Origin of the sequence: Plantactinospora sp. WMMB334, assembly GCF_049179095.1 — a bacterium.
Classification (GTDB): Bacteria; Actinomycetota; Actinomycetes; order Mycobacteriales; family Micromonosporaceae; genus Plantactinospora.
On sequence record NZ_JBMHME010000002.1, the window covers coordinates 1,953,661 to 2,011,331 of the forward strand.

45 protein-coding genes and 2 pseudogenes (2 of these 47 only partly in view) are annotated in these 57,671 nt (G+C 73.1%); 15 read left to right on the forward strand and 32 right to left on the reverse strand.

What is annotated here, in order from left to right; genetic code table 11:
- Positions 1-1,499, reverse strand: the 5' portion of a protein-coding gene (locus ACN27G_RS08380; RefSeq protein ID WP_421492200.1) for an ATP-binding protein. 1,123 nt of this gene lie to the left of the window's left edge; 1,499 of the gene's 2,622 nt are visible here — the first part of the coding sequence; it begins with the start codon at positions 1,497-1,499; its stop codon lies off the left edge, out of view.
- Between the two features lie 238 nt (positions 1,500-1,737).
- Here ACN27G_RS08380 and ACN27G_RS08385 point away from each other — a divergent pair, with 238 nt between their 5' ends.
- Positions 1,738-3,024: a trypsin-like serine protease gene (locus tag ACN27G_RS08385; protein ID WP_421492201.1), complete on the forward strand. Its 1,287-nt coding sequence runs from the start codon at positions 1,738-1,740 to the stop codon at positions 3,022-3,024.
- A 116-nt stretch (positions 3,025-3,140) separates the two neighbouring features.
- Entirely contained in the window at positions 3,141-3,503 is a 363-nt protein-coding gene (locus tag ACN27G_RS08390; protein ID WP_421492202.1) for a hypothetical protein, read from the forward strand.
- Between the two features lie 57 nt (positions 3,504-3,560).
- On the opposite strand, the gene ACN27G_RS08395 is transcribed toward ACN27G_RS08390, so the two are convergent.
- The 5 genes from ACN27G_RS08395 to ACN27G_RS08415 all read right to left on the reverse strand — a co-directional run bounded on the left by ACN27G_RS08395 (position 3,561) and on the right by ACN27G_RS08415 (position 8,501).
- Positions 3,561-4,088 (reverse strand): DUF5980 family protein, encoded by a 528-nt coding sequence (locus tag ACN27G_RS08395; RefSeq protein WP_421492203.1) that lies wholly within the window; start codon positions 4,086-4,088, stop codon positions 3,561-3,563.
- 154 nt (positions 4,089-4,242) lie between these two features.
- Entirely contained in the window at positions 4,243-5,079 is an 837-nt protein-coding gene (locus ACN27G_RS08400; protein WP_421497274.1) for an IS5 family transposase, read from the reverse strand.
- Between the two features lie 254 nt (positions 5,080-5,333).
- Positions 5,334-7,043, reverse strand: a complete 1,710-nt coding sequence (locus tag ACN27G_RS08405) for a thiamine pyrophosphate-binding protein (protein ID WP_421492204.1) — start codon at positions 7,041-7,043, stop codon at positions 5,334-5,336.
- A complete protein-coding gene (locus tag ACN27G_RS08410) occupies positions 7,043-7,804 on the reverse strand; it encodes a cyclase family protein (RefSeq protein WP_421492205.1) in 762 nt (253 codons plus the stop codon). Before ACN27G_RS08410 ends, ACN27G_RS08405 begins: the two co-directional genes overlap by 1 nt.
- 151 nt (positions 7,805-7,955) lie before the next feature.
- Positions 7,956-8,501 (reverse strand): hypothetical protein, encoded by a 546-nt coding sequence (locus ACN27G_RS08415; RefSeq protein ID WP_421492206.1) that lies wholly within the window; start codon positions 8,499-8,501, stop codon positions 7,956-7,958.
- A 272-nt stretch (positions 8,502-8,773) separates the two neighbouring features.
- Here ACN27G_RS08415 and ACN27G_RS08420 point away from each other — a divergent pair, with 272 nt between their 5' ends.
- Positions 8,774-12,550 (forward strand): S8 family serine peptidase, encoded by a 3,777-nt coding sequence (locus tag ACN27G_RS08420; RefSeq protein ID WP_421492207.1) that lies wholly within the window; start codon positions 8,774-8,776, stop codon positions 12,548-12,550.
- Positions 12,551-12,629: 79 nt separating this feature from the next.
- Here the strand turns inward: ACN27G_RS08420 and ACN27G_RS08425 are convergent, their stop codons facing one another.
- On the reverse strand, positions 12,630-13,625 hold the full coding sequence (locus tag ACN27G_RS08425) for a helix-turn-helix domain-containing protein (protein ID WP_421492208.1): 996 nt from the start codon (positions 13,623-13,625) through the stop codon (positions 12,630-12,632).
- A 181-nt stretch (positions 13,626-13,806) separates the two neighbouring features.
- On the opposite strand from ACN27G_RS08425, the gene ACN27G_RS08430 reads away from it, so the two are divergent.
- On the forward strand, positions 13,807-15,036 hold the full coding sequence (locus tag ACN27G_RS08430) for an MFS transporter (protein WP_421492209.1): 1,230 nt from the start codon (positions 13,807-13,809) through the stop codon (positions 15,034-15,036).
- Positions 15,037-15,091: 55 nt separating this feature from the next.
- On the opposite strand, the gene ACN27G_RS08435 is transcribed toward ACN27G_RS08430, so the two are convergent.
- From ACN27G_RS08435 to ACN27G_RS08455, 5 genes are all read right to left on the reverse strand, one after another.
- Positions 15,092-15,526: a hypothetical protein gene (locus ACN27G_RS08435; RefSeq protein ID WP_421492210.1), complete on the reverse strand. Its 435-nt coding sequence runs from the start codon at positions 15,524-15,526 to the stop codon at positions 15,092-15,094.
- Positions 15,527-15,677: 151 nt separating this feature from the next.
- On the reverse strand, positions 15,678-17,786 hold the full coding sequence (gene glgB / locus ACN27G_RS08440) for a 1,4-alpha-glucan branching protein GlgB (protein ID WP_421492211.1): 2,109 nt from the start codon (positions 17,784-17,786) through the stop codon (positions 15,678-15,680).
- Positions 17,774-19,807, reverse strand: a complete 2,034-nt coding sequence (locus ACN27G_RS08445) for an alpha-1,4-glucan--maltose-1-phosphate maltosyltransferase (protein ID WP_421492212.1) — start codon at positions 19,805-19,807, stop codon at positions 17,774-17,776. The genes glgB and ACN27G_RS08445 overlap by 13 nt, the downstream gene beginning before the upstream one ends.
- A 90-nt stretch (positions 19,808-19,897) precedes the next feature.
- Positions 19,898-21,139 carry a glycogen synthase gene (gene glgA, locus ACN27G_RS08450; RefSeq protein ID WP_421492213.1) on the reverse strand — a complete coding sequence of 414 codons (1,242 nt, stop codon included), beginning with the start codon at positions 21,137-21,139 and terminating at the stop codon, positions 19,898-19,900.
- A gap of 84 nt (positions 21,140-21,223) precedes the next feature.
- On the reverse strand, positions 21,224-21,829 hold the full coding sequence (locus ACN27G_RS08455) for a LysE/ArgO family amino acid transporter (RefSeq protein WP_421497275.1): 606 nt from the start codon (positions 21,827-21,829) through the stop codon (positions 21,224-21,226).
- Positions 21,830-21,931: 102 nt separating this feature from the next.
- Between ACN27G_RS08455 and ACN27G_RS08460 the strand changes: the two genes are divergently transcribed.
- The 3 genes and pseudogenes from ACN27G_RS08460 (at position 21,932) to pgm (ending at position 25,927) form a co-directional block, all read left to right on the forward strand.
- Positions 21,932-22,879: a LysR family transcriptional regulator ArgP gene (locus tag ACN27G_RS08460; RefSeq protein WP_421492214.1), complete on the forward strand. Its 948-nt coding sequence runs from the start codon at positions 21,932-21,934 to the stop codon at positions 22,877-22,879.
- Positions 22,880-22,942: 63 nt separating this feature from the next.
- Positions 22,943-24,178: pseudogene (glgC, locus tag ACN27G_RS08465) on the forward strand (glucose-1-phosphate adenylyltransferase); the annotation flags it as partial.
- A 102-nt stretch (positions 24,179-24,280) separates the two neighbouring features.
- Positions 24,281-25,927: a phosphoglucomutase (alpha-D-glucose-1,6-bisphosphate-dependent) gene (gene pgm / locus ACN27G_RS08470; protein WP_421492215.1), complete on the forward strand. Its 1,647-nt coding sequence runs from the start codon at positions 24,281-24,283 to the stop codon at positions 25,925-25,927.
- Positions 25,928-25,984: 57 nt separating this feature from the next.
- On the opposite strand, the gene ACN27G_RS08475 is transcribed toward pgm, so the two are convergent.
- The 4 genes from ACN27G_RS08475 to ACN27G_RS08490 form a co-directional block, all read right to left on the reverse strand.
- Positions 25,985-26,446, reverse strand: coding sequence for a hypothetical protein (locus tag ACN27G_RS08475; protein WP_421497276.1), 462 nt, complete (start codon positions 26,444-26,446; stop codon positions 25,985-25,987).
- A gap of 71 nt (positions 26,447-26,517) precedes the next feature.
- Positions 26,518-27,651 (reverse strand): S8 family serine peptidase, encoded by a 1,134-nt coding sequence (locus ACN27G_RS08480; protein ID WP_421497277.1) that lies wholly within the window; start codon positions 27,649-27,651, stop codon positions 26,518-26,520.
- Positions 27,652-27,743: 92 nt separating this feature from the next.
- Positions 27,744-29,210, reverse strand: a complete 1,467-nt coding sequence (locus ACN27G_RS08485) for a hypothetical protein (protein ID WP_421492216.1) — start codon at positions 29,208-29,210, stop codon at positions 27,744-27,746.
- Positions 29,203-29,679 carry a hypothetical protein gene (locus ACN27G_RS08490; RefSeq protein WP_421492217.1) on the reverse strand — a complete coding sequence of 159 codons (477 nt, stop codon included), beginning with the start codon at positions 29,677-29,679 and terminating at the stop codon, positions 29,203-29,205. Before ACN27G_RS08490 ends, ACN27G_RS08485 begins: the two co-directional genes overlap by 8 nt.
- A gap of 307 nt (positions 29,680-29,986) precedes the next feature.
- Here ACN27G_RS08490 and ACN27G_RS08495 point away from each other — a divergent pair, with 307 nt between their 5' ends.
- A complete protein-coding gene (locus tag ACN27G_RS08495) occupies positions 29,987-32,041 on the forward strand; it encodes a glycerophosphodiester phosphodiesterase family protein (RefSeq protein WP_421492218.1) in 2,055 nt (684 codons plus the stop codon).
- A 6-nt stretch (positions 32,042-32,047) separates the two neighbouring features.
- Here ACN27G_RS08495 and ACN27G_RS08500 read toward each other — a convergent pair whose 3' ends face one another.
- The 3 genes from ACN27G_RS08500 to ACN27G_RS08510 are packed head-to-tail and all read right to left on the reverse strand — an operon-like array spanning position 32,048 to position 33,957.
- Positions 32,048-32,488, reverse strand: coding sequence for an NUDIX domain-containing protein (locus ACN27G_RS08500; RefSeq protein ID WP_421492219.1), 441 nt, complete (start codon positions 32,486-32,488; stop codon positions 32,048-32,050).
- Between the two features lie 45 nt (positions 32,489-32,533).
- Positions 32,534-32,755 carry a hypothetical protein gene (locus ACN27G_RS08505; protein ID WP_421492220.1) on the reverse strand — a complete coding sequence of 74 codons (222 nt, stop codon included), beginning with the start codon at positions 32,753-32,755 and terminating at the stop codon, positions 32,534-32,536.
- Positions 32,752-33,957 carry a helix-turn-helix domain-containing protein gene (locus tag ACN27G_RS08510; protein WP_421492221.1) on the reverse strand — a complete coding sequence of 402 codons (1,206 nt, stop codon included), beginning with the start codon at positions 33,955-33,957 and terminating at the stop codon, positions 32,752-32,754. The genes ACN27G_RS08505 and ACN27G_RS08510 overlap by 4 nt, the downstream gene beginning before the upstream one ends.
- Positions 33,958-34,295: 338 nt before the next feature.
- Here ACN27G_RS08510 and ACN27G_RS08515 point away from each other — a divergent pair, with 338 nt between their 5' ends.
- Together ACN27G_RS08515 and ACN27G_RS08520 are read left to right on the forward strand one after the other, a co-directional pair.
- Positions 34,296-34,628: a hypothetical protein gene (locus ACN27G_RS08515; protein ID WP_421492222.1), complete on the forward strand. Its 333-nt coding sequence runs from the start codon at positions 34,296-34,298 to the stop codon at positions 34,626-34,628.
- A complete protein-coding gene (locus ACN27G_RS08520; protein ID WP_421492223.1) occupies positions 34,625-35,044 on the forward strand; it encodes a hypothetical protein in 420 nt (139 codons plus the stop codon). Before ACN27G_RS08515 ends, ACN27G_RS08520 begins: the two co-directional genes overlap by 4 nt.
- Before the next feature lie 35 nt (positions 35,045-35,079).
- On the opposite strand, the gene ACN27G_RS08525 is transcribed toward ACN27G_RS08520, so the two are convergent.
- From ACN27G_RS08525 to ACN27G_RS08540, 4 genes are all read right to left on the reverse strand, one after another.
- A complete protein-coding gene (locus ACN27G_RS08525) occupies positions 35,080-35,859 on the reverse strand; it encodes a class I SAM-dependent methyltransferase (protein ID WP_421492224.1) in 780 nt (259 codons plus the stop codon).
- Between the two features lie 107 nt (positions 35,860-35,966).
- On the reverse strand, positions 35,967-37,103 hold the full coding sequence (locus tag ACN27G_RS08530; RefSeq protein ID WP_421492225.1) for a DegT/DnrJ/EryC1/StrS family aminotransferase: 1,137 nt from the start codon (positions 37,101-37,103) through the stop codon (positions 35,967-35,969).
- 19 nt (positions 37,104-37,122) lie between these two features.
- Positions 37,123-38,175 carry a Gfo/Idh/MocA family protein gene (locus ACN27G_RS08535; RefSeq protein WP_421492226.1) on the reverse strand — a complete coding sequence of 351 codons (1,053 nt, stop codon included), beginning with the start codon at positions 38,173-38,175 and terminating at the stop codon, positions 37,123-37,125.
- Between the two features lie 189 nt (positions 38,176-38,364).
- Complete coding sequence (locus ACN27G_RS08540; protein WP_421492227.1) at positions 38,365-40,263, reverse strand: polysaccharide biosynthesis protein; 1,899 nt, start codon at positions 40,261-40,263, stop codon at positions 38,365-38,367.
- A 321-nt stretch (positions 40,264-40,584) separates the two neighbouring features.
- On the opposite strand from ACN27G_RS08540, the gene ACN27G_RS08545 reads away from it, so the two are divergent.
- Positions 40,585-41,565: an NAD-dependent epimerase/dehydratase family protein gene (locus tag ACN27G_RS08545; protein WP_421492228.1), complete on the forward strand. Its 981-nt coding sequence runs from the start codon at positions 40,585-40,587 to the stop codon at positions 41,563-41,565.
- Between the two features lie 106 nt (positions 41,566-41,671).
- Here the strand turns inward: ACN27G_RS08545 and ACN27G_RS08550 are convergent, their stop codons facing one another.
- Positions 41,672-43,165, reverse strand: coding sequence for a glycosyltransferase (locus ACN27G_RS08550; RefSeq protein WP_421492229.1), 1,494 nt, complete (start codon positions 43,163-43,165; stop codon positions 41,672-41,674).
- A gap of 249 nt (positions 43,166-43,414) precedes the next feature.
- Here ACN27G_RS08550 and ACN27G_RS08555 point away from each other — a divergent pair, with 249 nt between their 5' ends.
- From ACN27G_RS08555 to ACN27G_RS08570, 4 genes are read left to right on the forward strand one after another with little or no spacing between them, the layout of a single operon-like run.
- On the forward strand, positions 43,415-44,626 hold the full coding sequence (locus tag ACN27G_RS08555) for a glycosyltransferase family 4 protein (protein ID WP_421492230.1): 1,212 nt from the start codon (positions 43,415-43,417) through the stop codon (positions 44,624-44,626).
- Positions 44,627-44,644: 18 nt separating this feature from the next.
- Positions 44,645-45,922, forward strand: a complete 1,278-nt coding sequence (locus ACN27G_RS08560; RefSeq protein ID WP_421492231.1) for a glycosyltransferase family 4 protein — start codon at positions 44,645-44,647, stop codon at positions 45,920-45,922.
- The gene (gene asnB, locus ACN27G_RS08565; RefSeq protein WP_421492232.1) at positions 45,910-47,829 is read left to right on the forward strand and encodes an asparagine synthase (glutamine-hydrolyzing); all 1,920 of its coding nucleotides are present in this window, start codon (positions 45,910-45,912) and stop codon (positions 47,827-47,829) included. Before ACN27G_RS08560 ends, asnB begins: the two co-directional genes overlap by 13 nt.
- A complete protein-coding gene (locus ACN27G_RS08570; protein WP_421492233.1) occupies positions 47,826-49,484 on the forward strand; it encodes a lipopolysaccharide biosynthesis protein in 1,659 nt (552 codons plus the stop codon). The genes asnB and ACN27G_RS08570 overlap by 4 nt, the downstream gene beginning before the upstream one ends.
- Before the next feature lie 99 nt (positions 49,485-49,583).
- Here ACN27G_RS08570 and ACN27G_RS08575 read toward each other — a convergent pair.
- The 8 genes and pseudogenes from ACN27G_RS08575 to ACN27G_RS08610 form a co-directional block, all read right to left on the reverse strand.
- Positions 49,584-50,057, reverse strand: a pseudogene (locus ACN27G_RS08575) (class I SAM-dependent methyltransferase); the annotation flags it as partial.
- Positions 50,047-51,474 carry an O-antigen ligase family protein gene (locus ACN27G_RS08580; protein WP_421492234.1) on the reverse strand — a complete coding sequence of 476 codons (1,428 nt, stop codon included), beginning with the start codon at positions 51,472-51,474 and terminating at the stop codon, positions 50,047-50,049. The pseudogene ACN27G_RS08575 and the gene ACN27G_RS08580, both read right to left, overlap by 11 nt.
- Before the next feature lie 177 nt (positions 51,475-51,651).
- A complete protein-coding gene (locus tag ACN27G_RS08585; protein WP_421492235.1) occupies positions 51,652-53,034 on the reverse strand; it encodes a glycosyltransferase family 4 protein in 1,383 nt (460 codons plus the stop codon).
- A complete protein-coding gene (locus ACN27G_RS08590) occupies positions 53,031-53,678 on the reverse strand; it encodes an acetyltransferase (RefSeq protein ID WP_421492236.1) in 648 nt (215 codons plus the stop codon). The genes ACN27G_RS08585 and ACN27G_RS08590 overlap by 4 nt, the downstream gene beginning before the upstream one ends.
- Positions 53,675-54,346: a sugar transferase gene (locus ACN27G_RS08595; protein ID WP_421492237.1), complete on the reverse strand. Its 672-nt coding sequence runs from the start codon at positions 54,344-54,346 to the stop codon at positions 53,675-53,677. The genes ACN27G_RS08590 and ACN27G_RS08595 overlap by 4 nt, the downstream gene beginning before the upstream one ends.
- Positions 54,343-55,476, reverse strand: a complete 1,134-nt coding sequence (locus tag ACN27G_RS08600) for an aminotransferase class I/II-fold pyridoxal phosphate-dependent enzyme (protein WP_421492238.1) — start codon at positions 55,474-55,476, stop codon at positions 54,343-54,345. Before ACN27G_RS08600 ends, ACN27G_RS08595 begins: the two co-directional genes overlap by 4 nt.
- A gap of 211 nt (positions 55,477-55,687) precedes the next feature.
- A complete protein-coding gene (locus ACN27G_RS08605; RefSeq protein WP_421492239.1) occupies positions 55,688-57,331 on the reverse strand; it encodes a sensor histidine kinase in 1,644 nt (547 codons plus the stop codon).
- Positions 57,328-57,671, reverse strand: the 3' end of a protein-coding gene (locus tag ACN27G_RS08610; RefSeq protein WP_421492240.1) for a response regulator transcription factor. The gene runs 397 nt beyond the window's last position; only the last 344 of its 741 coding nucleotides appear in the window; the start codon falls outside the window, past its right edge; it ends in the stop codon at positions 57,328-57,330. The genes ACN27G_RS08605 and ACN27G_RS08610 overlap by 4 nt, the downstream gene beginning before the upstream one ends.

Below are 57,671 nucleotides of genomic sequence, written 5' to 3' on the forward strand. Positions count from 1 at the left end.
GCCGACGCGGTCGTGTTGTCGTCGGAGCCGGATGCCGGGGCCGACGAGGGCGGCACCGGAAGACGCAACCGGTGCGGGTAGAGCCGCCTCGCCGCCGCGTCGGCCCCGCGCAGGTACCGGTCGAGCAGCCGGCGTAGCGCAGCCTGCCGCGTCTGCGCGCTGTCCTCCGTCCGCGACCTGTCGGCAGCGTACTGGCGCAGCAGGTCGTGGCCGGCGTAGCGGCCCGCCGAATGCTCCGTGAGCAGGTGCGCCGCCGCCAACCGCTCCAGCAGTCGGCCGGCGGCCGATTCCGTCGTACCGACCAGCGCGGCGGCGCATTCCGGGGTGAGGTCGGGCCCGGGTACGAGCCCGGAGAACCGGAACAGCCGCCGCACGTCAGGCGCCAGTGCGCGGTACGACAGCTCGAACGTCGCCCGCGCCCCGGACGGCTCGTCGTCGATCTCCAGGCCGGCCAGGGCGTCGCGGTGCAGGTCGGCGACGTAATCGGCGATGGGGCGTCCCGGCCGGTCGATCACCGCCGCCGCGGCGAGGCGGAGCGCCAGCGGCAGGAACGAGCATGCCCGTGCCAGCTCGCCGGCGGCGTCCGGCTCGACGGCCACCCTGTCCGCGCCCAGGATCCGGGCCAGCAACAGGTAGGCCTCGTCGGCGCCGAGCACGTCAAGGCTCAACCGGCGGGCGCCCTCGCGTGCCACCAGGCCGGAGAGCCGGTCCCGGCTGGTGACCAGCACGAGGGATCCCGCGCCGGCCGGCAGCAGTGGCCGCACCTGCGCGGCGTTCGCCGCGTTGTCGAGCACCACCAGCACCCGGCGGTCGGCCAGCAACGAGCGGTACCGCGCGACCGCCGAATCCTCCTCCGTCGGCAACTCGTCGGCCGGCACGCCGAGGCCGCGGAGAAACTGGAGGAGCGCCTCGATCGGCCGTACCGGATCGCCCGGCGCATGGCCGCGCAGGTTCGCGTAGAGCTGGCCGTCCGGGAACCGTTCTGCGGCCTGGTGGGCCCAGTGCACGGCGAGTGCCGTCTTGCCCACCCCCGCCGTACCGGCGATCACCGTGAGCACCGGTGTCCCACCGCCGGTCGCCAGTTCGTCCAGCCATTTGAGCTGGTCGCTACGGCCCGTGAAGCCGAACACCTCCGGCGGCAGTTCCCTCGGCACGGGGGTGGAGCCGGACACCCCGGAGGCGGCGACCGGCACCCCGGCGGGAGCGACGGCGGCCAGGTCCGCCTCGCGCGCCTGCGCCTCCCGGGCATGCCGCCACAGGCGTCCGAACTCGTCGACGTCGCCACCGAGCCGGGTAACGATCTCCTCGACCACCTCCCAGCGCGCGAGGCGGGGCAGGCTGAACGCGTCGTGGATGGTGGTCGGGTTGATCCCGCGGGGCCGGCGCGCGCTGCGGCTGGCCCGCTGCAACTCGCGCATGCTCGGCCAGCCCGCCGACGCGTGCAGGTCGTGCAGCCGCTCGTAGAAGAGCCGGACCGGCCCGTCCGGCACCAGGGGCATCCTGAGCCGTCCTATCGGTGCCACCCACCCCCATGCACAACCCGCAGAGACGTCCGTCGATAACGTATCGCAGCCCTCCGTCCGGGTGTCAGTCGCATTCCCGGCAGGCGTGGGTGCCCGGCTGACTGTCAGCGACGGTCCTGACGGTGCCGACCGCTGCCGCACGCGCCCCGACGCCTCCATCCTGAAGCCCAGCCCATCGGGCCTTGCCGATGGACGCTTGAGGAGGAGACACCGTATGGAACCGAGGAGCACCGTTCCGCGCGGTCGCCTGCGCGGGTTGACGATCGCCGTCGGCGTGACCACGCTCATCGCCGCACTGCTGGTGGGACCCGCGAACGCGGCCCCGTCGGACGCCGCCCCGTCGGACGCGGCGCTGACCGGACCCGCGGTCGACCGGGGAATACCCGGCGCGGCGCTGGAGACCATCGCCTCGGCCTATCGTGAGGCGCACCCCGAGATGTCGCCCGCGGCGGCGCGGGCCGCCGCCGCAGAGCAGACCAGGCGCAGACAACTGCTCAGCAAGATCACCCAGGACCCGGCGACCTTCGGCGGCGCGTGGTTCGACCCGCCGTCGGGCGTACTGCACGTCGCGGTGACGACCACGGCCGCCGGGTCCGCCACTGCCGCACTCGGCCGGGACCTCGGCATCCGCGTGCAGACCCGCCTCGTCGGTCGCAGCCTCGCCGAGCTCGAGCGCTCGGCGGACGCGTTGCGCGTCGGTACGGACGCCCTCGGCGCCGCCGCCGACGGCAACGTGGGCATCGACGTCAAGGAGAACCGCGTCGTGGTCGCCGTGCCGGCGCGACGGATGGCCGCGCTGCGGTCCGTGCCGTCGGCGGACGGCGTGACGGTGGTGGCGCGGAGCACCGTGCGGGACGTGCCGGACGTCTGCACCTCGCGCAGCAACTGCGACGACAGCCTCCGGGCCGGACTCATTCTCGCGCCGTCAGGCTGCTCGCTCGGCTGGATGGCGCACGACACCCGTACGCCCTCCGTGCGGTGGCTCATGACCGCCGGCCACTGCTCCACCGGCGTCGGGGTCACCTGGTCGACCGCCGGCACGAACATCGGAACGCTGCGCGGCGCCACGAACAGCGGGCGGGTCGACGTGTCCTTCATCGAGGTCACCAACCCCACCTACGCCAACGACAGCATCGGCCGACTCTACTCGCACACCTCGGCCAACCGGTTCGTCCGGCTCAACGGTGCCGCGACGTCGATGGCGCAGTTCGTGGTGGGCGAGACGGCGTGCCTGGCCGCGAACGCCACCGACCTGACCGGGACGAACCGCTGCGGCGTGATCGGGTCGGTCAGCGACGCGCAGCGGCGCGGCATGGTGCGCGTCGACAACGAGGACGCCTGCGGCGGCGACAGCGGCGGCGGGTGGTACGAGCTCAACGCCGACGGCACCCGGATCGCGCTCGGCATGCACAGCAGCAGCTCCCAGAGCTGCCACGACGAGAGCGGGCATTCCAACTTCACTCCGCTGCCCGCGATCGGCAGCATCTCGGTCGACGTCTGAATCCCGGTCGACGCTGCGTGAGGGGGCGGCGCGGGTCCGTCGGGGTGACCCGGCGGATCCGCGCCGTACGGCGATGCCATCGGGCGGCGGAGGGTCCGCCGGGTTACCGTTGCGGCATGTCCGGGGAGACGTGGACCGTGATCCTGGTCCTGGGTGGCATCGTGGCCGTCGCCACGCTGGTCGGGGCCGTCGTGCTCGCGGTGCGGGTGCTGCGCACGCGCAAGCTGCTCGGCGAGCTGGGTGCCGGCGGCAAGGTGGCGTTCTACGGCGCGTTGATCTACACGGTGCTGCCGGTTGACGTGCTGCCCGATCCGATCTACCTCGACGACATGGGCGTCCTGGCCGGCGCGCTGCTCTACCTGACCCGGCTGGTCCACCAGCGTCGGGCGGCCCGCGCCGGGTCGGTGCACCGCGGGCCCGGTGGCGACGCGCGGCCGCTGCCGCCGAGCCGACAGGGTCGGGCGCCTACCGGACGATGACGGGGGAGCGGGACCATCTGCCGGCTGGACGGGGCACGCCCCGGGCAGCGGGGCGGCTCAGCACCTTTCCTCCTGCGCTCTGATCTCGAACGGGATGCTCTGCGTCTGTACCCCGTCCGACGCCCAGAGCACCGCGGGGTACGTCCCGACCGGCAGCGGCGGGGCGTACACGTTGACGGCGGTGTTGATCCGGATGGACCCTCCGGGCGTGCGCGGGTTCGATCCGGGCGCGAGGGGTGGGAAGGTCTGGATGTCCGAGCCCGGGGGCAGGCTGTGCACGCCGGCCTCGATCTCGGTTGACCAGGTCCCGACGATCACGACATAGACCAGGCTCCACCGGCCGAGGGTGGTCTGCGTGCAGAGTGTCTGGCCGCCTTCCAGCAGCGGCGTCAGCTTCCAGGTCGCCTGCTCGGCAGCCCGGTCCGCCGCTGCGCCGGCGGTCACGGTGGTGGTTCCGGCGGCCGCCGGGCCGGCCGGCGTGGCCGGACCGCCCGCCGCGGCGGCCGGAAGGGCGCCCAGTAACGTAGCCGCCAGTGCGGTTGCCAGGCAGAGGGCCGACGGTGCGCCAAGCCGGATCGATCTCACCACTGACCTCCTCGAACGATCGTGTGGCACGAGGGCCCGTCGTCCGCGCCACCGCACCTGCGCCCGCCACGGTAGGCGGCAGTTCTCAGACGATCACGGTAGGCGGCAGTTCTCAGAGGACGTCTGATTCACGTACTTCGTCGGTTATGTGGGTTTAGCCGTATCGCCAGGTTGGGGTGGTTTCGGCGGTGAGGCGTTTGGCGAGGTTGTCGATCATGGCGAGGGTGATCATGCTGGCGGAGTTGTCGGGTCGTGCTTCGTAGTCGCGTGCGAGCCGGCGGTGGTGCATGAGCCATCCCAGGGTGCGTTCGACGACCCAACGCCGTTTGACGACGCTGAATCCTTTGGCCTGTGGGTCCTTGGTGACGGTCTCGACGTCGATGCCGAGTTGGGCGCCGTGTTCGACGACGCGGTTCTTGAAGCCGGCGTCGACCCAGGTCTTGGTCAGGGTGGGGTAGGCGGTGGTGGCCTGGTCGAGTAGGTCGATGCCGATGGTGTTGTCGCTGGCGCTGGCGGCGGTGACGACCACCGCCAGTAGGAGACCGAGGGTGTCGGTGATGATGCCGCGTTTGCGGCCTACGATCTTCTTTCCGGCGTCGGTGCCCTGTGTGGACAGTGGGACGTTGGTGGAGGTCTTTACGCTCTGGCTGTCCATGATGGATGCGGTGGGGTGGATGGTGCGGCCGTGGTGGTCGCGTACGAGGCCGGTGAGGTTGTAGTTCAGTTCGGTGAGGATGCCTTCCTTGCTCCAGGCGGCGAAGTAGCCGTAGACGGTGGCGTGGGGCGGGAAGTCGTGGGGCAGGTAGCGCCAGGCGATGCCGGTGCGGTTGACGTACAGGATGGCGTTGAAGATCTCGCGTAGGTCGTGGGTGGGCGTGCGGCCGCCGATGCCGGCGTCGGTGCGGGCCTGGCGCCAGGCGGTGAGGCGGGGTGCGATCAGGGCCCAGCGGGCGTCGGACAGGTCGGATGGGTAGGCTCGCCGTGCGGTCATGGTGCGGTCGTACGCTGTCTGGAGGCCGGCTCGGCGGACGTTATGTCCGCTGATTGCGGGCGTAAGCGAATCAGACAGGATCGCAGGGTGAAACGCGTCGATTCCGGCCAGAGCAGAGCTGGATCGGATGCGTTCATTCCAGGTCAGGTCCGGCATTTGTGTCACCGAGGCCGAGATGCGAATCGGGCACTACTGACGCGAACGCGAAACAAACGTCCAGTCAGACGATGTTGAGAAGGTGCGCCATCGGGCGCTCAGTGCCCGCGGAACGCCTCCGCCAGCCACCACGAGCCGCCGTCATCGGTGATCTTGGCGTCGAGCACCAGCGGCCGATCCTTCGGCCCGGTGAGCCAGTCCCGCAGCGGCGCCAGATCGTCGACGCCGCGTACGGTCAGCGCGGCGCAGCCGTAGCCCCGGGCGATCGCGCCGAGGTCGGTGTCGGGGAACCGGACCAGGTCCAGCGGATGGCCGTCCGGTCCGAAGTGGTGCACCTCGGCGCCGTACGCCGCGTCGTCGTAGACCACCACGAGCAGCGGCAGGCCGAGCCGGGCGGCGGTGACGAGTTCGGCCGCCGACATCAGGAAACCGCCGTCGCCGAGCGCCGCCACGGTGAGCCGGTCCGGCCGGGCAACGGCGGCGCCGAGCGCGCTGGCCAGCCCCAGTCCGACCGACTGGAACGCCTGGGTGAAGCAGAATCCGGCCACGTCGGGCACGGAGAGGAACATCGACGGGTAGCCCATGAAGTTGCCGGAGTCGACCACCACGGTCCGCTCGGCCGGCAGCAGGTCGTCCAGGGCGATGCTCAGCGTACGCGGATCGATCCGGCCGCCGCCGCCCGCGTCCGGATAGGCGACGTCCCGCCAGCGTCCCTGCTCGACGATCCGTCGCCGCAGCTCCGGGGTGCGCTGCGTGCCGACCGGCCGGGCCGCGCCCGGCTCCCGCTCCAGCCGGCGCAGGGCCTGCCGGGCGACGGTGGCGACGTCCCCGCTGACGTGCCGGTCCACCCGGGGGTTCAGTTCGGCCCCGGCCGGCAGGTCGTCGACGGCCACCACCGTCGCCGACGGGGAGATCAGCCTGCCGTGCCGGGTCGTCCACATGTTCAGCGAGCTGCCCCAGGCGACGACCAGGTCGGCTTCGCCGACGAGTTCGGCGGCGAGCGGGGTGGCGAACCCGCCGCAGACGTCGAGATACCACGGGTGGCCGGCGAAGAGGCCCCTGGCGGCGGCCGAGACCGCCAGCAGCGCGGCGCACCCGTCGGCGAGCCGGGTCAGCGGCTCCCGGGCCGCCCGGGCGCCGCGGCCGGCGACGAAGACCGGGCGGTGGGCCGTGCGCAGCGCCTCGACCAGCGGCCTGACGTCGGGGGTCGGCCCGGCGGGAGCCGGCTCGTCGGCGCGGACCGGCTCGGTGAGGGGCGGCCGGGGCGCGTGCGGGCCGGTCCAGGCCGGCACCTCGCGGGCCTGGACGTCCAGTGGCAGCCCCAGCACCACGGTCCGGCCCAGGGCCGCCGTCCGGTAGGCGTGCGCGACGTCCGCCGCGACGTGCTCCGGGCGTACGGGTCGGTAGTCGACGCCGAGCGCGGTCGCGGCGTGCGGCAGGTCGATGAAGAAGTTGGACCGGGGCGCGGTGGCCTCCGGCGCCAGCACCAGCATCGGGGTACGGCTCTTCGCCGCCTCGACGATCCCGGTCAGCGCGTTGGTCACCCCCGGTCCCTGGTGCACCGAGAGCACCCCGACCGAGCCGGAGGTGCGGGCGTACCCGTCCGCCATGCTCGCCGCGCCGCCCTCGTGCGCGGCGGCCACGAACCGGGCCCCCGAGGCAACGAGCGCGTTGGTGGCGTGGAAGTTGCCGCTGCCGACCACCCCGAAGACGTGTCGCACCCCGCACGCCGCGAGCACCCGGCCGACGACCTCGGCGGCCCTCATCCCCGGGACGCCCGCGTGCACGCCCACCGCGACGTCCGCCATCACCGCTCGACGAGGGCGAGGACCCGGCACGGGCTGCCGGAGCCTCGCACGATCGGCAGCGGGCCGGCGATCACCACCGCACCGGTCGGCGGAAGCTGCGCCAGGTTGCGGAGCTGGGTGAGGCCGTATCTGTCGGCGCCGAGCAGAAAGGAGTGGCAGGGGAAGGGCGGGTCGAACGAGTGCGCGCCGCCCGCGTCGGTGCCGACCGTCTCGACGCCGACGCCCTGGATCGGGGACTCCTCGGCGAGCCACTTCGCGCAGGCGGGGGAGATGCCGGGGGTACGGCCGGCGTTGGCGTAGTGCTGCGCGTCGTCCCCGTACACGTCCCAGCCGGTCCGGTAGAGCAGCCAGCCGCCGGCCGGCAGTGGGCCGTGCGTGGCCTCCCAGGCCCGGACGTGTTCGATTTCCAGCAGGAAGTCGGGGTCGGCGGCGGCCTCGGCGGCGTGGTCGAGCACCACCGCCGGGGCGACGAGCCGGCGCGCCGGCACCTGCGACACGTCGTCGCCGTGCTGCCCGCTCACCCAGTGCACCGGCGCGTCGAAGTGGGTGCCGGTGTGCTCGCCGGTGGTGAAGTTGTTCCAGTACCAGGCCGGACCGCGCTCGTCGTACCGGCTGATCTCGGCCAGCCCGAAGGGCGCGGTCTGGCCGAACGGCTCGGGCAGGGTCAGGATCGGCGTCTGCGCCGAGAGCGGGGCGGTGAGGTCGACGACCTCGACCCGGCCGGTGGCGAGCGCGGCAACGAGATCTCGCAGCACGGTCATGCCGGGAACCTACCGGAGTTTCCCGCGTCGGGGACCACGCGATCGGGTCGGCGGAACTGCCCGCCCGGTCCGGCGGACCCACCTCGGGCGGGACGGCCGGACCGGCGCGGTGGTGGGACGGGGTGGTACGCGGTCAGCTCCGGTACGACGGTCAGTTCCAGTACGACGAGTAGACCTGGGGCACCCCGCAGTAGCCGGTCGGCCGGGCCCCGGTCAGCGAATCGCGGCAGACCTGCACGACGAGGGTGTCGACGCCGATCGACGGCGTGCTCGGGGCCAGCCGGAAGGTGAACTTCAGGATGTCGTTGTCCACCTTCTCCACCGCCCGCGCGATCAGCCGGCCGTTGCCGTAGGCGTAGAAGGTGACGTGGCTGTAGAGGCCGTCGTCGTCGCAGACCGGGCCGGGGTCACGCTCGTACGGGCGGTCGGCGACGGTGCCGGTGACGCTCACCGAGCCGAGCCCGGGAGGCGCGGTGACCGGGAACCAATCGAGGGTCCCTTCGCTGACGCCGTAGCGACAGCTGTCGCCGCTGTCGGCGGCGAACCGTTGCGGTGCGACCTGCTGCGGTGCGAACTGCTGCGGTGCGAGATCGGTGCGGTCTGCCACGGCGGCCCCGGCGGGGGCGGAGAGGACGGTGCCGAGGGCGAGCAGCGCGGTGGCGAGGACGACCGCCGAGCGGCGGATCGGTCGAGGCATGGCTTCACTCCGATCGGACGGGCGGGGTGGTGGGTGTCGAAAGACATTGTCGCACGTCTATCTGACAACTCCAGGGGCGGCCGACGTCGGATAGCCGGTCGGGTCGTCGGCGCGGTGGCCGCCGGGGATCGCCGCGGCGGCGGCCGGATGTCCACTTGGCGTCATGTCGCCTCTGCGGCACGGCAGGGGTGGTGACCAGCGAGATGGTCCGGCCACAGACTTCCGACTGTCGCCGTCGACGGCGTCCTGGGGAAGCCGAGGGAGCTGGTGCCATGTCGTCTCCGTTGCGCCGTACCGCCGCCGGTCTGGTGGCCGTGCTCGCGTTCGCCGCCGTCGGGCCGCCACCGGCGGCGGCCGCGCCGCCCACGGCCGTACCGCCGCCGACCGGGCCGCCGGCCGTCGCCGGGGGATCCGCGGCCGCCGCGCGGGTCACCCTGATCACCGGCGATGTCGTCGAGGTGTCGCCGGCCGGTGCCGGCCGGTACGCGGCCGCGGTCCGCCCGGCGGCCGGACGCGAACGGATCACCTTCCACACCGTCGAGGTGGACGGCGGGCTGCGGGTCCTGCCCAGCGACGTCGTGCCGTACGTCTCCGCCGGCACCCTCGACGCCGACCTCTTCGACGTCGAGGGGCTGATCGCCGACGGGTACGCGGACAGCGGCGCGACCAGCCTGCCGCTCATCGTCCGCTACCGCCACCCGGCCGCCGCCGCCACGGCCCGCACCCCGGCCGGTACGACCGCCACCCGGCCCCTGACCAGCATCGGCGGCGCCGCGCTCGCGGCCGGCAAGGACTCGCTGGCCGACTTCTGGCGGACGGTCGGCCCGGCGGGTGCGCCCGGTGCGGCCCGCACCGGTGCGGCCGCTGCGCTCGGCGGCGGGATCAGCCGGATCTGGCTGGACGGCCGGGTCCGTCCGGTGCTGGACCGCAGCGTCGCCCAGATCGGTGCCCCGGCCGCCTGGCAGGCGGGCCTCGACGGCACCGGGGTGAAGGTCGCGGTGCTGGACACCGGCGTCGACCAGAGTCACCCGGACCTGGTCGGCAAGGTGGCGCTGGCCCGGAACTTCACCGGCAGCCCGGAGACCACCGACCACCATGGACACGGCACCCACGTGGCGGCGACCGTCGCCGGCACCGGCGCCGCCTCCGGCGGTATCCGCCGAGGTGTCGCCCCCGGCGCCGCCCTGCTCGCCGGCAAGGTGCTCGACGACCAGGGCAGCGGCTACGACTCGTGGATCATCGCCGGGATGGAGTGGGCGGCCGAGCAGGGTGCGGCGGTGGTCAACATGAGCCTCGGCGGCGGGCCGACCGACGGCACCGACCCGCTCAGCGAGGCGGTCGACCGGATCACCGCCGATACCGGCACCCTCTTCGTGGTCGCCGCCGGCAACGAGGGCGCGGACTACAGCGTCGGCACGCCCGGGGCGGCCCCCTCGGCGCTGACCGTCGGCGCGGTGGACCGGGACGAGTCGCTGGCCGACTTCTCCAGCCGGGGTCCGCGGCTCGGCGACGAAGGGCTGAAGCCGGAGATCACCGCCCCGGGCGTGGGCATCGTCGCCGCCCGCGCCACCGGGACCACCATGGGCCGGCCGGTCGACGACCACTACACCGCCGCCTCCGGCACCTCGATGGCGACCCCGCACGTGGCCGGTGCCGCCGCGCTGCTGGCCCAGGCGCACCCGGGCTGGACGGCGGCACGGCTGAAGGACGCGCTGGTCAGCACCGCCCGGAGCAACCCGGAGCTCTCGGTCTTCGCGCAGGGCACCGGGCGGGTGGACGTGGCCCGCGCGGTCGGGCAGCCGGTCCGGGCCAGCGGTCAGCTCGACTTCGGCCTGCACACCGACCCCGCCGCGCCCGCCGGCAGGGCGGCGCCGGTCGGCGAGGTGCTGACCTTCACCAACGACGGGTCGGCGGCGGTCACCCTCACCCTCGGCGTCGAGCTGGAGAATGTCGCCACCGGGGCGACGGCGACCGACGCGGTCACCGCCGGCACCGGCCCGGTCACCGTACCGGCCGGCGGATCGGTGGAGGTACCGGTCACCATCGACCTGAACAAGCTGGATCCGGGAGTCTTCGGCGGCTGGATCACCGCGACCGCCCCGGGCGGCGTGCGGACCACCACGGCGGTGGGGATCGCCCTGGACGGTCCCCGGCACACGGTCACCTTCCGGGCGGTGGGCCGGGACGGCCGACCGGTCACGGTGCCGGTGCTGGCGCTGATGGGTGACAGCAGCCGCTGGGACAACCTCACCTTCCTCTGGGCGGGGGAGACGAGGCGCATCGAGGTGGCCGAGGGCGCGTACCTGCTGCACGCGCTGATCGAGGACGGCGGCGTCCTCGACGAGCAGGCGACCCTGGTCACCGATCCCGAGCTGCGGGTGGACCGGGACGTCGAGGTGCTGCTGGACGCCCGCCGGGGCACGCCGATCCGGATCGAGACGCCGAAGCCGGCCGAGCAGCAGGCGGTGCTGAGCTACTACGTGCACCGGGTGACCGGCACCGGCCGGACGATCAGCCACGGCACCATGCACTTCAGCACCGTGCAACAGGTCAACGTCACCCCGACCCGGAAGCCGACGGGTGGGGCGTACGAGTTCTCCTCCCGCTGGCAACTCGTCGCGCCGATGGTGCGCGCCGAGGTTCCCGGGGTTGCCGGCCCGCTCGACGTCAACCTGACCGGGCAGTCGCCGGCCTACGACGGCACCCGGCGGTTCCGGCTCGTCCACGCCGGTCGGGGCACCCCGGCCGAGCTCGCCAGGGCCGGGGTGCGCGGCGCGGCGGTCCTGATCGAGTCCGGCAACGATCCGGCCGGGGAGGAGGCGCCGAGCGAGAGCGAGGTGACCGCGGCGGCGGCGCAGGCCGGTGCGGCCGTCACCCTGATGGTGCGCCCGGCGGACTGGTCGGCGTGGACGGTGTGGCGACCCACCGGCGACCGGGAACCCATCCCGATGCTGGCGGTGGCGCACGACGACGGCCAGCGGCTCATCGCCCGGGCACACCGGGGCCGGGCCACGCTGGACCTCACCCTCACCACCTCCAGCCCCTATCTCTACGACGTGCAGCACGTGGAACGGAACCGGATCCCGGACCGGGTCGTCTACCGGGTAACGCCGGCCAACTCGGCGCGGATCACCACCCGGTACGCCGACAACGGCGGATTCCCCTGGGCGAAGGAGCAGCGGTTCGGATGGCGCCCCTGGCAGACCTATGCATGGAACGACACGTCCCGGTTCGTGGCAACACCGGAGCAGCGCGAGGAGTGGGTCACCTCCGGCGACTCGGTCTGGCAGCACCGGGTGAGCCACGACTGGCCGTGGAACGACTTCGGCCCGCTGGCGACCGGCATGCTCGAACCGCCGACCAGCTACCGTGCCCGTAGGTCCGGGGAGACCTGGCTCGCCCCGGTCGTCCGCCCGGCCTCCCCGCGTGGGACACCGGAGCTGGTCTCCACCCGCACCGGGGACACCCTGGAGTTGCGGGTCCCGGAGTTCGTCGACGCCGAGGGGCACTACACGATCGGCGAGACGTTCCAGGCCGGTGCCAGGCTGTGGCGCGACGGGAAGCTCCTGGCCGAGCTCTCCGACGCCCGGCAGGACGTCGCCACCACCGGACCGGAGGCCGGCTACCGGCTGGCGCTGACCACCGAGCGCGGTGGCGAGGAGTGGGTCTGGGGCACCCGTACCGAGACGGTGTGGCAGTTCCGCTCCGGACACCAGCCCGGTGACGAGGCCCGGCCGCTGCCGCTGTTGCAGGTCGACTACGCGGCGCCGGTGGACCTGACCGGCCGGGCGGGCGGGCGGCCGCACACCGTCGGGCTGACCGTCCGGCACCAGGACGGCCATCCCGCCGCGCGGGGGACCCGCCTGACCGCCGAGGTCTCCTTCGACGAGGGTGCGAACTGGCGGCCGGTCCGGGTGACCGGGCACGGCAACGCGTACCGGGCCGGCATCCCGGGCGGCAGGGGCACGGTGTCGCTGCGGGTCCGGGCCACCGACCGGTCCGGCAACGCGGTCACCCAGACCGTGATCCGGGCGTACGGCCTGCGCTGAGCGCATCCGGGCGGGACGGTGCCGCGCGCCGTCCCGCCCGACCGACGCCCGCCCTGCCGGACGAGGTGCCGGCTGGGCGTCACAGCCAACCCCGGCGGGCGGCCTGGAACGCCAGCCCGGTGCGGGTGTCCACGCCCGCCAGCGCCATCAACCGTTCCAGCCGGCGCTGCACGGTCCGCCGGCTGACGCCGAGCTGCGACGCGATCGACTTGTCGGGGAAACCGGCGACGAAGAGCGACAGCAGGAACCGCTCCCCGTCGTCCAGGGCGTCGTCGGCCGCCGTCTCCGAGAGTCCACCGCGTTCGGTGTCCCAGCGCAGCGGGGTGGCCCGGTCCCAGTGGCTCTCGAAGAGCGCCAGCAGCGCGTCCAGCAACTCACTGCGTCCGATCAGCGCGGCGGTCGGCTCCCCGACGTCGCGTTCGGCGTCCGGCAGCAGCGGGCAGATCGCGGTCGACCGGTCGGCGATGGCGAGCCGGACCGGCAGCGCCGGCAGGGTCCGGGCCTCCTCGCCGCCGCGTACGCCCTCCGCGACGCTCTCCAACTCGCCGGGGGTTTCCAGCAGCGCCCGCTCGTAGATCGCCCGGTAGCGCACCCCGCGGGCCAGCGCCCCGGACTCCTCGGCGTTCTCCGTGCCGGACATCGCCAGCGGGTTGGCCCGGCAGAACCACAGGATCTCCTCGCGGGCCGAGTCCTGCAGGTCGCGTAGCCGCTCGCGCAGTGCGGAAGAGCCGACCACCACCTCCACCAGATGGTCGGCGTCGCGGCGCCGGGCGCTGGCCCGGTATTCCTCGGTCAGCGCGGCGACCGCCTGCCGGGCGGTCTCCAGCGACTCCTGCCGGCGCAGCAGGGTGTTGCCCAGCGCGACGTCCGGTGGCAGCGGCTCGAAGACCGGGTCCGGGCCGAGGCGCGCCGTGACCAGCCCTTTGCTCCGCAGACCCTCCAGCAGGCCGGCGGCGTCGTCGACCGACACCTCGGCGAGCCGGGCGAGATCGGCGGGTCGGGCCGCGGAGAGGCGCAGCAGCAGCCGGTACGCCTGCTCCTCCTGTGGCCGCAGTAACGCACTGTCGTCGAACATGCCCGTTCCTCCGCACTTTCGTCGCAGACCGGGTGAGCACAGATAAGATCATGATCTACGGTCCGCCCTGCGACGCGGCCTGTCGAGGCCGGCGGCGACCTGGTACGCCGGGCCAACGGATCACGAGGCGCGGAGCAACCGTGGTTGACCTCGACCACGGTTGAGCGCCGATCCTGTCCGCATGACCGCCACCCCGGAACGCGGCCGGCCCCGCGCCGCCGGGACACGGACGCGCCCGGCGGGAGGTCCACTCCGGATCCTGCTCGCCGCCTCCACCCTCACCGTGCTGGCCGGGGCGGTGCTGACGCCGGTCGTCGAGCTGCTCCGGTCGGACCTGGGCATCAGCCCGGGGGCCGCCGGGCTGGTGGTGACCGCGCACGGGCTCTCCCTGGCCCTCGTCGGGCCCTCCGTCGGCCGGGCGGTGGACCGGTGGGGCGTGCGCGGGCCGCTCGCCGCCGGACTGCTCATCTACGGTCTGGCCGGCGGTGCCGGCCTGGTGCTCGACGACTACGTCGCGCTGGTCGCCAGCCGCCTGGTCTTCGGGATCGGTGCCGCCGCCGTCTTCACCGGCACCACCCTCGGGCTGCTCGACCTCGCCGAGGGCGCGGCCCGGGACCGGATGATGGGCTGGCGCACCAGCGCGATCAGCCTCGGCGGCGTGCTCTGGCCACTGCTCGGCGGCGCCCTGGGCACGATCTCCTGGCACGCACCGTTCGCCGTCTACCTCGTCGGGCTCCCGCTCGGGCTGGCCGTTCTCCGGACGCTTCCGCCGAGGAACCCGGTCCGGCCCTCCGGCACCGGTCCGGGAGGCGGGTCCGTCCGGCCCGGACCGCTGCTGCGCGGCCGTCCCGCACTGGTCGGGATCTACGGGCTGCAGGCGGTCAGCGGCACGCTGCTCTACGGCGTGCTGGTCTTCCTGCCGGCGCGTCTCGCGGAGCTCGGCGTCCGGGACAGCTTCCTGGTAGCGCTCTTCAACGCGCTCCTCTCCCTGGTGATGAGCCTGACCGGGCTCCGCTTCGCCCGGCTCCGCGGCCGGCACCACAGCTCGGGACTGCTGGTCTTCGCCTTCGCCGCCTGGACGGCGGCGCTGGTGGTCCTGGCGCTCGGCACCTCACCGATCCTGCTGCTGGTCCTGCCGCCGGTCGTCCTCGGCGCCGGCATGGGCCTGGCCGTGCCCGCCCTGACGGTGCTGCTCGCCGAGCGGGCCCCGGCCGGTCGGCGCGGCCAGGCCACCGCGCTGCTCGGCACGGTCACCTTTGCCAGCCAGTTCGTCGCGCCGCTGGTCTTCGGACCGGTCGAGGCGGTCACCTCGCCGGGTGGCGTGTTCCTGGCCGCCGCCGCCCTCGCCGGGCTGACCCTGGTGGGAGTGCTGGTCGCCGGGGCGCGCTGCGACGCCCCGCACCCCTGGTAGGGCTTGCGGCGGGGCCGGCGCGGACCACGGCACGGGGCATGCTGTGCCCTCAGATCTATGCCGCACGTCCCGTCTTCGCTGCCCATCTCCCGCTGAGTGTGACCACAAACACGAGAGCGGCGAGCATCCAGGCGAGCCAGGAAGGACCGCCAGGACGCACCACGATCCATGCAACGATCAGGGACCCGATCACCACGACCGCCAGGGCCACCAGATGACCGACGCCGGCGGCGCTGGTCGGAAAAGGCAGACGGGTTTTCCAGGATCTCCCCACGATGCGGCTGGTCACACGGCTGGTCGCTCCCACAAGTAGGGCTGCGGCAACGAGGAAGAAGCCCGAGATCTGCTGCGGCAGAAGAGCAATTGCCACGACTGCGGCACCTGTGATTATGCCGGTTGTCGCGTAATACCACCACGGAACAACGGTCTGGTGGTCAGCCACATCTGATCGGGCGAACAGCTCGTGGTCTTCTGCTGAGGTGGCGCCCATATTCGTAAGTCAACCCGTGGCCCATTGCTGTGTCAAGTTCTGTGCCGATCCGATCCACCCGCGGATATTGTCAGCCACCTTGCCGCCATACATATCTGTTGTACCGCCGACAATGCTTCAGGGCGCTGTTCCGACTCCTCACCCGGTGGGCTCAGCCGGGGCGTAGCCAGAGCACGCCGAGCGGCGGCACCCGCAGCGCGACCGAGGCGGGCAGGCCGTGCCAGGGCAGGTCCTCGGCGGTGACCCCGCCGAGGTTGCCCACCCCGGAACCGCCGTAGCAGTCCGCGTCGGTGTTCAGGATCTCGGTCCAGCGGCCGGCCAGCGGCAGCCCGATCCGGTAGCCTTCGTGCGGCAGCGCGGCGAAGTTCGCCACGCAGACCAGCGGCGAGCCGTCGGTGGCGATCCGGACGAAGGCGACGGTGTTGTTCGCCGAGTCGTCGGAGACGATCCACCGGAAGCCGGCCGGCGCGGTGTCCTGCGACCAGAGCGCGGGCACGTCCCGGTAGCTCCGGTTCAGGTCGCGGAGCAGCCGCTGCAGGCCGGCCCGGCCGGGATCGTCGAGCAGCCGCCAGTCCAGCCCCCGGGTCTCGCTCCACTCCTGGTCGTCGCCGAGCTCGCTGCCCATGAAGAGCAGTTGCTTGCCCGGATGCGCCCACATGTACGCCAGCAGCGCGCGTACCCCGGCGAGCTTCCGCCACTGGTCGCCGGGCATCTTGCCGAGCAGCGACCCCTTGCCGTGCACCACCTCGTCGTGGCTGATCGGCAGCACGTAGTTCTCGCTCCAGGCGTACACCAGGGAGAAGGTCAGGTCGTTGTGGTGGTGCTGGCGGTAGATCGGATCCTTGCCGACGTAGGTCAGGGTGTCGTGCATCCAGCCCATGTTCCACTTGAAGCCGAAGCCCAGCCCGCCGGAGTCGGTGGAACGGGTCACCCCCGGCCAGGCGGTCGACTCCTCGGCCACCATCAGCACGCCGGGATGCTCCCGGTAGACGGTCGCGTTGACCTCCTGGAGCAGCGCGATCGCCTCCAGGTTCTCCCGCCCGCCGTGCTGGTTCGGCAGCCACCCGCCGTCGTCGCGGGAATAGTCGAGATAGAGCATCGAGGCGACGGCGTCCACCCGCAGACCGTCCACATGGAACTCGTCGCACCAGTAGAGCGCGTTCGCCACCAGGAAGTTGCGGACCTCGGGACGGCCGTAGTCGAAGACGTACGTGCCCCAGTCGGGGTGCTCGCCGCGGCGCGGGTCGGGGTGCTCGTAGAGCGGGGTGCCGTCGAACCGGGCCAGCGCCCAGTCGTCCCGGGGAAAGTGCGCCGGAACCCAGTCCAGCAGCACCCCGATCCCGGCGGCGTGCAGCCGGTCCACCAGGTGGCGGAAGTCGTCCGGGTCACCGAAGCGCGCGGTCGGGGCGTAGTAGCCGGTCACCTGGTAGCCCCAGGAGCCGCCGAACGGGTGCTCCATCACCGGCAGGAACTCGACGTGTGTGAAACCCATGTCGACGACGTACGCGGTGAGCTGGTCGGCCAGCTCCCGGTAGGAGAGCCCCGGCCGCCACGAACCGAGGTGCACCTCGTAGACGCTGATCGGCTCCTGGTGTGCCTGCCGCCGCGCCCGCCGGGCCAGCCAGTCGGCGTCGGACCACTCGTAGCGGGACTCGTGCACCACCGAGGCGGTGGCCGGCGGCACCTCGGTGCGCCGGGCCAGCGGATCCGCCTTGTCCCGCCACTGCCCGTCCCGGGAGAGGATCCGGTATTTGTAGCGCTGCCCGGGTGCCGCCTCCGGCACGTGGATCTCCCAGATCCCGCTGCGCCCGAGCGAGCGCATCGGCCAGCCCTCGTGCGCGCCCCAGCCGGTGAAGTCACCGACCACCCGAACGCTGCGGGCGCTCGGCGCCCAGACCGCGAACGAGACCCCGCCACCGGGGGCGGGCCGGGCGCCGAGCGCCGTCCAGAGCCGCTCGTGCCGGCCCTCCGCGATCAGGTGCAGGTCGAGCTCGCCGACGGTCGGCGGATGCCGGTACGGGTCGTCGCGCGGCTCGCCACCGTCGACCACCACCCGGTAGTCCAGCACCGTGCCGGGGAGCGTCGCCTCGAAGACCCCCTCGTCGTGCACCCGACGCATCGGCCGGCGCTCGTCGCCGACCAGCAGCTCCACTGTGCCGGCGCCCCGGCGCAGCGTACGGATCACCGTCCGGTCGCCCTCCGGGTGCGCGCCGAGCAGCGCGTGCGGGTCGTACGCCGTACCGCTGATCAGCTCGTCCATCCCACGCCTTCCGGTCCGCCGATGCCGGCAGTGCTGTCGGTTTCGATGTGGCCGCCGTAGCGGTGCACGGTGAAGACGTGTGCGGGGACGAGATAGGGGTCGAGCCGGACGGCGTTGTGCTGCCCCCAGTCGTACCGGGCGCCGGTCAGCTCGTCGTGCACGCCGAAGCGCTCGTGCCAGTCGAAGCCGAGCGCCGGCATGTCCAGCACGGTGTTGCCCCACTGCACCTGCGCCGGGTCGACCGAGCAGACCACCAGCACGGTGTTGCCGCTGGCCGGGTCCCGCTTCGACCAGCAGAGCAGCGCCGGGTTGTCGATCTCGTGAAAGACCAGGTTGCGCAGCCAGTGCAGGGCCGGATTCGCCCGCCGGACCGCATTGAGCCGGGCGAGGAACGGGGCCAGCGACCGCCCCTCCGCCTCGGCCGCCGCCCAGTCCCGGGGGCGCAGCTCGAACTTCTCGTTGTCGAGGTATTCCTCGGCGCCGGGCCGGGCGACGTGCTCGAAGAGTTCGTAGCCGGCGTAGATCCCCCAGGAGGGGGAGAGGAGGCTGGCCAGCACCGCCCGGATCTTGAACATCGGCGGCCCGCAGTGCTGGAGGTGCTCCGGCAGGATGTCCGGGGTGTTCGGCCAGAAGTTCGGTCGCATGTGGTCGGTGGCGGCGACCAGCTCGGCGCAGTACTCCCGCAGCTCGGCCGGGCTGGTCCGCCAGGCGAAGTAGGTGTAGGACTGGGTGAACCCGATCCTGCCCAGCCCGTGCATCACCGCCGGCCGGGTGAACGCCTCGGCGAGGAAGAGCACGTCCGGGTCGTGCCGCTTGACCTCCCAGATCAGCCAGTGCCAGAAGTCGAACGGCTTGGTGTGCGGGTTGTCCACCCGGAAGATCCGGACGCCCTGCGCCACCCAGTGCCGCACGATCCGCAGCACCTCGGCCCGGATCCCCTCCGGGTCGTTGTCGAAGTTGATCGGGTAGATGTCCTCGTATTTCTTCGGCGGGTTCTCGGCGTACGCGATCGACCCGTCGGCCCGGGTGGTGAACCACTCCGGATGCTCGCGTACCCACGGATGGTCCGGCGCGGCCTGGAGCGCCAGGTCCATCGCCACCTCGATGCCGACCTGCCGGGCGGCGGCGACGAAGGCCCGGAAGTCCTCAAGCGTGCCCAGGTCGGGGTGGATGGCGTCGTGCCCGCCCTCGGCGGCGCCGATCGCCCACGGCGAGCCGACGTCGTCCGCCTCGGCGACCAGGGTGTTGTTCCGGCCCTTCCGGTTGACCCGGCCGATCGGGTGGATCGGCGGCAGGTAGAGCACGTCGAAGCCCATCGCGGCGACGCCGGGCAGCCGCTGCGCGGCGGTGCGGAAGGTCCCGGACCGGGCCGGCTCCCCGTCGCGGGCCAGCACCGCACCCTCCGAGCGCGGAAAGAACTCGTACCAGGCGGAGAAGAGCGCTCTCGGCCGGTCCACCCAGATCGTCCCGGCGGCCGGGGCGTCGGTCAGCAACTCGCGGACCGGATGCTCCCAGAGCAGCTCGGCCAGGCCCAGCGCGGGCGAGATCCGCTCCGCCAGCCGCCGGTCGCCGTCCCGCAGCGCGGCGGCGGCCTCCCGCACCCGCTCCCGCTGCCCCGCCGGTACGCCCCCGGCGGCCCGGTCCAGCAGCTCGGCGCCCTCGGCCAGGTCGTTGGCGAGCTCCGCCGCCCCCTGCCCGGCGTCCACCTTCTTGACCACCGCATTCCGCCAGGTCAGGTAGGGGTCGTCGAACGCCTGCACGGTGAAGCTCCACTCGCCCACCGCGTCGGGCCGGACGGCGGCGTGCCACCGGTCGTCGACGTGCGGGCCGGGCCGCATCCGGACCACCGGCCGGGGCACGCCGTCCGGGCCCTGCCAGGCGACCTGGCAGCCCATCGCCGCATGCCCCTCCCGGTACGACCGCGCGCTCACCGGCACCACTTCGCCGACCACCGCCTTGGCCGGGTACCGACCACCCGCCACGGACGGCGTCACGTCCTCGATCGGGATCCGTCCACTCACCCTGCCCAACCTACTGTGAATGATCGACCTCCGCCCGGCGGGTAAGGAAGGGCCCCCGCTTATCGTTTTCTGTTGTAGAAGGGCCCCCTCCTAACCGGCTACGCGCGCGGCGAGTGCCTCGCGGTAGACCGTCATGGTGCGGTCGGCGATGGCGTCCCAGGAGAAGTGCTCGACCGCCCGGCGGCGGCCGGCCCGGCCGAACTCGACGGCGCGTTTCGGGTCGTCCAGCAGGTCGGTGATCGCGGCGGCGAGGTCCGCCACGAAGCGGTCGGGGTCCAGCGGGGTGCCGGTGCCGTCGCTGGCCTGGGCGATCGGCACGAGCAGCCCGGTCGAGCCGTCCGCAACCACCTCGGGGATGCCGCCGGTGGCGGTCGCGACCACCGCCGTCTCGCAGGCCATCGCCTCCAGGTTGACGATCCCCATCGGCTCGTAGACCGACGGGCAGACGAAGACGGTGCTGTGGGTGAGGATCTGGATCACCTCGGGCTTGGGCAGCATCTCGGCGACCCAGACCACGCCCTCCCGGGCGGCCCGCAGCTCGGCGACCAGCTCTTCCACCTCGGCGGCGATCTCCGCCGTGTCGGGTGCGCCGGCCAGGAGCACGAGCTGCGCCTCCGGCGGGAGCGTGCGGGCGGCCCGGAGCAGGTACGGCAGCCCCTTCTGCCGGGTGATCCGGCCGACGTACGTCACGCTGGGCCGGGTCGGGTCGACGCCGAGCCGCTCCAGCACGTCGGTGCCGGGGTCGGGGGAGTACTGATGTGTGTCGATGCCGTTGTGTACCACCCGGACCCGCTCCGGCGAGACGGACGGATAGGCGGCGAGCAGGTCCCGCATCATCCCGGCGGAGACCGCGATCACCGCGTCGGCGGCCTCCAGCGCGGTCCGCTCGCACCAGGAGGAGAGCGCGTAGCCGCCGCCGAGCTGCTCGGCCTTCCACGGCCGCAGCGGCTCCAGGCTGTGCACGGTCACCACGTGCGGCACCCCGTGCAGCAGCTTGCCGACGTGGCCGGCGAGGTTGGCGTACCAGGTGTGGCTGTGCACCAGGTCGGTGCCGGCGGTGCCGGCCGCCATCGCCAGGTCCACCCCCATGGTCCGCAGCGCGGCGTTCGCGTGCGCCAGCTCGGCCGGATCCGGGTACGCGGTGACGCCCGGCCCGTCGTGCGGCGGCTGGCGCGGTGCCCCGAAGCAGTGCACCCGGGTGTCGGCCCGGGAGCGCAGTTCCCGGGCGAGGTATTCGACGTGCACCCCGGCCCCGCCGTACACCTCGGGCGGGTACTCCCGGGTCAGCAGGTCGACCCGGATCCGCCGGTCCTCGGGTGCGGAATCAGTCACAGCCGGCACCCTAGTGCAGCCCGCCGCGCCCCGCCCGGCAACGTGCCCACCGCATGCCGTGGCCACCGTGCGCGGGGGTGTGGCTCAACCGGCCACGATCAGGCTGACGCCGATGGCGAGCATGGTGGCGGCGATCAGGGCGTCGAGGAGGCGCCAGGCGGCCGGCCGGGCGAAGGCGCGGCCGAGTAGCCGGGCGCCGTAGCCGAGCGCGGCGAACCAGACGACGCTGGCGAGCACGGCTCCGGCGCCGAACGACCAGCGCCCGGACCGGCCGTGGGTGTTGGCGATCGAGCCGAGCAGCAGGACGGTGTCCAGGTAGACGTGCGGGTTCAGCCAGGTCAACGCCAGCACGGTGAGCACGGCGCCGCGCAGCGTGCCGGTGCCGGTGCCGGTGGCGTGCAGGCTCCGGGTGCCGAAGACCCGGCGGGCCGCCAGCAGGCCGTAGCCGATCAGGAAGGCGGCACCGGCCCACCGGAGCACGCTGAGCGCCACCGGGGCGCGTTCGACCACCGCGCCGACCCCGGTGATGCCGGCCAGGATCAGCACCGCGTCGGAGGCGGCGCAGACCGCCACCACCGGCAGCACGTGCTGGGCGCGTACGCCCTGGCGGAGCACGTACGCGTTCTGGGCGCCGATCGCCACGATCAGCGACAGGCCGACGCCGAAGCCGGTGACGAGGACGGGGACCAGGTCGGCGGTGCCGGCGGAGGCGAGGGTCACGGGCCCGACCATAGGAAAGCCGTCCGGATCACTCCAGCTAATCTTTCTGACGGATCATTAGGATCTCTTAACATGGACCTCCACTTCGAGCAGCTCCGCACCTTTGCCGCCGTGGTGGACCACGGGTCGTTCGAGGCGGCGGCCCGGCGGCTGCACGTCACCCCGTCGGCGGTCAGCCAGCGGATGAAGGCCCTGGAGAGCACCGTCGGCCGGGTGCTGGTCGAGCGCGCCAAGCCGGCCCGGCCGACGCCGTCGGGCCGGGTCGTGCTCCGGCTGGCCCGGCAGGTCACGCTGCTCGCCACCGACGCGTTCCGGGAGCTGGGGCAGGACTCGGCCGATCCGGCGGCGGACCCGGTGGAGTTCAGCCGGATCCCGATCGTGGTCAACGGCGACTCGCTGAACACCTGGGTGCTGCCGGCCCTGGCGGCGGCGCGGGAGCGGATCTGTGTCGACGTCTACCGCGAGGACCAGGACCACTCCGTCGAACTGCTCCGGCAGGGTACGGCGATGGCCGCCGTCACCTCCGACTCCCGGCCCGTGCAGGGCTGCGCCGTACGTCCGCTCGGCCGGATGCGCTACCGGCCGATGGCCAGCCCGGAATTCCTCCGGACCTGGCTGCCGGAGGGTCCGACGGTCGAGGGCCTGTCCCGGGCGCCGATGCTGGTCTTCGACCGGCGGGACGACCTCCAGGAGCGCTATCTGCGGCGGCGGGCGCGCCGGGCCTGGGACCCGCCGCGCCACTACGTCCCCTCCTCCGGGGACTTCCCGGAGGCGATCCGGCTGGGGATCGGCTGGGGGATGGTCCCGGAGCAGCAGCGCGTCCGGTATCCGGCCGGCACCCTGGTGCCGATCGATCCGGAGGTGGTGGTCGAGGTGCCGCTCTACTGGCAGCAGTGGCGGCTCGACTCCCGGCTCCTCGGCGTACTGGCCGACTGCGTGGCCGCCGCCGCGGCCGGGAGCCTCGACCAGCCCGGGTCGGAAGGACCCGGCCAGCGGAAGTCGGGTGAAACGGGCGGTTAAAGATCTTGGTGGGACGAAGCCGACGAGCCCTGTGCGGCGGGCTGCCGGCTCCGTTACCGTCGGAACATGTCAGCCAAAGTCCTCGCGATCGTCCTGGCCGGAGGAGAGGGCAAGCGACTGATGCCCCTGACAGCCGACCGGGCCAAGCCGGCCGTGCCGTTCGGTGGCATGTACCGCATGATCGATTTTGTGCTGTCCAACCTGGCCAATGCCGGGTTCCTCAAGATCGTGGTGCTGACGCAGTACAAGTCGCATTCCCTCGACCGGCACGTCACCAAGACCTGGCGGATGTCGAACCTGCTCGGCAACTACGTGACCCCGGTGCCGGCGCAGCAGCGGCGCGGTCCGTGGTGGTTCGCCGGCTCGGCGGACGCGATCTACCAGAGCTTCAACCTGATCAACGACGAGCAGCCGGACTACGTCATCGTCTTCGGCGCCGACCACATCTACCGGATGGACCCCCGGCAGATGCTGGACGACCACATCGCCTCCGGGGCCGGGGTGACGGTCGCCGGCATCCGGCAGCCGCTCACCTCCGCCGACCAGTTCGGCGTGATCGAGGTGGCCGGGGACGGCCGGCGGATCCAGGCATTCCGGGAGAAGCCGACGGACGCGAAGGGGCTGCCGGACGCGCCCGACGAGATCTACGCGTCGATGGGCAACTACATCTTCACCACCAAGCTGCTCTGCGAGGCGGTCGAGACCGACGCGGCGGACAAGGCCAGCAAGCACGACATGGGCGGCAGCATCATCCCGATGATGGTCGAGCGGGGCGAGGCGAACGTCTACGACTTCCGGGACAACGAGGTGCCGGGCAGCACCGAGCGGGACCGGGCGTACTGGCGGGACGTGGGGACGCTGGACTCGTTCTACGACGCGCACATGGACCTGATCGCCGTCCACCCGGTCTTCAACCTCTACAACTACGAGTGGCCGATCTACACCGACCACCCGCCGTGGCCGCCCGCGAAGTTCGTGCACGACCTGGAGGAGCGGGTCGGCCGGGCGGTCGACTCGATGATCTCCCCGGGCGTGGTGATCTCCGGCGCGCTGGTGGAGAACTCCGTCGTGTCGCCGAATGTCCGGGTGCACTCCTGGGCCCACGTGCAAGGCTCGGTGGTGATGGAGGGGGTGGAGGTCGGGCGGCACGCCGTCGTCCGCAACGCCATCCTCGACAAGAACGTGGTGGTGCCGGAGGGCGTGGAGATCGGCGTCGACCTGGAACGGGACCGCGAACGCTACACGGTCACCGACCGTGGCATCGTGGTCCTCGGCAAGGGACAGCGCATCGATCCCTGACCCGTCGACGACCACCCGCGAGGATCCGGCGGCACCGGCCGTCCGCACGGCGGCCGGGCGCCCCCGGTCCCCGTGCCCCGCACCGCGCCCGAAGGAGGCCCCATGTCGGTCCACGCCCGCGCCGGCCAGCCCGCCCAGCCCGAGGACCTGGTGGACGTGCCGCGGCTCGTCACCGCGTACTACGCCGAGCACCCGGATCCGGCCGACCCGGCGCAGCAGGTCTCCTTCGGCACCTCCGGGCACCGGGGGTCGAGCCTGCGGGGCGCCTTCAACGAGGACCACATCCTGGCGATCACCCAGGCGACCTGCGACTACCGGCGGGAGCACGGCGTCGACGGGCCGCTCTTCCTGGCCCGCGACACGCACGCGCTCTCCGCGCCGGCCGAGGTCAGCGCCCTGGAGGTGCTGGCCGCCAACGAGGTGACGGTGCTTGTCGACAGCCGGGACGGCTACACCCCGACCCCGGCGCTCTCGCACGCCATCCTCCGGCACAACGCCGGGCGCGCCGACGGGCTCGCCGACGGGATCGTGATCACCCCGTCGCACAACCCGCCGCCGGACGGCGGCTTCAAGTACAACCCGACGAACGGCGGCCCGGCCGACACCGACGCGACCAAGTGGATCCAGGACCGGGCGAACGCGCTGCTCGCCAGCGGCCTGCGCGAGGTCAGGCGCATCCCGTACGCCCGCGCCCGCACCGCCGACACCACCGGCCGGTACGACTTCCTCGCCCGCTACGTCGACGACCTCCCGTCGGCGCTGGACCTGGCGGCGGTACGCGAGGCCGGGGTGCGGATCGGTGCCGACCCGATGGGCGGGGCGAGCGTCGCCTACTGGGGCGAGATCGCCGACCGGCACGGCCTCGACCTGACCGTGGTGAACCCGCTTGTCGACCCGACCTGGCGGTTCATGACCCTGGACGGGGACGGCAGGATCCGGATGGACTGCTCCTCCCCGCACGCGATGGCCTCGCTGATCGCCCGGCGCGCCGACTACCAGGTCGCCACCGGCAACGACGCCGACGCCGACCGGCACGGCATCGTCACCCCGGACGGCGGCCTGATGAACCCCAACCACTACCTCGCGGTGGCGATCTCCTACCTCTTCGGCAACCGGCCGGACTGGCCGGCCGGGGCGGCGGTCGGCAAGACCCTGGTCTCCTCCTCGATGATCGACCGGGTCGCCTCCGACCTGGGCCGGACGTTGCTGGAGGTGCCGGTCGGCTTCAAGTGGTTCGTGCCGGGGCTGCTGGACGGCTCGATCGGCTTCGGTGGCGAGGAGAGCGCCGGGGCGTCGTTCCTGGCCCGCGACGGCAGCACCTGGACCACCGACAAGGACGGCATCCTGCTCTGCCTGCTCGCCGCCGAGATCATCGCGGTGACCGGCCGGAGCCCGAGCGAGCACTACGCCGAGCTGGTGGGCAGGTTCGGCGAGCCGGCGTACGCCCGCATCGACGCGCCGGCCGACCGGGAGCAGAAGGCCGTGCTCGGGCGCCTCTCCCCGGAGCAGGTCGGCGCGACCGAGCTGGCCGGGGAGCCGATCACCGCCACCCTGACCGAGGCGCCCGGCAACGGCGCGGCGATCGGCGGGCTGAAGGTCAGCACCGCATCCGGCTGGTTCGCCGCCCGCCCCTCCGGCACCGAGGACGTCTACAAGATCTACGCCGAGTCCTTCCGGGGACCGGAGCACCTCCGCCGGCTCCAGGAGGAGGCGCAGGCGCTGATCACCGACGTCCTGAAGGCGGCCTGACCGGCGTACCCGGGAAGCGGGCCCGCGTCCGGCGGGCCCGGCGGGGGAGGGGTGCGGTCAGCCGGGCCGCGCCCCCGGTTCGTCCCCGGGCCACCGGTCACCGGCGTCGAGCCGCTTGCGCAGCAGCGTGGCGAGCGGGATCGACTGGCCGTCCGGGCCGCCCTCGCCGACGACCAGCTTCGCCGGCTGCGGCCGGAGCGTCACCCCGGTCAACCGGGCACGCAGGCTGGTCGGGACGGTCAGCAGATAGAAGTTGCCGGCGGCGTCCACCGCGTGCAGCCGGGCCAGGTCGAGATACCAGCCGGTGAGGCGGGTGCGGTATCGGGTACGGCCGTTGTAGGCGAGCGCCGTCAGCCCGGTCTGCCGCAGCCCCCGCGCCCGGGCGGTGACCGCGAACGACTCGACGAGCAGCCGGGCCTCCTCGCGCTCCGCGTCCCGGCGGCGCTGGTCGGCCGTCGCCCGCGCGGCGATCGCCTGCCGCCGTTGCTCCGCCCAGTCTCCGGACCCGCCCTGCCCCATCCCCAGCACGGTACGCCCACGCCGACCTGCGGGCGGGGCCAGCTCCGGCCCGACCTGGATCGTCGCCGGCCTCACTGGTAGCCGCCCGGCGGGTGTCCCCGGGACGCCGGATAGCCGGACAGTGCCCCCTTCTCCTGCCGCCGGCGCCGGGCCCGGACCAGCAACCAACCGAGTACGCCGGCACCGGCAAGCACCACCAGCAGGCAGAGCCCGCCGATGGCGTAGGCGACCGGGCTGAGCCGCAGCTCGGCCGGCCCGCCGCCGGGTGGGGGAGCGGCCACGGCCGGTGAGGTGGCGTCCGCGGTGGGAGTCGGATCGGCGTCCGGGCCGGGCTGCGCCCCGGCCGGCTCGACGTCGGCGGTCAACGCCCTGACGAGGTTGAGCGCGCCGTAGCCGTACTGGGGGTCGCGGCCCCGGGTGCCGCGGTCGGTCGCGGTCGCGGTGAGCCGGTGCACCACCTCGGCCGCGGAGAGATCCGGGTACTTCGCCCGGACCAGTGCAGCCGCCCCGGCCACGATCGCCGTGGAATTGCTCGTTCCGTTGCTCGACTGGTACGCCCCGGTCCGGCTGGTGGAGGCGATGTCCACCCCGGGCGCGACGAGCCCGACGGCGTCGCCGGTCACGCTGATCGGGGCGAGCGTCCCGTCCCGCCCGGTGGCGCCGACGGCGAGCACTCCGGGGTAGGCCGCCGGGTAGCCGACGAACCCGTCGTCCGGGCGGTTTCCGGCGGCGGCGACGACAACGATGTCGGCGGCCAGGGCCTCCCGAACGGCCTGCTCCAGGCTGTCGCTGCCACCGGCGGAGAGCGACAGTGACAGTACCCCCGGCTTGCGACGCACCGCCTCCCGGACCGCGAGCGGCAGGTCGTCGCCGGCACCGACCTTGGTCCGCGAGCTTCGTACCGGCAGGATCCTGGCCTTGGGGGCGATCCCGAGCACGCCGTCCGCGTTGCCGGACCCGTGCCCGTGCCCCGCGATCAGGCCCGCCATCGCGGTGCCGTGCCCGTCGGTGTCCTGCCCTCCGTCGGTGTCCGCGCCGGTCACGTCGGCGCCGGGCAGGACGTTGCCGGTCAGATCCCTGTGGTCCGCCCGCACCCCGGTGTCGATCACCGCCACCACGACCCCGGCACCCTGGCTCAGCCGATGCGCCTGCGCGACGGCGAGCGTCCGCAGATGCCATTGCCGGTCCCGCGCCGCGTCCGCCATTGCGGCGGGGGCGCCGAGCGGTACCGCGAGCAGACCGCACACGGCCGCCGCGCCCCAGCGCGGCAGCCGTGTGCGGAGACCGGGCGCCGTCCTCACCGGTCCTTCCCGAGAATTCCACTGCCGGGCTCGTGCCGGTCGACGTCCCGGTTCGGCTCGATCTCGGGGGCGACGCCCTGCTCGACCTCCCAGGGGTTGTCGGGGTCCCAGCGGCGCTGCTCCGGCTCGTCCGGGTCACGCCGGCCACGAGCACCGCCGGGCGCACCGGTGCCGGCGGCTCCGCCTCCGGCACCGCCACGGCGGGTAACCGCCCTGGCGCCGGCCGGGCCGGCACCGGTCCCACCGGCCCCGCCGGGCCGGCCACCCTGCGTCCCGATGACGCCGCCGACCGGATTGACTCCGCGAGGTGGGCCGCCCGAGCGGGATGCGCCGACGGCACCGGGTGGCGCGCCGCCGCCTCCGCCGGGCCGGGCGCCGATCACGCCGCCCGGCGGCGCACCGGTCGGGCCGGTACCGAGCGGGCCGACCTTCCCTGGAACGCCGGTGCCGCCGCGCGGTCCGACGCCGGGTCCCGGGCCCGGTACGCCGCCCAGGCCGGACGGCACGCCGATGGTCGGCGGGACGACAGGTGGGACCGGTGCCGGCGCGACGACCGGAGCGCCGGGCGGAACCGGAGCCACCGGCGGGGGTGGCCCGGGGACCGGCGGGGCGACGCCGGTCAGGCTCGGGCCGTCACCCCCGGGATAGCTGGGTGGGTCGACCTGCTCCGGAGGCAGCTCGGTCTGCGTCTGCGGTGGTGGCGTTCCCTCGATGTAGCCGGGCCCGGAGCCCTCCGCCTCGGCGCGGCGGCGCGGCGGCGGGTTGACGACGGGCGGCCGGACCGTCCCCTCCGAGTCGTCGTCGAACTCCCGTGCGTCGTCGCCCCTGTTGACCGCCGGAGGAACGTATTCCGGTGGTGGCTGGATCCGGCCGCCACCGTCCCGCGCAGCGCCGTCCATCTCCACCTGCACTGCGCGGGCCCGGGCGACCAGCGCCGCCTGCTGGGCGTCGCTCACCGGCGGATCGGTGAGCAGCGTCATCGTGCCCTCGCCGAGGAGGTCTCCGGCCTTCTGACCCAGGGCGGTCAGGCCGAAGCGCGACCCGGCGGCTCCGCCCACCGCCCCGCCGACGTCACCGGCCAGCTCGACCTGCCGCTGGTAGTCGGCCAGCTTCCGCTGGTTCTCCAGGTACTCCTTGTAGATCGGCTCCAGCTTGGTGCGTGCCTGCTCGATCGCGTCGGCCACATGCCCGATGTGCGTGGCGTTGTTCTGGGCGGCGGTCGACGTCTGCCGGCTCGCCTCGATCAGCCGGTCGAGCTCGACCATGTACGCCGCCGAGGCCGCGTTCTGCTCCGGCGGCCAGAGCGTGGCGAGCTGGTTACGGCAGTCCTGCAACCTGCTGGCGTGGCCGCCCAGCATGCTCGACACCCGCTCCCAGGCCGCGACCTGCTCCCGGCTGGGCCGCAGCCTCTGCTGCGCCGCCTCGACCAGCCGCCAGAGGTGCGGGATGTAGGCATCAGCCATTGTCGGCGGCTCCCGTCGATCCGGCCGGGGCGGGACCGGCGCCGGGCTGCGGCCCGGTCTGCTCGGTCGGCGGCAGGACCTCGTGCACGTCGCTCACCGTCGCGTGTGCGAACGCGTCGGAGCCGCCGTAGTTGGCGGCGATCTGCTCCGCCGCCTGCGCCACCGCCTGGGTCCCCTTGTCCAGGTTGACCAGTGCCACCAGGCTCTTCTGGATGCAGTCGTCGTAGCGGTCCTGCAGGTGCAGCCAGTCGTCGCCCTCCAGCCGGTCGCCGATGGTGGCGCCCTGCCGCATGGCGTCGTGCACCGGTGGCACCTGGGTGCGGTAACCCTCTTTGAGCTCCTCGCGCATTGCCGCCGCCGCGCTCGCCAGACCGTCGATCTCGACGCTGATCTGGCCGATGACGGCACCGACTGCCGCACTGATCGCGGCGCCGGTCGCCGCGCCGATCGATGGACCAACCGAACTCATCGCAACCCCCGCGGTTGGTGCAGAAAATGGTCGCGGCTCATTGTAGTTCGATGGCGACAATGCGTCGTTGTCCAATTGGTCGGTCACGGTCGCGAAGCGGACAGCAGGCCGGCCCGGCCGGTTCGTCCGATCCGCTGGCGGCCGTCGACCCCGGTTCACGCCGATGTCGCCCGACGCACGCCTACCGGCCGCCAGCTGCGGTGATGCTGTGCCCCGATCGCCGGGCCCGACCCGGCCGACCTCGACAGCGCAGCGGAGACCCGGCCGACCGGGCAGCCGCGGCACAGATTGAAACAGGTGATATCCCATGTCCCGACGGCGCCAACTACTCGGCGCGCTGCTGGTGACGGCGGCCGTACTGGCCGTGATGCCGACCGGCGTCCAGGCCGGCGAGCGCCACCGACCGGAGCACGGGCGGAGCTTCGACATCCAGGCTCACCGGGGCGGGCTCGGCCTGCGGGTGGAGAACTCCCTCGCCTCCTTCGGCAACGCGCTCCAGCTCGGGGTCACCACCCTCGAGCTGGACGTGCAGGTCACCGAGGACCGGCAGCTCGTCGTCACGCACGACCGGCGGGTCAGCGGCACCAAGTGCGCGGACACCGCTCCGGCCACCCCGGGCGACCCCGAGTTCCCCTACGTCGGCAAATACGTCAACACGTTGACCCTGGCCCAGGTGCGTACCCTCGACTGCGGCTCGCAGACCCTTGCCGACAAGCCGGGTCAGCTCGCCGTCCCCGGCGCCCGGATGCCGCTGCTGCGCGAGGTCTTCGCGCTCGTCAAGCGCTACGGCGCGGACGACGTGAAGCTCAACGTGGAGACCAAGGTGGAGGCCGGCGCGCCGACCGAGACCGCACCCCGCGAGCAGTTCGTGCAGCTCACCGCGGCCGAGGTCCGGGCGGCCGGGCTGCTCAAGCAGGTCACCATCCAGAGCTTCGACTGGGGCGCCCTGATGCGGATGCGCCAGGTCGAGCCCCGGCTGCCGCTGATCGCGCTCACCAACTACGACTTCCTGCAGACCGGGCAGCCGGGCGCCTCGCCCTGGCTCGGCGGTATCGACATCGACGACTTCGGCGGCGACCCGATCAGGGCGATCAGGACCTTCGGCGCCAGCGCCTTCTCCCCGGTGCACGGCTTCCCGCAGAACGGCACCATCGGCGACCCGGGCTACCAGCCGTACGTGACGAAGCAGATGGTCGCGCACGCGCACCGCAACGGGATCAAGGTCGTGCCGTGGACCATCGACGACGTACCGACGATGGCGAAGCTGATCGACGACGGCGTCGACGGCATCATCACCGACTACCCGGACCGGCTGCGGACGCTGCTCGCCCAGCGCGGCTACAGGCTGCCGAAGGGGCACGCCGCGCCCTTCGACATCCAGGCGCACCGGGGCGGCCGGGCGACCCGGCCGGAGAACACCCTGCCGGCCTTTGCCAACGCCCTGGCCAACCCGGCGATCTCCACCCTGGAGCTGGACACCGGGGTGACCGCCGACGGGCACCTGGTGGTCTCGCACGACCGGACCGTCAACGGCAGCCACTGCGTGGACACCCGTCCGGCCTGGCCCGGCGACCGGGAGTTCCCGTACGTCGGCAAGCGCGTGCACGACCTGACGCTGAAGCAGATCCGCACCCTCGACTGCGGCTCGAAGACCCTGCCGGAGCTGCCGGAGCAGGTGGCGGTGCCGGGTGCCCGGATCCCGACCCTGGACGAGGTCTTCGACCTGGTCAGGCGGAGCGGCCGGCATGACGTGCGGCTGAACATCGAGACCAAGATCAGCCCGCTGGTGGCCGACACCGAGCCGTACCGCAGCTTCACCGCGAAGCTGGTCCGGGCGATCGAGCGGGCCCGCTTCGTCGACCGGGTCACGATCCAGTCGTTCGACTGGCGGACCATCACCTTCGCCCGCGACCTCAACCGGCGGATCGAGACCGTCGCCCTGGTCTGGCAGTACGGCCCGACCGAGTGCGCCAGCCTCGCCGACGAGTGCTCGCTGCGGGCGGTCTACGGCGACCCGTCGGTGAAGAGCCCGTGGACGGCGGGGCTGGACTGGTGGCGCTACCGGGACCTGGGCAGGCTGGTCCGGGCCGCCGGGGCCGGTACGGTCTCCGCCAACTGGCAGGTGCACGACCCGGAGCAGGGCACGGTGCCGTCGGCCGACTGGTACCTGCGGCAGGATCCGGCCTACTTCCACGGCCCGAAGGTGGCCGACCTGCAACGGCGGCACGGCCTGAAGGTCGTTCCCTACACCGTCGACGACCCGGAGATCATGCAGCGGGTGATCGACCTGGGGGTGGACGGCATCATCACCGACTACCCGGAGCGGCTGGTGGCGGTGGCGATCCGCAACGGCCTGCGCTGATTCCCCCTACCCGTTCCGCCCGACAAATGCGGGGCCCGGCTCGATGGCCGGGCCCCGCACCGCGCGTGCCGCCCCGGTACTCCCTGACGCAGTCGCCGCGATCTCCGGAGCCCTGCCGGGTGTACGGGCAGTGAACGCGACCACGAACTCCTGCCGCACCTCGCCGTCTGCGTACGCGATCACGTGCCGGGGGTCGGTGTAGATCCCGAGGATGCCGGTCAGCTCGACATTGAGTCCGGTCTCCTCCCGGGTCTCCCGGATCACCGCGTCGCCGAGGGTTTCGCCGAGTTCCATCGTGCCGCCCGGCAGCGACCAGTTCCCGGAGTCCGCGCGCCGCTGCAACAGGATCCGGCCCCGGTCGTCGGCGACCAGCGCGGACCCGCCGGGTATCAGCGATGTCGCTGCCGGGGCGGACGGGTCGTCGAAGTAGTCCACCCGTCGACTCACCGGCTGGCCTCCCGCATCACTCCTTGCCGAGCGGACCGGCCCTCGTCAGTCGCTCGGCAGGCCGGTCCGGCGCACATGCTCGGCCTCGGCCGGATCCCCGTAGCAGTGCCCGTGCGTGCATGTCGCCGGGTCGCCGCACGGGTTCCGGATCATCCGCTCCGGTTGGTCCCGGACGAGGCCGGTCAGCTCGATCGTCAGCCGGTTCTCGTCGCGGATCCGCGCGGCCTCCGCCGCCTGCTCCGGGGTGTGTCGCCGTGGCCGGGTCATGTTCCCCACGCTACCCACGGGCCGCCGCCGGGCGCAGCATGCCGCCGCAGCTCGTCCAGATCCGTCGACGCGTACCGGGTCGGCACCGCCCGGAGCAGGTCCGCCACCGCGATGCCGACGGTCCGGACCGGGGTCGGGAGCGCCTGCGCGGCGGCGAGCCCGTACCCGATCCCGTCTGCGACATCACCGCGGCGCACCAGCGCGAGGCCGTAGTACACCTGCGCCTCCCGCCACCACACCGGCACCGGCCGCAGGATCGGTTCGGCCGTCTGCCACGTCTGGTCGGCGGCGGCGGGCTCGCCGATCCGGGCCTCCAGGTAGTGCTGGAAGCTGACGGTCCGGGCGAGCGGCCCGTCCGGGCCGGTGTCGGGTAGCCGCTCGGCGACGTCCAACATTCCGCCCAGCGCGCGTCTGCCAGCCGGTAGGTCCTCGGCTAGGGCGTGTACGTGGACCAGCGCCGAATGCGCCTCCAGGGCGCCGAGCGACGGCCGGTCAGAGATGGCCAGAGCCTCGCCGGCCTTCGCCGATGTCTCCCACAGGGTGTAGCCCTCGAAAATGCCCCGGCTGGCAGTCCGGGCCCGGACGAAGACCTGGGAGGCGGTGTCGCCGGAGCGGTCAGCGAGCAGCACCGCCGTCCGGTACCAGCCGTGAGCGCCCGACACGTCGTCCTGGTTGCCGCGCCACAGGCCGTAGAGCTGGGTGAGCAGGCCGGCGGCCCGGAGCAGGTCCGGCGTCGCACCCCGGCTGACGATCTCCTGCTTGGCCAGCATCACCTGGCCGAGCAGGGCAGCACCGTAGGCGGGAGACGGGTCGGTGACGAGGCGGCGGGAGTAGTCGGCAACCACCTGCCCCCAGTCTTCGACTTCACCAGCGGCGTCGACCAGGCCGGCCCGGATCAGCTCGGCGACGGCGACCGCCCCGGCGAGGCCGGCGACTCCGGCCGCGGCGGTCAGGGTGGTCAACAGGGCGCGTCGGCGCATGGCCTGGTCCTCTCCAGTCAGTGCGATCAGGACCGTCAGCAGCGGGGCCGTGCCCAGCGCCCGGTCGCACGCCGCTGCCAGTTCCGGGCTCAGCGACCGGACGCCCGTCTCGACGTGGCCGATCGCTGCCTTGCTGAAGTGCGTACGAGTGGCGAGGGCGGCCAGGCTCATCCCTGCGGCCTCTCGTAGAGAGTGGAGCACCTGTCCCGGCGTGCTGGCCATGATCGCGCCCTATCTGTAGACGGTGGTAGACGCGGGGCGGCTCCCTACGGACCGTAGGCGGGGCCATGCTCCCTGACAAGGGGCCGCACGGCGGTGGATGTCGACCACCGGTCGCAACCGGGCGCCCCGGCCGGTCCGGAGCTTCGTCCCCCCCCGGACGTTCCGGGCCGGCGCCGGATGAGGTGGAGAGTGGCGCTTCGTGACTGGTGTCCGGGGCGCCACGACCCGGGAGGTGACGGAAGAGTGGATCTCGTGGACCGGTGGCGGGCGGATCGCCGGATCGAGGAGCAGCATCGGGACGGTGGCCGGTGTGCCGAATGCGGCCCCCGGGTGGGTGTGTGGTGCTGCTCGCCGCCGTCCGTCGCCGGGTCGACCGGGCGGGGCACCGGCACGATCCGGTCGGGCTTCGGGAGGCTGGTGTGATCCGGCTGGTGCGGCGGTGGCTGACTGTCGAGTGGCCGGTGCCGGTGGAGTGCGCCTTCGCCCGTCTCGTCCTCGGTGCCCACGCGTTGCGGCGGTGCGGCCGGTGTGGTCCGGACGGCTGCCCGCTGTGGTCGTGGGCGGTCGAGGTGCACCGGCGGGAGCAGGCGGTGCGGGTGCTGCTCGGTGGGACGCTGCCGGCGGCGGTCACCGCCGGGGATGTCCGGGCGGCGCTGGAGCGGGTCCGGTGAGCGTGCCGCAGAGCGCTTCCGGGCTGGCCGTCGACTGGGCGTGGGCGACCATCACCACCCATGCCGAGCGGGGCCGGTGTGGCGGCTGTCGGGGGTCGTGGTGCCCGACGGCGGAGTGGGCGTTGTGGGTCGTCATCACCGACGCGCTTGTCGGCCGGGATCCGCGACGGTGTCAGCTCGTCACCGTGGTGGCCCGGCAGGTCCTCGACGCGCACTGGCCGCGCGGGATCGACGGCTGCCGGCCGTGCGGGCTGCCGGACTGCGGCCGCATCCAACTCGCCGGCACGTGGCTGGAGGTCGTCGGCGACGACGCGATCCCCGAATCGGTGCGGATCCTGCTCCCGTCCGCGACCCCGACACCGGAGGACCTACGACGGATCACCGGCATGAACGGCCCCACCACACCGGACACATGATCAGGCGCGGGAGGCGTGACCCATGGATTCCCCGCTCAGACCTGCGGCGCGGCCTCCGTCTGCCGCTCCTTGACGAAGTGGACGTGCATCCAGCCGGGCTGCGGGCCGCGCCACCAGACGGTGGGTTTCTGCAACGCGATCCCGAGCGCGGCGAGCGCCTTGGTCGTCAGCCGCCACTGCGGGCGTACCAGCTTGGCGCCGCAGTGCACGCAGCCCTGCTCCTGGCCGTAGGTGCCGCGCGGGTTGCCGGCGAGGTCGGTGACGGCGGCGGCCAGGGCGTTGGTGTCGACGCGCTGGCCGACCAGCGAGCTGGTCTCGACCCGCAGCGCGCCGAAGAGGTCACGCAGCTTCTCCAGGCTGAACGAGTTCACGTGCCCCCACGGGGGGTTGCGCCGGCCGCAGTCCCGGCAGGTGGTCTGGCCGAGGCGCAGGTCCTGCCGGAAGGGCACACCGATGATGAGGTCCCGCCGGGCCACCCGGGCCAGCTCGGTGCAGGCCGCCGCGAGGCGGTCGGCGGGGACGTGTTCCAGCACCTCGGTGCAGAGGACGAGGTCGAAGCTGTCGTCCGGGTAGTCCAGGGCGGTGATGTCGCCCTGCACGCACTCCACCCGCTCGTGGTCGACCGTCGGCGCGGTGAGGTCGAGCGCGACCACCCGGTCGTAGCGGTCCGCGAGCCGGCGGGCCAGATGGCCGTCCCAGGCGCCGGCGTCCAGCGCCACGCCACCGCCCTCCGGGATCAGCCGGAAGAGGTCGTCGATCCGCTCCCGTTCCTGGGGCGACTTGCGAAGTTCGGCGCGTTGGACGGCCAGATCCATGGTCCTTCTCCCTGATCCCGGCTGGACGGTTCGTTCAACGACTCAACGATCCGCCGGTGACGCCGGCTCGCTCGCCCCGCTGGCCGAAACGCCCTGGTGGCAGCGGCTCAGCGCCGGTGTGCGGCGCTGTCGAAGTAGTCGCGTACCCGCGCGACCACGCGCTCCAGTTGGCCGTCGGAGAGTTCGGGATAGATCGGCAGGGAGAGGCACTCCCGGGCCCACGCCTCGGTCACCGGCAGGTCGCCGGGGCGGTGCCCGAGCGAGGCGTACGCCGGTTGCAGGTGCAACGGGACCGGATAGTGCACCCCGGCCTCGATCCCGGCCTCCCGCAGGTACGCCCGCAGCCCGTCCCGGTGCCCGCTGCGCAGCACGAAGAGGTGGTAGACGCTGCGGCGGTTCGGCGGCTCGACGGGGAGCACGAGGTCGCCGACCCCGGTCAGCCGGGCCCGGTAGGCGGCGGCCAGCTCGCGGCGGCGCCGGTTTCCCTCCGCCAGGGTCTCCAGCTTGACCGCGAGTACCGCCGCCTGGAGGGTGTCCAGCCGCTCCGCGTAGCCGACGCTGAGGTGCTCGTACTTGCTGGTCCGCCCGTGGTTGGCGAGCCGCCGGATCCGGTCCGCCAGCTCCGGGTCGGCGGTGGTGACCGCACCGGCGTCGCCGAAGGCGCCGAGGTTCTTGCCGGGATAGAACGAGAAACAGCCGACCCGGCCGTACGCCCCGGCCCGCACCACCGAGCCGTCCGGCTGGACGTACTCGGCGCCGTGCGCCTGGGCGGCGTCCTCCACCAGCGGCACCCCGGCCGCGGCGGCGAGCGCGCCGATCGCGGCGAGGTCGACCGGCAGCCCGTAGAGGTGGACCGGCAGCACCGCCCGGACCCGGTCGACGACCGCCTTCAGGGCGTCCGGGTCCATCCCGCCGGTCTCCGCGTCCACCTCGACGAAGCGTGGCCGGGCGCCCAGCCAGCTCACCGGCTCGGCGGTGGCGACGAAGGTGTGCGCCGGCACGGCCACATCGTCGCCGCGGCCTATCCCGAGCGCGGCCAGGCTCAGGTGGATCGCGGCGGTGCCGGAGGCGACCCCGACCGCGTGTCCGGTGCCGCAGAACGCGGCGAACGCCGATTCGAACTCGCCGACGTCGCGGCCGAGAATGAAGCGGGTCTCCTTGACGACCGACCGCATCGCCGCGTCGATCGCCGACCGGTGCCGGTCGTAGGAGGCGGCCAGGTCGACCAGGGGGATTCGGGACATGCTGGGCTCCTGATGCTGCTCAGTGGAGGGCCGTGGTCAGGTCGGTACGCCGGTCGGTGACCTGCGGCACGGCCACGGTCGCGCCGCCGGCCCGCAGCGAGGCGTCCACCGCCTCCAGCACCGCCACCACCCGGGCGCCGTTCCAGCCGTCCGTCCGGGGCCGGGCGCCGGTGCGTACGCAGTCGAGGAAGTGCCGCAGCTCCAGTTCGAGCGGCTCCACCATCGACAGCGCCGGCACGTGCACCGCGTCGTCGCGCAGCCGGTACCGCCGGATGCCGTGCCCGTCCGGCTCCAGCGGCTCCGCGCCCTTGTCGAAGACGGTCAGCCGGGCCTCGGTGTTCAGGTCGTCGTAGACCAGCATCCGCCGGGTGCCGACGACGGTGGTGCGACGGGTCTTCGCCGGGTCCAGCCAGCTCACGTGCATGTGCGCCACCACGTCCCCGGGATACCCCATGGTGACGAAGACGACGTCCTCGACGCCGTCGTGCAGATACCGCCCGCCCTGCGCGGCGACCCACCGCGGCCCGGTGCCGAGCAGGTAGTTGGCGATGGAGACGTCGTGCGGCCCGATGGACCAGAAGGTGTGCAGGTCGCTCTGGATCCGGCCGAGGTTGAGGCGCTGGGAGTGCAGGTGGAGGACGTCGCCGATCTCGCCGGAGCGGACGTACTCGTGCATCCGCACCACGGCGGGGACGTACTCGAAGGTGTGGCCGACCATCAGCACCAGGCCGGCCCGGTCGGCGGTCCCGGCCAGGGCGACCGCGTCGGCGACCGACATCGCCAGCGGCTTCTCGACGAAGACGTGCCGGCCGGCGGCCAGCACCCGCCGGACCAGCGACGCGTGGCTCGGCGCCGGGGTGGCGACCAGGACCGCCTCGACCCGGTCGTCGGAGAGCACCGCCGCCAGGTCGTCGGTGGCCCGCAGCCCCGGGTAGCGCTCCGTCGCGGCCCGGCGCCGTTCCGGACTGGCGTCGACCACGTGACGCCACCGCGACTGCGCGAGCCTGTCGAGGTTACGGGCGAGGTTGGTGCCCCAGTAACCGAAGCCGATGAGGGCCAATTCTCCGGTCACGCAGACCTCCATTGGATCGCACCGCTGGCTTTCGCCGCCCGACAGGAGATGAATCGATTCCTGAAATCGATTTATCGAGAATGGGAGATCGCAGATTGCCTCAATTAGTCGGGATCGTGCAATGGCCGGGCCGCGACCCGCCAGCCGGCTGTCCGTTTCCCGACTCGGATCCGCCGTCGCGGTCGACGTTCAGATCGGGTGCGAGGACTGGGACCGAGCATTCCGGGTGGTCGGCACCAACGTCATGGACTGTTGATTCTGTTCCACCTGTCCGCAGAGCGAGGCGAGACGCTCGATGAGCTTCTCCGGATCGTCGAACGGATCCAGCCCGATGATGTCCGTCGGATTCAGGGCCGGCACCGGGACGTGGGAGATCAGCGGGTGCAGCGGCCGTACGTCGACCTCACCGGCACCGAAGAGGTCCTCGTGCAGCTTCTCGCCGGGCCGGAGTCCGGTGTAGACGATCCGGGGCGGCTGGGACGCCTGCGCGGCGAGCTGCCGGGCGAGGTCGTCGATGCCGACCGGCTTGCCCATGTCGAGCACCAGCGCCTCGCCGTCCCGCCCGATCGCCGCCGCCTGGAGCACCAGGTGCACCGCCTCCTGCACCGTCATCAGATAGCGGGTCACCTCGGGGTGGGTGACCGTGACCGGCAGCCCGGCCTCGATCTGCGCCCGGAACGCCGTCACCACCGAGCCCCGACTGCCGAGCACGTTGCCGAAGCGGACGCTGAGGAAGGTGCCGGCCGAGTTGGCGGCGGCGTACGCGGTGAGCCGCTCGGTGATCCGCTTGGAGTAGCCGAGCACGCTTATCGGGTTCGCGGCCTTGTCGGTCGAGATGTTGACGAACTTCTGCACCCCGCGACACGCGTCGAGGACCGCGAGGGTGCCCCAGACGTTGGTCTGCACCGCCTCGCCCGGGTGCTGCTGCAACAGCGGCAGGTGCTTGAGCGCGGCGGCGTGGAAGACGATGTCCGGGCGGCGGTCGGCCATGATCCGGTTGAGCCGCTCGGCGTCGCGGATGTCGGCGAGGATCAGCTCGGAGCTGTCCAGCAGCGCCCGGCCGGAGAGCGAGAGTTGGAGGCTGTGCAGGGCCGACTCGTCCCGGTCGAGCATCATCAGCTCGGCCGGGTCGGCCTGGGCGATCTGCCGGCACAGCTCCGAGCCGATCGAGCCGCCGGCGCCGGTCACCAGGATCCGGCGCCCGGCGAGGCCGTTGTCGGCGCTCTTCAGGTTCGTCGCCACCTGCCGGCGGCCGAGCAGGTCGTCGATGTCGACGTCGCGTACGTCGGCGACGCTGATCCGGTGGTCGACCAGCTCGCGTACCGGAGGAAGGATCTTGAAGGCGGCCCCGGCGGCGAGGGTGGCGGTCCGGACCTCGCGGATCAGTTCGGCGTCGGCGTTGGCGACCGAGAAGATGACCGTCCCGGCGCCGGTCCGGCCCACCGCCTTGGCGATCTCGGCCCGGCCGCCGAGCATCCGCACCCCGTCGAAGCAGAGGTGCCGCTTCTCCGGATCGTCGTCGAGGAGGCCGACCGGCAGGTAGTGGCCCCGGGGGTCGCTCAGCATCGCGCGCAGCAGCGCCTGGCCGGCGGAGCCCATCCCGAAGAGCAGCACCGGCATGGCCGACTGGATGGTGGGGCGGAGCGACCTGTCGCGCTGCTGCCGGTAGGCGACCCGGACGGAGAGCATGAGCAGCAGGGCCAGCGCCGCCCCGACCGGTGGGGTGCTGGCCGGGACCGGCCGGGGCGACATCGCGAGTACGCCGAGCAGCATCACCGCCGCGACGCAGCCGACCGTGCCGGCGAGGGTGCGGGCGTCCTGGAGACTGCCGAGCGGGTGCCGCCCCCAGTGCCGGTGCCGGAGCCGGGTCACCAGACCGCTCAGGACGGCGGCGATCAGCCCGGCGCAGATCACCCTGGTGAGCTCGTCGACGGTGACGTCGAATTCGTGCCGCGCCCATGCCGCCGCCGCGAAGCCGCCCAACCACCCTGCGCTGTCGGTGGCCACCAGCGCCAGGGAGCGGCGGTGCGCTCCTCTCCACGGTGTGGTGGCGTCGGTGGGCGTGGGCGTGGCTGCACTCTGCTGCATCTACGGCTCCCTGCGTCGGACTGCCCTGACGCAGGTCCGGATGACTCCTCGCCAGGCTAAATACTATCTAGCCGAATTTCTCGCATGCTGCTGTTGTTTCACCTTTTTGGAAGCTCCGGATCTGTTTCGTATTCGCGAAAGCCGTGGAGGTTTTACGTATATTCCTCGCATCGTGCGGCATTGTCATTATGTGCCGCCGTGCAGCCGTCTCCTCGGTGCCGGTGATGCGTTAGTCAGACGTTGATGTGAGACGCCGCAGCCTGCCCAGAAAGTGCGTCCGGCGGCCGCGTATCGGCACTCGCCGAAGAAGAGGTTGACACGATGCGACTGTTGGTGACCGGCGGCGCCGGCTTCATCGGTGCGAACCTGACCCGGGCCGCGCTGGCGGACCCGACGATCATGGACGTCCGGGTGGTGGACGACCTGTCGACCGGCGCCCGGAGCAACCTGGCGGGGCTCGACGTCGAGCTGGTGGCGGGCTCGATCCTCGACGAACGGGTGCTGGCCCGCGCGGTCGCCGACCGGGACGCCGTGGTGCACCTGGCGGCGCTGCCGAGCGTGCCGCGCTCGGTCCGCGACCCGGTCGCCTCGCACCGGGTCAACGCGACCGGGACGGTGTCGGTCTTCGAGGCGGCGCGCCGGCACGGCGTACGGCACGTCGTGGTCGCCTCCTCCTCCTCGGTCTACGGGGCCAACCCCGACCTGCCGAAGAGCGAACTCGGCTGGACCAGGCCGCTGAGCCCGTACGCGGCGAGCAAGCTCGCCACCGAGGCGTACGCGCTGGCCTACCAGGCCTGCTACGACCTGCCCACCCTCGCCTTCCGGTTCTTCAACGTCTACGGGCCCCGGCAGCGGCACGACCACGCGTACGCGGCGGTGATCCCCCGGTTCGTGCACGCCGCGCTGCACGGCCAGCCGGTCACCTTCTTCGGCGACGGGCGCCAGACCCGCGACTTCACGTACGTGGACACGGTCTGCGACGTGCTGCTGGACGCGGTACGGCGCCGGGTGCACCACCCGCAGCCGGTGAACCTGGCCTTCGGGACGCAGACCGACCTGCACACGGTGGTGGCCGAGCTGGAGGTGCTGCTGGCCCGCCCGATCGCCCGGGAGACGGCGCCGGAACGGACCGGGGACGTGCGGCACTCCAGCGCGGACAACCGGCTGCTGCGCCAGCTCTTTCCCGAGGTGACGGCGACCTCGCTGGCGGACGGCCTGAGGGCGACGGCGGAGTGGTACCGGGCGCACTACGACCAGGCTGGGCTGACCGGCGCCGCCGAGCCGAGCACCGTACCGGCCTGACCGGGCCCGCGACGGGCGACCCGGCCTGCCCCAGGACGACCGGCCCGTGCCCCAGGACGACCGGCCCGTGCCGGCGCGCCCCCGGCCGCGGGCCGTGCCGTGTCGGTCAGGCCGGCCGGGCGCGGTGCCGGGCGCCGGTATCGCGGAGCAGCTCCAGATACCTCGCCATCTGGTCTTCCCGGAACAGGCCCTGCTGCACGGCGGCCGGTAGCGCCGGAATCCGGCCGTCGCGGTCCTTGACCGCCAGCCAGCGCCGTAGCTGCTCCGCGATCTCCGCCGGATCGCTCAGCACCACCCCGGCACCGCGCGCGCGGATGAGCTCGGCGACGACCCCGTCCCGGTGGCCGATCATCAGGATCGGTCGCCGGGCGTGCAGGTAGTCGAAGAACTTCCCGGGTACGGTGCCGGCGTCGCGCGGGTCGTTCCACATCAGCAGCACCAGCACGTCGGCTTCGGCCTGGATGCGCCACGACCGCTCCGCCGGCACGTGGCCGAGCACGGTGACGGCCTCCGGCACGGCGCTGCGCCCGGCGGCGTCGACCGCGACGCCGTTGTCCGGGCCGGCCTGGACGAAGTGGACGCGTCGCGCCTCGTCCCCGAGGAGCGCGATCGCGTCGAGGAGCGGCCCCGGGCTGCGCTTGCCGGGATAGAGGAGCCCGGTGTGGGCCAGCCGCAGGCTCTGCGGACCGGTCGCTCCGGCCGGCCAGCAGGTGCCCGCCGCCCCGGGTGACGACACCGCCGGCTCCGCACGCCGGTCGATGCCGTTCATCACGACCTCGGTGTCGACCCGGAAGGTGGCACGCAGGGTCTGCGCTATCGGGGCGGAGATGGTGACGCAGCGGGCCACCGACCGCAGCAGGCGCCGCTCCAGCCAGTGGTCGGCCCGCCGGCGCAGCGCGACCCGGCTCGGCACCCGGTATTCGTTGCCGACCGTCCACAGGTCGCGGTAGTCGGCGACCCAGGGCGCACCGAGTTTCCGGGCCAGCGCGGCGGCCACGACGAATCCGGAGAATGGTGGCCCGGTCGCGAATATGACGTCGGGTCGCCAACTCCGTTGCGCCCTGAGAAAGCCGGTGACGGCGGGGACGATCCAGGTCGACTCCCCGTCCGGAAACATGAGTGCCTCGCGCCCGAGGAATTTGGCGGAACGGGTGGCCGCCGAGCGGAGGCCGGCGGGGCGGAGTAACGCGGGGCGGAGTAACGCGGGGCGGAGTAACGCGGGGCGGAGCGGTGCGGGTCGAGCGCGTGGCGTACCGTCGCCGTCCCGGACCGGTCGCGACCCGGCGCCGAGCTGCGGCCAGTGGAACAGCGGCGCCGCCCGCACCACCTGCCATTCCGGTATGCCGATGCCGGCGACGTTCCGGTCCGACGGCGTCGCGGTCAGGACGCGCACGTCCCAGCCGCTTCGCACGGCGATCCTGGCCAGCGCGGCGGGCCGCCTGCCACCCACCATCTCCGACGGTGGGAAGCAGTGGGAGACGATCAACAGGCGCGGCGGCGCGGCCGGGATGCGGCCGGCGGGTCCGGGCGGAGCGGGCAGGGAACCGGGTCCGGCGGAGGCCGCACGGCGGGCGTCCGCACCGGTAGGCGGAGCTGTCATGAGATCCCTTCGAATACGGCTGTGAAAGGTTTTCCGGAATCGCGGTCCTTCGGCCGAATAATGCAATGGGACGGGCCGTTTGTGGGCGCGTCCGGGCGCCGTTACTCGCGCCCACCATAACGGGTGAACCGGCGCCTCCGTCACCTTTGCGCGGACTCCGCCGTTAGTCAGACGCGCGACCGCGCAGCGGCGGGGTGCCGCAGAAAGAAAGAAGGGGCAGCGCTTGGCGTCGCGGCAGGGAGGACCTTGATGCGGGTGGTGGTCACCACGGAGTCCCGGTGTCTGCGGACGCCGGACGCGCGGGTGTGGATCCACGCGGGACCGAGCTATCCGAACTGGAGCCGCTACCTGGCAGCCTTCCGGAGTGTCCGGGTCGTCGCCAGGGTGCGCGACGTCCCCGAGGTGCCCGGCGGAGCGTCCCGGGTGGACGGGGAGGGCGTCGAGGTCTGGCCGGTGCCGCACTACCAGGGACCCGCCGAATACCTGCGCCGCCAGGGCGCGGTCAGGCGGGCCGTGACCGCCGCCGCCGACGCGGCCGACGCGGTGATCCTGCGCGTGCCGTCCCCGGTCGGGTCGCTGCTGGCCAGGGCGCGGGAACGGCAGGGCCTGCCGTACGCGCTGGAGGTGATCGGCGACCCCTACGACGTCTTCGCCCCCGGGACGCTACGCCATCCGCTCCGGCCCGTGCTGCGGCACCTGACCACCAGACGGCTGCGGCACCAGTGCCGGACGGCGGTCGGCGCGGCCTACGTGACCGAGCACTACCTGCAACGCCGGTACCCGGTCCGCGAGGGCGCGGTGAGTACCCACGTGTCGAGTGTGAACCTTCCGCCGGACGCCTACGTCGGGCAGCCGCGCGTCGTCGACGGTCCTCGCGGCGCCGGCACGGTCGTCTCGGTCGGCATGCTGGCGCAGCTCTACAAGGGCGTCGACACGCTCCTCGCCGCACTGGCCCGGCTCGCCGGCCCCGGTCTCCGGCCCCGGCTCGTACACCTCGGTGACGGCAGGTTCCGTCCGGAACTCGAACGCCTCGCCGACCGGCTCGGCGTGGCGGACCGGGTGACGTTCGCCGGTGTCGTCTCCACCGGCGAGGCGGTCCGCCGGCACCTCGACGCGGCGGACCTCTTCGTGATGCCCTCGCGCACGGAGGGGCTGCCCCAGGCGCTGATCGAGGCGATGGCCCGTGGCCTGCCGGCGATCGGCACGACCGTCGGCGGCATCCCGGAAGTGCTCGGCATCGACGACCTGGCCCCCCCCGACGACCCGGCCGCGCTGGCCACCGCCATCGGCCGGATGCTGGCCGACCCGGCGCGGATGACCGCCGCCTCCGCGCGCAACCTGGCCCGGTCGCGCGACTTCTCCGCCGACACGCTCGCCCACCGGCGGACCGCCTACTACCGGGCGGTGGCCGCCGCGACGGCCCAGGGCGGCCACCGCCCGGTCCTGCACGCCACCGGATAGCGCGACAGGAGCAGCATCGTGTCCAGACCAGTCGGCGGCGCCGCCCGCGACACGTCCGGCCAGGCCGGAGTGCCAACCGATGAGCCGGTTGCCGGGATGACCGACGAGCCGGCCGCCGGGACGGCGGGTGAGCCGGCCCGCTACCACGTGGTCCGGGTCTTCGGGTCGCTGGACGTCGGGGGAGCGGAGCGCCGGACCGTCGAACTTCTGCCGCTGTTGGCGGAGGCGGGTGCGGTGCTGCACTTCGTCACGCTCAGCGGGCGGGCCGGGGTGCTCGGCCCGGTCGTCGAGCGGATGGGCGCCACGGTGCATCCGCTCCCGCTGGACCTCCGGTTTCCGCTCCGCTTCCTGCGCCTGCTCCGGCGACTGGAGGTGCGGGTGGTGCACTCCGACGTCTCGACCTTCTCCGGCGCGCTCGTGCTGCTGGCGGCGCTGGCCGGGGTCCCGGTCCGGATCGCACACTTCCGCAGCGACGGTGACGGCCGCCCGAGCACCCTGCGGCGCCGCACCCAGCGGTGGGTGATGCGGAAGCTGATCGACATCTTCGCCACCGATGTCGTCGGGGTCTCGCCCGGCGCGCTCCGTCACGCGTACCGGCCGTCCTGGGAGTCGGACCCGCGCTGCCGGGTCATACCCAACGGCCTCGATCTCGGACGGCTCGCCCGCCGTGGCGACCTCGACCTCCGGGCCAGCGTGGGGGCGGCACCCGGCGAGATCGTCTGCCTGCACGTCGGCCGCCCGGCACCGGAGAAGCGGCGCTGGATCGTCCCACAGGTCGTCGCGGCGCTGGCCGCGAGCGGTCGCCCGAGCCGCGCCGCGCTGGTCGGGGCGCGCGACGCCGACGACGAGGCCCGGGTGCTGCGCGAGGCCGAGGCGGGCGGGGTCGTCGACCGCGTACACCTGCTCGGCGCCCGGGAGGACGTCGGTGACCTGATGCGGCAGGCCGACGTCGTCGTCCTCCCCTCCGAGCGGGAGGGGCTGCCCGGCGTGGTGCTGGAGGCGCTGGCGGTCGGGACCGCGGTCGTCGCCGCCGACCTGCCCGGCGTGCGCTTCATCGCCCGGCACCTGCCCGGCGTCACCGTGGTGGGCCGGGACGCCCCGCCGGCCGAGTGGGCGGAGGCGATCGGACGGGCGGTCCGGCCGTGTCGGGAGCGGGACCCGGAGGCCGCCGTCCGGGCCTTCCGGGCCAGCGTCTTCACCCTGGAGGCGGCGGCCTCGGCGCATGTCGCGATGTACCGCCGGGCGCTGCCCGGTGCCCGGCACGACGGGACGGCGGCACAACCATGTGCGGCATAGCCGGAGTCGTCTCGACCGCCGGCCCCGATCCGGCGCTGGTGCACCGGATGTGTGACGTGATCACCCACCGGGGTCCGGACGGCGCCGGGGTGCACGTGGACGACGGGTGCGCCATGGGGATGCGCCGGCTGGCCGTCATCGACGTCGCCGGTGGCCAGCAGCCGGTGCGGAACGAGGACGGCACGGTGGTCGCCGTCTTCAACGGCGAGATCTACAACTTCGCCGCCCTCCGCGCCGACCTGGCCCGCCGGGGGCACCGGCTGCGCAGCGACGGCGACTCGGAGTGCCTGGTCCACCTCTACGAGGAGCACGGCGACGACCTGGTGCACCGGCTCCGCGGCATGTTCGCCTTCGCCATCTGGGACACCCGGCGACGCCGGCTGCTGCTCGGCCGGGACCGGGTCGGCAAGAAGCCGTTGTACTGGTGGTCCGACGGCGCCACCATCACGTTCGGCTCGGAGGCGAAGTCGCTGCTCCAGGACCCGGGCCTGGAGCGCCGGCTCGACCTCGCGGCGCTGCACCACTATCTCAGCTACCAGTACGTGCCGGCACCCTGGTCGATCTACCAGGGGATCCGGAAGCTTCCCCCCGGTCACCTGCTGAGCTGGCAGGACGGCGCGGTCGAGGTGCGCAGGTACTGGAGACTCGACTGCACGCCGCACGAGGTGCCGGACGAGGACGAGGCGGCGGAGCAGCTCCGGGAGCGGCTGCTGGACGCCGTCCGGGTCCGGATGGTCAGCGAACGCCCGCTCGGCGCCTTCCTCTCCGGCGGCGTGGACTCCTCCGCGGTGGTGGCCGCGATGGCGCGCTGCTCGACCGGACCGGTCAGGACCTTCAGCATCGGCTTCGACGAGGCGCGCTACGACGAGCGCGAGCACGCCCGGCTGGTCGCCCGGCGGTACGGCACCGACCACCACGAGCTGGTGGTCACCCCCTCCTGCGTCGACCTCCTGCCGGCGCTCACCCACCACTTCGACGAGCCCTTCGCCGACTCGTCGGCGATACCGAGCTTCTACGTGGCCCGGCTGAGCCGCGAGCACGTCACGGTGGTGCTCAACGGGGACGGCGGCGACGAGTGCTTCGGCGGCTACCGGCGGTACGCGCTGATCCGGGCGCTCGACCGGGTGCCGGGATGGGCGACCCCACGGGCACTGCACCGGGTCGGCGGCGGGATCGTCGCGCACACCAGCACCGGTTCCCGGCCGCGTGCCCTGGGCCGGATCCTCCAGCTGCTCGGCCAGCCGGCGCTGGCCCGCTACGCCTCGCTGATCTCCGTCTTCCCGCCGGCGCAGCAGGTCGACCTCTACACCGACGAGCTGCGCGAGCACCTCGCCGGGGTGGACAGTTGGGCGCTGCTCGGCGAGGCGTACGCGGCCTCCCGGGCGGCGGACCGGCTGGGCCGGCTCATCGACGCCGACGTGCAGACCTACCTGCCGGGCGCCCTGCTGCCCAAGGTCGACATCACGACCATGGCCAACTCCCTGGAGGCGCGGTCGCCGCTGCTCGACCACCACCTGATGGAGTGGGCGGCGCACCTGCCGACCCGGTTCAAGATCCGGGGCAGCACGACGAAGTACCTGCTCAAGCGGGCGGTCGCGCCCTGGCTGCCGGACGAGATCGTCAACCGGCCGAAGATGGGCTTCGGCGTGCCCCTGGGCCGCTGGTTCCGGGGCGAGCTGCGCGACCTCTCCTGGGGCGTGCTGACCGACCGGACGGCCCGGTCGCGCGGGCTGTTCCGGCCCGAGGCGGTCACCGCGCTGCTGGAGCGGCACGACCGGGGCGACGACGAGAGCCACCGGATCTGGGCACTGGTCCAGTTCGAGCTCTGGCACCGGAACTGGCTGGACCGCGCCGGCACCCCGTCGGCGGCGGCGCCGTACCACGATCTGCTCGCCCGGCAGTCGTGACCGGCCGGACCGGGACGCCGGCCCGGCAGCGGTCGACACTGCGCCAGGCGACCTGGAACGCCGTCGCCCGGGTGCTGGTGCTCGGGCTCAACGCGGTCAGCGGGGTCCTGGTGGCCCGCGCGCTGCTGCCGGAGGGGCGCGGCGTGACCGCGCTGGTGATCGCGACCGCGACCACCACCATCGCGCTCGGCTATCTCTCCGTGGAGCAGTCGCACGTCCGGCTCTGGGCGGGCCGGCGTGACGAGATTCTCGCCAACAGCGTGCTGCTCGGGCCCGCCGTCGGCATCCTCGCCGCGCTCGGCGCCGCCCTGCTGCTCTGGGCGGGTACCCGGTTCGGCATCACCATCGCGAGCCCCGAGCTGCTGGCCATGGCGCTGGCGTCGGTGCCGGCGGGGATAACCGCGCTCTACCTCAACGGTGCCCTGACCCTGGACGCACAGATCGCCCTGGTCACCCGCTCCATGCTCTACGTCGCCCTCCTCCAGTTCGGCGCGACGGCCCTGCTCGCGGTCGGGGGATGGCTCACGCCCGGCTGGGTGGTGGCGATCTGGAGCGCATCCTCGGCCTCCGCGCTGCTGGTGCTGCTCGCCCGCGAGCGCCCGCGGCTGAGGTGCTGGAATCCGGCGCTGGCGTGGCAGGCGATCTCGCTGGGCATGCGCTTCCATCCGGGCTCGGCCGCGCTGAACCTGGCGCTCCGCCTCGACGTCTTCATCCTCGGCGCGCTCACCTCGCCGGCGGCCGTCGGCCTCTACGCCCTGGCGGTGACCGTCGGAGGATTCGCCCGCATCCCGGCCGAGGCGGTCCGGGGGGCCTTCCTGTCCCGCCAGGCCGAGGGCGAGCTCGTCGACGCCGTCGAGGCGACCACCCGGGCCACCCGGATCTCCACCCTGCTGGCGGCGGTCTCCGTCGGAGGGCTCTGCGCGACCGCGCCGGTGCTGATCCCGCTCGCGTACGGCGCCGCCTTCGCCGGCAGCGTCCAGGCGATGTACGCGCTCGGCCCCGGGCTCTTCCTCATGCACGCCGGTCGGCAGATCGGTGCGTACCTGATCCGCTGCGACCGGCCGCTGGTCGTCTCCGCGTTCCCCGCGGTGGCGCTCGCGCTGAACATCGCGCTCAACCTGGTCCTGATCCCGCGGTGGGGGATCGTCGGCTGTGCCCTCGCCGCATCGGTCAGCTACGCCACGCTGACCCTGGCGCAGGTGGTCCGGTTCTGCCGGATGGCCGGGGTCGGATGGCGGCGACTGGTGCCGGGGGCGGCCGAGACGGCCATGCTCCGGAAGTTGCTGCTCACGTCGACCGGGCGGATGCTGTGCAGGTCGACCGGGCGGAACCGGTCGACCGGGCGGAACCGGCGCTTCCCGGCCGCTGCCGGGACGGCCGGCCGGCGGGCGTGGAGGTCAGGCGCCGCCGTGCCGCCGGAAGACGAACTCGTTGCAGCCCAGGTCGCCGCCGCAGGTGGTGAGGTGGGTCAGCTCGAAGCCCCGGTCCCGGACGAACCGGAAGATCTGCTCCGGCCGCGCCACCTCGAACGGGTAGCCGCCGACCCAGTCGACGAGGTCGTGGCTCCGGGACATGCCCCGGCGGATCGGTCGGGGCGGAAACTGGCGGGGCATGACGAGCTGGAGGAGCTTCCGGAGCGGAACTCGCCGGTATAGGTACATGGTGCTGAGCCCGAGGAGCAGCATCCGGCCGAGCCGTCCCGAGGAGTTGTAGCGGCGCTTGACCCACCGCCAGACCCGGCTCGCGGGGCCCTGGTCGTTGTAGATCGCCACGAAGAGCCGGCCGCCCGGCCGGGTCAGGTCGACGGCCGCCGCCAGGGCCTTCCACATGTCGCCGGTGTGGTGCAGCACGCCCCAGGAGTAGACCACGTCGAACTGGCCCAGCCTGGCCGCGTACGCCCGGTCGAGGATGGAACCCTGCTCGACCGTCCAGTCGCCGCCGGCCGCGTACCGCTGCCGGAGCGCGGTGGTGGCCGCCACCGAGTCGGGGTCGAAGTCGAAGGAGTGCACGGTGGCGCCGAGCCGGTGTGCCGCCAGGGAGAAGAGCCCGCTGCCGCAGCCGATGTCAAGGAACGACCTGCCGGTCAGATCCGGGACGGCCAGCGCCCGGGTCAACGAGGCGGTCGCCGAGGCGATCCTGTCGTCGTCCATCACCTCGACGAACGACTTCCAGTTGGCGCCGAAGCCGAACCGCTGACCGGCGGCGACCTCGCTCCTGCTATCGAGCATGGGCTTCCTCCCTGTGCGGATGTGGACGGGGGACCTGTCCGGTTCCGAGGATCGGGCCGGTGCCGACGGTTGAGGCGGTGCCGACGGTCGGGCCGGTGCCGAGTGCCCGGCCGGTGTCGGTGTCGGTGTCGGCGTCGGCATCGGCGTTGTCGGCCGGGCGGCGGCGGTTGGCGAGCACGCAGCCGAGGCAGATCCAGAACCCGACGATGACGACCGGGCAGACGAGCACGTTGGCGAACGCCAGGGTCACCGCTCCGCCCGCCACGGCGGCGCGCAACGGCGTGAGCAGTGCGTCACCGCGGACGAGCAGCCCCGCGACCACCAGGGTGATCAGGAGCAACGCCGCCGGGATGCCGGCCTCCGCCGCCAGGCCCAGATAGTCGTTGTGGGTCTTCAGGAATCGGCCCACGTCCGGATGGTTCATGGCGTAGTAGGGGAACATGCGGTAGCCGATACCGTTGAACGGATGCTGGGTAATGGCGCTCAGCGTCGCGCTGAGTACGCCGGCTCGCCCGGAGTCGTCGGTGAGCTGCGACATCGGGCGCTCGTCGAACACCACCGTCCAGATCGGTTTGCGGAATACGTAGACGGCGGCGGCCAGAATTCCGCTGATCGCCATTCCGATGAACCGCTGCCGTGCCGGCCGGTTCGAGATCACGGCCACCAGCACGCCGGCCACCGCGGCCAGCACTCCCGCCCGGGACTGGGTCTGCTGCACCGCCGCCAGGCAGATCGCGGCCGGCGCGAGGTGGTAGAGCCGGCGAGGCTGGCGCGCGAGGGCGACGCCCGTGCCCACCGAGGGGGCCAGCAGCGCGGCGAGGTAGTTGGAGTTGATGCCGAGAGCCTCGAGCCGGCCACCGTTGTAGTGCCCGTTGAACAGCGCGTAGAGGCCGACGATGCCACCGGTCAGCGCCACCAGCCGCGCGACGTCCGCCGGTTTCGGCGGCCACACGGTGACCGCGATCAGCAGACCCAGGCCACCGATGACCACGATGAGATGGGTCAGACCGGAGAACCTGCCGGGCAGGTCCGGCGTCCAGGCGTTGTCCCGGACCGTCGTGCTGAGCAGGAGCAGACCGGCGAGGGCGGCGACGCAGAGCGCGGGCCAGCCCATCCGGAGCGGGCGGGTGCGCCCGACGGGCGACCGCAGGGTCGGCACCAGCACCAGCCCGACGGCGAGACTCACCAGCAGGACCCCGCGCACGTCGTCCGCCACGAACGAGAGGTGGGCCACGCTCAACGGCACCACGGAGAGGATGAGCAGGTCAGGGCGGCCCAGCACGATCGGCACGGCCGCGGCGACCACCACGGCCAGGCCCGCCGCGAGTGGATGCGCGACCACCAGATATCCGACCAGGCAACCGGCCACCAGCGAGATGAGTGGCCAGGTCAGGCGCCGGTGGGCACGGGGCGGCATGGTGAACCGGCCGGCGGGAAACGGCGGTGGTGGCCATGTCTGTGACCTCGGGTGAGCCGTCACTGAAGACCTCTCCGGCCGTGACGCGCAAACGTCGATAGAATGTCGGAACAAATGCAGATCCTACCCGGCTCCGGCGTACTGGAAGCGCATATCACGGTATTCGGGCGCTCCCAATTAATAGGGGCGAGTGCGGTCCGGATCGGCTACCGGATAAATTGACGAGAATTCCTCGTGAGCCCTTTCTTCCGTGCCGGGTCCGCTGGCGGTGCCGGGTCCGCTGGCGGTGCCGGGTCCGCTGGCGGTGCCGCCGCCGGCGGCCCGCTCGATGGCGTCGGCCACCCGGACGGCGGCCAGCCGGTTGTCGAAGAGCCGCAGGGCGCGGTCGCGGGCGCGATCACCTCGCGCCCGCAGCCGGCCGGCCTCGAACTCGCGGTACGCGGCCTCCAACGCCGACGCCAGGGCCGGCGCGTCCCCCCGGGGCACCACCCAGCCGGTCTCCCCGTCGACGGTCTCGGGGAGCCCTCCGGCGTCGCTGACCACGCTCGGCAGGTTCATCGCGCTCGCCTCGCAGGCGGCTCCGTGGCCCTCGGAGAGGGACGGACTGACGCTCAGGTCGGCGGCCTCGTAGCAGGGTCGCACGTCCGGCATCGACTCGACCCAGGTCACGCTCGGGTCCGCGTCGAGGTCGAACCGCCGGACGAGGTCGCGCCGGTACGCCTCACCGGCGGCGGTCCACCCGCCGCCGACCAGCAGCAGATGGGCCCGGGGGTGCCGGGCGTGGAAGGTGCGCCAGGCGGCCAGGAGGACGTCGTGGCCCTTGATGGCCCGGCCGTGGTGCGCCAGCCGCTTCGGCGGATAGACGTACGCCACCATCACCGCGAGGAACGCGCCCTGGTCGATGCCGAGGTCGGCGCGGATCTTCGCCCGCAGCTCCTCGCGGCTGGCCGGTGCGCCGGTCGCGGGGCGGTCCCGGTCGGCGAGGGACCAGGAGGGCGCGAAGTGCGCCGGATCCACCCCGTAGGTCGCCACCGGACGGCGGGGGGCCGGACAGCCGAGATCCCCGTAGCGCCGTGAGGTGTGCGCGGTGCCGCAGATGGTGACGTGGTCCAGCCGCCACAGCACCCGCTCGACCGGCCGGATCAGCGCGGACTCGAGGAAGAGCGGGCCGGCGACCATGTGCACCCGGCGTACCGGAAGTCCCAGCGTGCCCAGCCGGGCCGCCAGGGCGGACGCGTAGAGGTGGTAGTGCAGCACGTCCGGCCGGAGCCGGCGGACGAGGCGGCGGAGCCGCCACAGGCCGCGCAGCGTCGCCGGGCGCGGCCGGAAGCCGAAGTCGAAGGGGGAGTCGAGCACCGGGAAGCCCCGGCGGGTCAGCTCGGCGGTCAACCGGCCGGGGCCGGGCGGCAGCACCACGAGGACCTCGTGCCCGCGCCGCCGGAGTTCGGTCACCTGCGGGATGATCCACAACCCCCCGCTGTTCGTCTTCAACAGGACCACGACGCGCAGCGGGTCCCGGCCCGCAGCGAGCGGACCGGACCCACCCGGGTGAACGTTCACCTGGCCGGTACCCCCTTGACGACCACGCCGGCCGGGACGTCCCGGACGACGCAGGCGCCGGCGCCGACCACGCTGCCGGCGCCGACCCGCAGGCCCTGGAGCACGGCGGCCGTGGTGCCGATCAGGACGCCGGACTCGAGTACGCAGTTGCCGGAGACCGCGGCCAGCGGGTTCACCGAGACGTGGTCCGCCAGCGTGCTGTCGTGCCCGACGGTGCAGTTCTGGTTCAGGTGCACGTGCCGGCCGAGCCGGACGTTGGTGGTGACCCGGGCACCGGCGAAGATCACCACGCCGTCCCCGACGGTGTTCGCCGGACCGAGCGTCGCGTCCGGATGCACCAGCACCGCGCCCGGCAGCCGGTAGCCGTCGACGCGCGCACCCAGGTCGCGGCGGACCCGCGGGTCGCCGACCCCCAGGACGACGTGGGTGCCCGCCGGGGCGTCGCGCAGCCAGGTCACCGGCCCGAGGTACGGCACGTCGAGGCGCTGCACCTGCTTGAGGTTCGCCTCCGCCGGGTGGTCGTCGACGAAGCCGCGCAACCGCCAGCGCCGCGCGGCCGGCGTGACCTCGTTGACCGCCCGGACGATCTCGGCGATCTCCCGGCCGTGCCCGCCGCAGCCGACGATCACGACGTCGACGCTCACCGCCGTGCCTCCGGCGTCGAGCCGTTCCTGCCGACGGCACCGACGCCGGCGAGCGACCGTCGCGTGCCGAGAAACTCCGGCATGGTCGCGTTGCCGTCGGCCGCGATGCCGTGCCGACGCAGCACCCGGGCGACCGTCCTGAGCAGGATGCGCAGGTCGAGGCCGAGGCAGCGCCGGTCGACGTACCAGACGTCGTGGCTGAGCCGCTCCGGCCAGCTGATGGCGTTGCGGCCGTTCACCTGCGCCAGGCCGGTGAGGCCCGGCCGGACCTCGTGCCGGCGGGCCTGCTGCGGCGTGTACCGGTCGAGGTACTCCAGGAGCAGCGGGCGCGGCCCGACCAGGCTCATCTCCCCGCGCAACACGTTGCACAGGCTCGGCAGCTCGTCCAGGCTGGTGGCGCGGAGCCAGGACCCGAGCCGGGTCAGCCGCTCACCGTCACTGGTCCGGCCCGGCCCGACGGGGTGCATCGTGCGGAACTTGTAGAGCGTGAACGGCCTGCCGTGCAGGCCCGGCCTGGCCTGCCGGAACAGTACGGGCCGGCCGAGGGCCAGGGCCACGGCACCGGCCACCGCGCCGATGACGGGTGCGAGGAGCACCAGGAGGACGGCGGCGACGGCCGCGTCCAGGATCCGTTTCGACCGGTCGTACGGGCGGCGCTCGGCGGTCACGCGCGCGCCCCCAGGAAGTCCGCGGTCGTGTTCAGCACGCGCGCGATCTGGGCGCCGTTCAGCCCGGAGCCGCTGGGCAGGGCGAGGCCGGTGGCGAAGAGCCGCTCGGCGACGCCGGTGAGCATGCTGCGGTGGCCCGCGAAGACGGGTTGCAGGTGCATCGGCTTCCACACCGGTCGGGTCTCGATCTGCACGGCGGCGAGATGGGCGGCGAGTTCCCGGGCGTGCCAGCCGGCCCGCTCCGGATCGACGACGATGCAGGTCAGCCAGTTGTTTGCGCCGGGGTCGTTCTCCCCGAGCAGCCGTACTCCCGGCACCGCGGCGAAGAGCTCGGCGTAGCGCGCCCGCAGCTCGCGACGGCGGGCGATCATGAGGTCGAGGCGACGCAACTGTGCCCGGCCCACGGCGGCCAGCAGGTTGCTCAGGCGGTAGTTGAATCCGGTCTCGGTGTGCTCGTAGTGCGGCAGCGGCTGCCGGGCCTGGGTGGAGAGATAGCGGCACCGCTCGACCAGCTCCAGATCGTCCGAGACGAGCATCCCACCGCCGGAGGTGGTGACGATCTTGTTGCCGTTGAACGAGAAGATCCCGGCGTGACCGAACGAGCCGGCCGCCCGGCCACCCCGGGTGGCGCCGAGCGCCTCCGCCGCGTCCTCCAGCACCGGCACCCCGGCGGCGTCGCAGACCGGCAGCAGCCGGGCGTAGTCGGCACAACTGCCGAAGAGGTCCACCGGAACGACCGCGGCCACCCGTCGCCCGGCCGCCTCGTGCTCCTTCAGCAGGGCGGCGAGCAGGTCGACGTCGATGTTCCCGTCGGCCGGGTCGCAGTCGACGAAGACGGGCTCGGCACCGGTGTAGGAGACGGCGTTGGCGGTGGCGACGAAGGTCAGGGTGGGCACGACGACGACCGTCCCGGGACCGGCGCCGAGACCGAGCAGGCCGAGGTGGAGTGCGGCGGTGCCCGAACTCAGCGCGACGGCACCGGCCGCGCCGACGCGGTGCGCCGCCTCCCGCTCGAAGCCGTCGATTTCCGGGCCCACGGGTGCCACCCACCCCGACCGCAGCGCGCGCAGCAGATACGATTCCTCCAGCGGTCCGATGTCCGGCGCGGAGAGATAAATTGTGGCGTTCACCGGCCCTGGCCGGTCGCGGTACGGCGCTGTTGCCGGCTGCCGGAATCGACGGCACTCACAATGGTCCTCCGTCCACGGAAGTAACACGGGAACAGGCCGCCGCACTCGCTGTGCCGAGGTGGTGGAGCCTCCCGTCAAGGTGAACGTCAGTTGCCGCCTGTCGGTGACGAATAGAAAAAGTGTTCAGCTCCGCCGCACGGCACAGACGCGTTCAGCGGCGCGGAATCGGCAGCGTGATGGTGAATGTGGTGCCGGTGCCGAGTTCGCTGGCGACCCGGATGGCGCCGCCGTGGTCGGTGACGATCTGCCGGACGATGGCCAGGCCCAGTCCGCTGCCGCCGGTCTTCCGGCCGCGCGCCGAATCGCCCCGCCAGAACCTGTCGAAGACGTACGGCAGAGCGTCGGGTGCAATCCCGGAGCCGGTGTCGGCGACCCGGATCACGGCCGACTCGCCGTCACGGCGGAGGGTGAGGGTCACCTGGCCGCCCCGGCCGGTGGCCCGGAGCGCGTTCGTGATCAGGTTGCCGACCACCTGGCGCAGCCGGTCGGGGTCGGCGTGCACGATGACCGGTTCGGCGCTGACCGTCAGCGTCACCCCGGCCGCGTCGGCGTTGGCCCCGTGCGTGGTGCGGCACGTCTCCAGCAGCTCGGCCAGGTCGACGCCGGTCCGGTGGTACGCCAGGCTGCCCGCCTCGGCCAGCGCGAGATCCTGCAGGTCGTCGACGATGCGCTGTTGCAGCACCGTCTCCTCGTGCAGCGAGGCGAAGAGCTCCGAATCAGGTTCGATCACGCCGTCGGAGAGCGCCTCCAGATAGCCGCGCAGGTTGGCAAGCGGCGTACGCAGCTCGTGCGCCACGTCGGCGACGAGCCGGCGCTGGCGTTCCTCGCCGCGTTGCAGCGAGTCGGCCATCCGGTTGAACGAGCGGGCCAGGGTGGCGATCTCGTCGTTGCCCCGCACCGGCACCCGGCTGGTCAGGTCACCCCGGCCGAGCCGGGCACTGGCCGTGGTCAGGATCCCGATCGGGCGGAGCACCCGGTGGCTGAGCAGGGCGGTCGCGATGATCGCCACCGCTGCCACCCCGGCGGCGGCGGCCAGCAGCGGCCCGACCACCAGCGCTCGCCCGCCGTCGTCACCGAACCCGAGGATCACCCGGGCCGGCTCCGGCGCCACCTCGGCGATGCGCGCGTTGAACGCCTCGGTCAGGCAGTAGTTCCGCTGTTCCGTCCCGGAGTCCTCGGCACAGGCCCGCTCGATCTCGACCAGGTCGGTCGTGCTCGCCTGCTCCGACTCGTGTGCCTGGTCGGTGCAGCTCCGGGAGAGTCTCGGGTCGACCGCATCGTTCGGGCCGACCGCGAAGTCGGGCACCCCGTACTGGCCCGGGGTCTGGATCGGCTCGACCCCGCGACGGGTGAGGCAGGCCGCGAACCGGACACCGGTGCGGTAGCGGTACAGCTCCTTGGCGGTGACCGCGGCCGGGTCGGCATCGACCCGGGAGAGGTCGAGCGTCGGTCGGGGATTGACGTAGCCGAAGACGGTGCCGAGCGGGCGTACCGCCTCGTGCGGGCGGTCCTCACGATCGGTGTCCACCAGCACCAGGCCGGACTCGGTGACCAGGTGGATGCGTTGACCGGTCTGCTCGCCGAGGCGTACCACCAGGTCGCGGACGCCCTCCCAGGTGCCGTGCCGGCGGCCGTAGTCGGTGAGCTCGGCGGTGACCCGGTCCAGCGTGGCGGCGGCGGCGCCGGACTCGTCGATCTGCCGGGACGCCTGGCGGAGCACCAGCCAGAGGGTCGCGGCGGTCGCGCTGACCGCGACCAGCATCACCAGGCCGAGGACCCGGAGCCGGAAGCTCACGCCGGCCGGTCCGCCCCGGCGGTTTCCGCCGGAGCCGGCTGGGCGGCGGTGGTCGACTCGGCCAGCCGGTATCCGCGACCGAAGACGGTCTGCAGGTAGCGCGGCTCGGCGGGGTCGACCTCGATCTTGCGGCGCAGGTTCATCACGTGCGCGTCGACGGTCCGCTCCAGCACGTAGTGGTCGAAACCAAAGGCCCGGTCGATGATCTGCGCCCGGGTGAACGCCCGACCCGGCTCGGCGGCCAGCACCTCCAGGATGCCGAACTCCTTCGCGGTGAGCGTGATCGGCCGTCCGCCGATCCGCACCTCGAACCGGCCCGGGTCGACCTCCACGTCGCCGA

What these genes read in the sequence shown, in the direction of transcription:
- asnB (WP_421492232.1), top strand. Translation starts at nt 45,910, where the DNA reads ATGTGCGGCATAGCCGGAGTCGTCTCGACCGCCGGCCCCGATCCGGCG.
- ACN27G_RS08405 (WP_421492204.1), bottom strand. Translation starts at nt 7,043, where the DNA reads ATGGCGGACGTCGCGGTGGGCGTGCACGCGGGCGTCCCGGGGATGAGG.
- ACN27G_RS08415 (WP_421492206.1), bottom strand. Translation starts at nt 8,501, where the DNA reads ATGCCTCGACCGATCCGCCGCTCGGCGGTCGTCCTCGCCACCGCGCTG.
- ACN27G_RS08545 (WP_421492228.1), top strand. Translation starts at nt 40,585, where the DNA reads ATGCGACTGTTGGTGACCGGCGGCGCCGGCTTCATCGGTGCGAACCTG.
- ACN27G_RS08400 (WP_421497274.1), bottom strand. Translation starts at nt 5,079, where the DNA reads ATGACCGCACGGCGAGCCTACCCATCCGACCTGTCCGACGCCCGCTGG.
- ACN27G_RS08555 (WP_421492230.1), top strand. Translation starts at nt 43,415, where the DNA reads ATGCGGGTGGTGGTCACCACGGAGTCCCGGTGTCTGCGGACGCCGGAC.
- ACN27G_RS08550 (WP_421492229.1), bottom strand. Translation starts at nt 43,165, where the DNA reads ATGACAGCTCCGCCTACCGGTGCGGACGCCCGCCGTGCGGCCTCCGCC.
- ACN27G_RS08495 (WP_421492218.1), top strand. Translation starts at nt 29,987, where the DNA reads ATGTCCCGACGGCGCCAACTACTCGGCGCGCTGCTGGTGACGGCGGCC.
- ACN27G_RS08505 (WP_421492220.1), bottom strand. Translation starts at nt 32,755, where the DNA reads ATGACCCGGCCACGGCGACACACCCCGGAGCAGGCGGCGGAGGCCGCG.
- ACN27G_RS08510 (WP_421492221.1), bottom strand. Translation starts at nt 33,957, where the DNA reads ATGGCCAGCACGCCGGGACAGGTGCTCCACTCTCTACGAGAGGCCGCA.
- ACN27G_RS08420 (WP_421492207.1), top strand. Translation starts at nt 8,774, where the DNA reads ATGTCGTCTCCGTTGCGCCGTACCGCCGCCGGTCTGGTGGCCGTGCTC.
- ACN27G_RS08475 (WP_421497276.1), bottom strand. Translation starts at nt 26,446, where the DNA reads ATGGGGCAGGGCGGGTCCGGAGACTGGGCGGAGCAACGGCGGCAGGCG.
- ACN27G_RS08390 (WP_421492202.1), top strand. Translation starts at nt 3,141, where the DNA reads ATGTCCGGGGAGACGTGGACCGTGATCCTGGTCCTGGGTGGCATCGTG.
- ACN27G_RS08580 (WP_421492234.1), bottom strand. Translation starts at nt 51,474, where the DNA reads ATGCCGCCCCGTGCCCACCGGCGCCTGACCTGGCCACTCATCTCGCTG.
- ACN27G_RS08530 (WP_421492225.1), bottom strand. Translation starts at nt 37,103, where the DNA reads ATGTCCCGAATCCCCCTGGTCGACCTGGCCGCCTCCTACGACCGGCAC.
- ACN27G_RS08485 (WP_421492216.1), bottom strand. Translation starts at nt 29,210, where the DNA reads ATGGCTGATGCCTACATCCCGCACCTCTGGCGGCTGGTCGAGGCGGCG.
- ACN27G_RS08525 (WP_421492224.1), bottom strand. Translation starts at nt 35,859, where the DNA reads ATGGATCTGGCCGTCCAACGCGCCGAACTTCGCAAGTCGCCCCAGGAA.
- ACN27G_RS08430 (WP_421492209.1), top strand. Translation starts at nt 13,807, where the DNA reads ATGACCGCCACCCCGGAACGCGGCCGGCCCCGCGCCGCCGGGACACGG.
- glgB (WP_421492211.1), bottom strand. Translation starts at nt 17,786, where the DNA reads ATGGACGAGCTGATCAGCGGTACGGCGTACGACCCGCACGCGCTGCTC.
- ACN27G_RS08540 (WP_421492227.1), bottom strand. Translation starts at nt 40,263, where the DNA reads ATGCAGCAGAGTGCAGCCACGCCCACGCCCACCGACGCCACCACACCG.
- ACN27G_RS08385 (WP_421492201.1), top strand. Translation starts at nt 1,738, where the DNA reads ATGGAACCGAGGAGCACCGTTCCGCGCGGTCGCCTGCGCGGGTTGACG.
- ACN27G_RS08460 (WP_421492214.1), top strand. Translation starts at nt 21,932, where the DNA reads ATGGACCTCCACTTCGAGCAGCTCCGCACCTTTGCCGCCGTGGTGGAC.
- ACN27G_RS08425 (WP_421492208.1), bottom strand. Translation starts at nt 13,625, where the DNA reads ATGTTCGACGACAGTGCGTTACTGCGGCCACAGGAGGAGCAGGCGTAC.
- ACN27G_RS08410 (WP_421492205.1), bottom strand. Translation starts at nt 7,804, where the DNA reads ATGACCGTGCTGCGAGATCTCGTTGCCGCGCTCGCCACCGGCCGGGTC.
- ACN27G_RS08480 (WP_421497277.1), bottom strand. Translation starts at nt 27,651, where the DNA reads ATGGCGGACGCGGCGCGGGACCGGCAATGGCATCTGCGGACGCTCGCC.
- ACN27G_RS08435 (WP_421492210.1), bottom strand. Translation starts at nt 15,526, where the DNA reads ATGGGCGCCACCTCAGCAGAAGACCACGAGCTGTTCGCCCGATCAGAT.
- ACN27G_RS08490 (WP_421492217.1), bottom strand. Translation starts at nt 29,679, where the DNA reads ATGAGTTCGGTTGGTCCATCGATCGGCGCGGCGACCGGCGCCGCGATC.
- pgm (WP_421492215.1), top strand. Translation starts at nt 24,281, where the DNA reads ATGTCGGTCCACGCCCGCGCCGGCCAGCCCGCCCAGCCCGAGGACCTG.